Annotated in this window: 52 protein-coding genes and 1 tRNA gene (1 of these 53 running past the window's edge); 22 read left to right on the top strand and 31 right to left on the bottom strand. The window is 58.4% G+C overall.

Annotated elements, in window-relative coordinates; genetic code table 11:
- A protein-coding gene (gene arcD, locus IB245_RS26040) for an arginine-ornithine antiporter (RefSeq protein ID WP_008027826.1) crosses the window boundary here: on the bottom strand, positions 1-1368 show its 5' portion. 60 nt of this gene lie to the left of the window's left edge; only the first 1368 of its 1428 coding nucleotides appear in the window; it begins with the start codon at positions 1366-1368; the stop codon falls past the left edge of the window.
- Between the two features lie 458 nt (positions 1369-1826).
- Here arcD (IB245_RS26040) and arcD (IB245_RS26035) point away from each other — a divergent pair, with 458 nt between their 5' ends.
- The 12 genes from arcD (IB245_RS26035) to IB245_RS25980 all read left to right on the top strand — a co-directional run bounded on the left by arcD (IB245_RS26035) (position 1827) and on the right by IB245_RS25980 (position 16353).
- Positions 1827-3254 (top strand): arginine-ornithine antiporter, encoded by a 1428-nt coding sequence (gene arcD, locus IB245_RS26035; protein ID WP_008038651.1) that lies wholly within the window; start codon positions 1827-1829, stop codon positions 3252-3254.
- A gap of 35 nt (positions 3255-3289) precedes the next feature.
- Positions 3290-4546: an arginine deiminase gene (gene arcA / locus IB245_RS26030; protein WP_008027822.1), complete on the top strand. Its 1257-nt coding sequence runs from the start codon at positions 3290-3292 to the stop codon at positions 4544-4546.
- A gap of 69 nt (positions 4547-4615) precedes the next feature.
- Positions 4616-5626: an ornithine carbamoyltransferase gene (locus IB245_RS26025; RefSeq protein ID WP_008027820.1), complete on the top strand. Its 1011-nt coding sequence runs from the start codon at positions 4616-4618 to the stop codon at positions 5624-5626.
- 164 nt (positions 5627-5790) lie between these two features.
- A complete protein-coding gene (gene arcC / locus IB245_RS26020) occupies positions 5791-6720 on the top strand; it encodes a carbamate kinase (protein WP_008027818.1) in 930 nt (309 codons plus the stop codon).
- A gap of 12 nt (positions 6721-6732) precedes the next feature.
- The gene (locus IB245_RS26015; RefSeq protein WP_008027817.1) at positions 6733-7095 is read left to right on the top strand and encodes a DUF5064 family protein; all 363 of its coding nucleotides are present in this window, start codon (positions 6733-6735) and stop codon (positions 7093-7095) included.
- Positions 7096-7238: 143 nt separating this feature from the next.
- Positions 7239-8747: a sigma-54-dependent transcriptional regulator gene (locus IB245_RS26010; RefSeq protein ID WP_008027814.1), complete on the top strand. Its 1509-nt coding sequence runs from the start codon at positions 7239-7241 to the stop codon at positions 8745-8747.
- A 433-nt stretch (positions 8748-9180) separates the two neighbouring features.
- Positions 9181-9564, top strand: a complete 384-nt coding sequence (gcvH, locus tag IB245_RS26005; protein WP_008027813.1) for a glycine cleavage system protein GcvH — start codon at positions 9181-9183, stop codon at positions 9562-9564.
- A gap of 11 nt (positions 9565-9575) precedes the next feature.
- Positions 9576-12428 carry an aminomethyl-transferring glycine dehydrogenase gene (gene gcvP / locus IB245_RS26000; RefSeq protein WP_192229107.1) on the top strand — a complete coding sequence of 951 codons (2853 nt, stop codon included), beginning with the start codon at positions 9576-9578 and terminating at the stop codon, positions 12426-12428.
- Positions 12429-12621: 193 nt separating this feature from the next.
- Positions 12622-13998 (top strand): L-serine ammonia-lyase, encoded by a 1377-nt coding sequence (locus tag IB245_RS25995; RefSeq protein ID WP_008038656.1) that lies wholly within the window; start codon positions 12622-12624, stop codon positions 13996-13998.
- A 41-nt stretch (positions 13999-14039) separates the two neighbouring features.
- Entirely contained in the window at positions 14040-15164 is a 1125-nt protein-coding gene (gene gcvT / locus IB245_RS25990; protein ID WP_008038659.1) for a glycine cleavage system aminomethyltransferase GcvT, read from the top strand.
- A 391-nt stretch (positions 15165-15555) separates the two neighbouring features.
- Positions 15556-15768: a cold-shock protein gene (locus IB245_RS25985; protein WP_007977299.1), complete on the top strand. Its 213-nt coding sequence runs from the start codon at positions 15556-15558 to the stop codon at positions 15766-15768.
- A gap of 96 nt (positions 15769-15864) precedes the next feature.
- Positions 15865-16353, top strand: coding sequence for an RDD family protein (locus IB245_RS25980; protein ID WP_008038661.1), 489 nt, complete (start codon positions 15865-15867; stop codon positions 16351-16353).
- Positions 16354-16487: 134 nt separating this feature from the next.
- Here the strand turns inward: IB245_RS25980 and nadA are convergent, their stop codons facing one another.
- The 21 genes from nadA to IB245_RS25875 form a co-directional block, all read right to left on the bottom strand.
- On the bottom strand, positions 16488-17546 hold the full coding sequence (gene nadA / locus IB245_RS25975; RefSeq protein ID WP_008027802.1) for a quinolinate synthase NadA: 1059 nt from the start codon (positions 17544-17546) through the stop codon (positions 16488-16490).
- 285 nt (positions 17547-17831) lie between these two features.
- Entirely contained in the window at positions 17832-19430 is a 1599-nt protein-coding gene (locus IB245_RS25970) for a hypothetical protein (RefSeq protein ID WP_192229106.1), read from the bottom strand.
- A gap of 142 nt (positions 19431-19572) precedes the next feature.
- On the bottom strand, positions 19573-20712 hold the full coding sequence (gene rffA, locus IB245_RS25965) for a dTDP-4-amino-4,6-dideoxygalactose transaminase (RefSeq protein ID WP_008038669.1): 1140 nt from the start codon (positions 20710-20712) through the stop codon (positions 19573-19575).
- Positions 20713-21070: 358 nt separating this feature from the next.
- Positions 21071-21146 (bottom strand) — tRNA-Lys (locus tag IB245_RS25960).
- Positions 21147-21209: 63 nt separating this feature from the next.
- On the bottom strand, positions 21210-21902 hold the full coding sequence (gene queC, locus IB245_RS25955) for a 7-cyano-7-deazaguanine synthase QueC (protein ID WP_008038671.1): 693 nt from the start codon (positions 21900-21902) through the stop codon (positions 21210-21212).
- 1 nt (position 21903) lies between these two features.
- The gene (queE, locus tag IB245_RS25950) at positions 21904-22551 is read right to left on the bottom strand and encodes a 7-carboxy-7-deazaguanine synthase QueE (RefSeq protein ID WP_192229105.1); all 648 of its coding nucleotides are present in this window, start codon (positions 22549-22551) and stop codon (positions 21904-21906) included.
- A 165-nt stretch (positions 22552-22716) separates the two neighbouring features.
- Positions 22717-23550, bottom strand: a complete 834-nt coding sequence (gene ybgF / locus IB245_RS25945; protein ID WP_008038675.1) for a tol-pal system protein YbgF — start codon at positions 23548-23550, stop codon at positions 22717-22719.
- A gap of 6 nt (positions 23551-23556) precedes the next feature.
- A complete protein-coding gene (gene pal / locus IB245_RS25940) occupies positions 23557-24054 on the bottom strand; it encodes a peptidoglycan-associated lipoprotein Pal (protein WP_008027793.1) in 498 nt (165 codons plus the stop codon).
- Positions 24055-24106: 52 nt separating this feature from the next.
- Positions 24107-25408: a Tol-Pal system beta propeller repeat protein TolB gene (gene tolB / locus IB245_RS25935; RefSeq protein ID WP_032832453.1), complete on the bottom strand. Its 1302-nt coding sequence runs from the start codon at positions 25406-25408 to the stop codon at positions 24107-24109.
- Positions 25405-26484, bottom strand: coding sequence for a cell envelope integrity protein TolA (tolA, locus tag IB245_RS25930; RefSeq protein WP_008038679.1), 1080 nt, complete (start codon positions 26482-26484; stop codon positions 25405-25407). Before tolA ends, tolB begins: the two co-directional genes overlap by 4 nt.
- Entirely contained in the window at positions 26484-26936 is a 453-nt protein-coding gene (gene tolR / locus IB245_RS25925; RefSeq protein ID WP_161806672.1) for a protein TolR, read from the bottom strand. Before tolR ends, tolA begins: the two co-directional genes overlap by 1 nt.
- 23 nt (positions 26937-26959) lie before the next feature.
- Positions 26960-27655, bottom strand: coding sequence for a protein TolQ (tolQ, locus tag IB245_RS25920; RefSeq protein ID WP_008027789.1), 696 nt, complete (start codon positions 27653-27655; stop codon positions 26960-26962).
- Positions 27645-28112, bottom strand: coding sequence for a tol-pal system-associated acyl-CoA thioesterase (gene ybgC / locus IB245_RS25915; protein WP_008027788.1), 468 nt, complete (start codon positions 28110-28112; stop codon positions 27645-27647). Before ybgC ends, tolQ begins: the two co-directional genes overlap by 11 nt.
- Positions 28113-28239: 127 nt before the next feature.
- Entirely contained in the window at positions 28240-29301 is a 1062-nt protein-coding gene (gene ruvB / locus IB245_RS25910) for a Holliday junction branch migration DNA helicase RuvB (RefSeq protein WP_008027785.1), read from the bottom strand.
- Positions 29302-29916: a Holliday junction branch migration protein RuvA gene (ruvA, locus tag IB245_RS25905; protein ID WP_008027783.1), complete on the bottom strand. Its 615-nt coding sequence runs from the start codon at positions 29914-29916 to the stop codon at positions 29302-29304.
- Between the two features lie 115 nt (positions 29917-30031).
- Positions 30032-30556, bottom strand: coding sequence for a crossover junction endodeoxyribonuclease RuvC (gene ruvC / locus IB245_RS25900; protein ID WP_019693260.1), 525 nt, complete (start codon positions 30554-30556; stop codon positions 30032-30034).
- 160 nt (positions 30557-30716) lie between these two features.
- The gene (locus IB245_RS25895; RefSeq protein ID WP_008043322.1) at positions 30717-31463 is read right to left on the bottom strand and encodes a YebC/PmpR family DNA-binding transcriptional regulator; all 747 of its coding nucleotides are present in this window, start codon (positions 31461-31463) and stop codon (positions 30717-30719) included.
- A gap of 120 nt (positions 31464-31583) precedes the next feature.
- A complete protein-coding gene (gene aspS, locus IB245_RS25890; protein WP_008029229.1) occupies positions 31584-33359 on the bottom strand; it encodes an aspartate--tRNA ligase in 1776 nt (591 codons plus the stop codon).
- Positions 33360-33459: 100 nt separating this feature from the next.
- Positions 33460-33681 (bottom strand): FmdB family zinc ribbon protein, encoded by a 222-nt coding sequence (locus IB245_RS25885; protein WP_010457489.1) that lies wholly within the window; start codon positions 33679-33681, stop codon positions 33460-33462.
- Between the two features lie 136 nt (positions 33682-33817).
- A complete protein-coding gene (locus IB245_RS25880; RefSeq protein ID WP_008029232.1) occupies positions 33818-34156 on the bottom strand; it encodes a ribbon-helix-helix domain-containing protein in 339 nt (112 codons plus the stop codon).
- A 259-nt stretch (positions 34157-34415) separates the two neighbouring features.
- Positions 34416-34886 carry a Dps family protein gene (locus tag IB245_RS25875; RefSeq protein WP_008029233.1) on the bottom strand — a complete coding sequence of 157 codons (471 nt, stop codon included), beginning with the start codon at positions 34884-34886 and terminating at the stop codon, positions 34416-34418.
- A 308-nt stretch (positions 34887-35194) separates the two neighbouring features.
- On the opposite strand from IB245_RS25875, the gene IB245_RS29265 reads away from it, so the two are divergent.
- Complete coding sequence (locus IB245_RS29265) at positions 35195-35797, top strand: cold-shock protein (protein ID WP_192229104.1); 603 nt, start codon at positions 35195-35197, stop codon at positions 35795-35797.
- A 61-nt stretch (positions 35798-35858) separates the two neighbouring features.
- Here IB245_RS29265 and IB245_RS25865 read toward each other — a convergent pair whose 3' ends face one another.
- Together IB245_RS25865 and IB245_RS25860 are read right to left on the bottom strand one after the other, a co-directional pair.
- On the bottom strand, positions 35859-36065 hold the full coding sequence (locus IB245_RS25865; protein WP_008029236.1) for a SlyX family protein: 207 nt from the start codon (positions 36063-36065) through the stop codon (positions 35859-35861).
- 3 nt (positions 36066-36068) lie between these two features.
- Positions 36069-36494, bottom strand: coding sequence for an HIT domain-containing protein (locus IB245_RS25860; RefSeq protein ID WP_008029239.1), 426 nt, complete (start codon positions 36492-36494; stop codon positions 36069-36071).
- A gap of 916 nt (positions 36495-37410) precedes the next feature.
- Between IB245_RS25860 and IB245_RS25855 the strand changes: the two genes are divergently transcribed.
- Positions 37411-38757: an OprD family porin gene (locus IB245_RS25855; RefSeq protein ID WP_008043324.1), complete on the top strand. Its 1347-nt coding sequence runs from the start codon at positions 37411-37413 to the stop codon at positions 38755-38757.
- Positions 38758-38833: 76 nt separating this feature from the next.
- Here the strand turns inward: IB245_RS25855 and IB245_RS25850 are convergent, their stop codons facing one another.
- Both IB245_RS25850 and IB245_RS25845 read right to left on the bottom strand, forming a co-directional pair.
- Positions 38834-39676, bottom strand: coding sequence for a mechanosensitive ion channel family protein (locus tag IB245_RS25850; protein WP_192229103.1), 843 nt, complete (start codon positions 39674-39676; stop codon positions 38834-38836).
- A gap of 138 nt (positions 39677-39814) precedes the next feature.
- Entirely contained in the window at positions 39815-40300 is a 486-nt protein-coding gene (locus IB245_RS25845) for a YajQ family cyclic di-GMP-binding protein (protein WP_007906601.1), read from the bottom strand.
- 140 nt (positions 40301-40440) lie between these two features.
- Here IB245_RS25845 and IB245_RS25840 point away from each other — a divergent pair, with 140 nt between their 5' ends.
- Genes IB245_RS25840 through IB245_RS25830 form a run of 3 tightly spaced genes read left to right on the top strand, consistent with a single transcriptional unit; the run spans position 40441 to position 44024 of the window.
- On the top strand, positions 40441-41358 hold the full coding sequence (locus tag IB245_RS25840) for a putative 2-dehydropantoate 2-reductase (protein WP_192229102.1): 918 nt from the start codon (positions 40441-40443) through the stop codon (positions 41356-41358).
- Between the two features lie 45 nt (positions 41359-41403).
- Positions 41404-43440, top strand: a complete 2037-nt coding sequence (locus tag IB245_RS25835) for a sensor histidine kinase (RefSeq protein ID WP_008029248.1) — start codon at positions 41404-41406, stop codon at positions 43438-43440.
- A 2-nt stretch (positions 43441-43442) separates the two neighbouring features.
- The gene (locus tag IB245_RS25830; protein ID WP_192229101.1) at positions 43443-44024 is read left to right on the top strand and encodes a cob(I)yrinic acid a,c-diamide adenosyltransferase; all 582 of its coding nucleotides are present in this window, start codon (positions 43443-43445) and stop codon (positions 44022-44024) included.
- Between the two features lie 97 nt (positions 44025-44121).
- Here the strand turns inward: IB245_RS25830 and IB245_RS25825 are convergent, their stop codons facing one another.
- The 4 genes from IB245_RS25825 to secA form a co-directional block, all read right to left on the bottom strand.
- On the bottom strand, positions 44122-45072 hold the full coding sequence (locus IB245_RS25825) for a Nudix family hydrolase (RefSeq protein ID WP_192229100.1): 951 nt from the start codon (positions 45070-45072) through the stop codon (positions 44122-44124).
- Complete coding sequence (locus tag IB245_RS25820) at positions 45069-45701, bottom strand: glutathione S-transferase family protein (RefSeq protein WP_192229099.1); 633 nt, start codon at positions 45699-45701, stop codon at positions 45069-45071. Before IB245_RS25820 ends, IB245_RS25825 begins: the two co-directional genes overlap by 4 nt.
- A 136-nt stretch (positions 45702-45837) precedes the next feature.
- Positions 45838-47055 (bottom strand): bifunctional glutamate N-acetyltransferase/amino-acid acetyltransferase ArgJ, encoded by a 1218-nt coding sequence (argJ, locus tag IB245_RS25815; protein ID WP_192229098.1) that lies wholly within the window; start codon positions 47053-47055, stop codon positions 45838-45840.
- 122 nt (positions 47056-47177) lie between these two features.
- Entirely contained in the window at positions 47178-49913 is a 2736-nt protein-coding gene (gene secA, locus IB245_RS25810; protein WP_192229097.1) for a preprotein translocase subunit SecA, read from the bottom strand.
- Between the two features lie 307 nt (positions 49914-50220).
- On the opposite strand from secA, the gene IB245_RS25805 reads away from it, so the two are divergent.
- Entirely contained in the window at positions 50221-50676 is a 456-nt protein-coding gene (locus IB245_RS25805) for a DUF721 domain-containing protein (RefSeq protein ID WP_008029261.1), read from the top strand.
- 124 nt (positions 50677-50800) lie between these two features.
- On the opposite strand, the gene IB245_RS25800 is transcribed toward IB245_RS25805, so the two are convergent.
- The gene (locus tag IB245_RS25800) at positions 50801-52288 is read right to left on the bottom strand and encodes a helicase HerA-like domain-containing protein (protein WP_032832797.1); all 1488 of its coding nucleotides are present in this window, start codon (positions 52286-52288) and stop codon (positions 50801-50803) included.
- A 174-nt stretch (positions 52289-52462) separates the two neighbouring features.
- Here IB245_RS25800 and IB245_RS25795 point away from each other — a divergent pair, with 174 nt between their 5' ends.
- The 4 genes from IB245_RS25795 to IB245_RS25780 all read left to right on the top strand — a co-directional run bounded on the left by IB245_RS25795 (position 52463) and on the right by IB245_RS25780 (position 57403).
- On the top strand, positions 52463-54352 hold the full coding sequence (locus IB245_RS25795; RefSeq protein ID WP_192229096.1) for a methyl-accepting chemotaxis protein: 1890 nt from the start codon (positions 52463-52465) through the stop codon (positions 54350-54352).
- 168 nt (positions 54353-54520) lie between these two features.
- Positions 54521-55642: a glycosyltransferase family 4 protein gene (locus IB245_RS25790; RefSeq protein WP_008043334.1), complete on the top strand. Its 1122-nt coding sequence runs from the start codon at positions 54521-54523 to the stop codon at positions 55640-55642.
- Positions 55635-56411, top strand: a complete 777-nt coding sequence (locus IB245_RS25785) for a DUF2334 domain-containing protein (RefSeq protein ID WP_192229095.1) — start codon at positions 55635-55637, stop codon at positions 56409-56411. The genes IB245_RS25790 and IB245_RS25785 overlap by 8 nt, the downstream gene beginning before the upstream one ends.
- Positions 56408-57403, top strand: a complete 996-nt coding sequence (locus IB245_RS25780; protein ID WP_008043336.1) for a lysylphosphatidylglycerol synthase transmembrane domain-containing protein — start codon at positions 56408-56410, stop codon at positions 57401-57403. The genes IB245_RS25785 and IB245_RS25780 overlap by 4 nt, the downstream gene beginning before the upstream one ends.
- Positions 57404-57671: the final 268 nt, after the last annotated feature.

Genomic DNA, 57671 nt, shown 5'->3' with positions numbered 1-57671 from the left:
CGCGGTAAAAATCCCTTTCTCGATCGCTGTAAACAGCGGCTCACCCTGCTCACGTTTGGCCTTGGCGAACAGAATCACCCCCGGCGCATACAACAACGCCGACAGCAGCAAATACTTGACCCCGCCGGCGTACAACAGCCACACCGCATAACTCAGCGCGATGCCACCGATCAGCAAGTCTTTGGTGCGTTCCGCTGACGCGTGCTCGTACGTTTCGCCGCGCCCGCTCAACAACACCGCATACGCTGCCGACCACAGATACGGCACCAGAATCATCGACGACGCGAGGTAGATCAGGCTGGTGTAAGTCCCGGCGGAAAACAGCGTGATCAGCAGGAAAAGCTGGATCATCACGTTGGTCAGCCACAGCGCATTGACCGGCACATGGTTGGCGTTTTCCTTTTTCAGGAAGGCCGGCATGGTCTTGTCCTTGGCCGTGGCGAAGAGGATTTCGGCGCAAAGCAGCGCCCAGGAGAGCAACGCGCCGAGCAGCGAAATCGCCAGGCCAATGCTGATCAACAACGCGCCCCAGGGCCCGACGATGTGTTCCAGCACCGCCGCCAGTGACGGGTTCTGCAGGTTGGCCAGTTCCGGCTGGCTCATGATCCCCAGCGACAACACGTTCACCAGCACCAACAGCGCCAGCACGCCAATAAAACCGATGACCGTCGCCCGGCCGACATCCGAACGTTTCTCCGCCCGCGCCGAATACACACTGGCGCCCTCGATGCCGATGAACACAAACACGGTGACCAGCATCATGTTGCGCACCTGATCCATCACGCCGCCGAAATTCGGGTTGCTGCGGCCCCAGATGTCACGGGTAAAGATGTCAGCCTTGAACGCCACGGCGGCGATGACGATGAACATGATCAGCGGCACGATCTTGGCCACGGTGGTCAACTGATTGATGAACGTCGCCTCCTTGATCCCGCGCAGCACCAGAAAATGCACGGCCCACAGCAGGACCGAGGCGCAACCGATGGCGATGGGCGTGTTGCCCTGGCCAAACACCGGAAAGAAGTACCCGAGAGTGCTAAACAGCAGAACGAAGTAACCGACGTTGCCCAGCCAGGCGCTGATCCAGTACCCCCACGCGGACGAGAACCCCATGTAGTCGCCGAACCCTGCCTTCGCGTAGGCGTACACCCCGGAATCCAGCTCGGGTTTGCGATTGGCCAGCGTCTGGAACACGAAGGCCAGCGTCAGCATTCCGACGGCGGTGATGGCCCAACCGATCAATATCGCGCCGGCATCGGCACGGGCGGCCATGTTCTGCGGCAAGGAAAAGATCCCGCCGCCAATCATCGATCCAACCACCAGCGCGATCAGTGCGCTCAGGCGAAGTTTTTGCGTCGGTTGCGACATGCCTGCGTCTCCATTTTTCCCGATGTGACCGGGGAATGACCACGGCCGGGAAACCGTCACATGGTTGGTTTTAACTAAATAGGTACAGCGTAATAACGTTTATTAGAAAACGCCAAGTCATGTCCGTTATTTATAGCGGATGATTCTATTAGCGTCTTGGCAAAGAGCGAATTTGTGGGTCAATCTTAATTAATCGATTCCATACCTGAAACCGGCGTCAAAAATTTGCGGAACGCAGAAAACGAACTAGCGTAAAAGTTCCAAGCAATTGGAGTTATTCCTTTTGTATGAGTCGAGGCCTCTGGACCGGGCTTTTCCGGAAATACCGTTATGCCCGGAAAAGGTTCATAAGTCTTTCATTAACAATGGAATGTGGCCATGCACTGATCTAAGTCAGCTGACTGAATTGCTAACAGAACTACTCTGTTGTCTCTCTTCTCCTGCATTGGAGTCATGCAATGTCTGAATCCCCCGGAAAACTGAAACTCGGTGCACTTGTTGCGTTGGTTGTCGGCTCTATGATTGGTGGCGGGATCTTTTCTTTGCCCCAGAACATGGCCGCCAGTGCCGACGTCGGCGCGGTGCTGATCGGTTGGGCCATCACTGCCGTAGGCATGCTGACACTCGCCTTCGTGTTCCAGACACTCGCCAATCGCAAACCTGACTTGGACGGCGGGGTCTACGCCTACGCCAAGGCCGGATTCGGCGACTACATGGGTTTCTCCTCCGCGTGGGGTTACTGGATCAGTGCCTGGCTCGGTAACGTCGGTTACTTCGTCCTGCTGTTCAGCACCCTCGGCTACTTCTTCCCGATCTTCGGCGAAGGCAACACCGTTGCCGCTGTGATTGGTGCGTCGCTGCTGCTCTGGGGCGTGCACTTCCTCGTGCTGCGCGGGATCAAGGAAGCGGCGTTCATCAACCTGGTGACCACCGTCGCCAAGGTCGTGCCGCTGCTACTGTTTGTGCTGATCGCGATTTTCGCCTTCAAGCTCGACATCTTCACCGCTGACATCTGGGGCGTGAAAAACCCCGACCTGGGCAGCGTGATGAACCAGGTGCGCAAAATGATGCTGGTCACCGTCTGGGTGTTCATCGGCATCGAAGGCGCGAGCATCTTCTCGGCGCGGGCGGAAAAGCGCAGCGACGTCGGTAAAGCCACCGTGATCGGCTTCATCACCGTGCTGTTGTTCCTGGTGCTGGTGAACGTGCTGTCGCTGGGCATCATGACCCAACCGGAACTGGCAAAACTGCAGAACCCGTCGATGGCCGCGGTGCTGGAGCACGTGGTCGGTCACTGGGGCGCGGTGCTGATCAGCGTCGGCCTGATCATTTCCCTGCTCGGTGCGTTGCTGTCATGGGTGCTGTTGTGTGCGGAGATCATGTTCGCCGCCGCCAAGGACCACACCATGCCGGAATTCCTGCGCAAGGAGAACGCCAACCATGTGCCGGTCAATGCCTTGTGGCTGACCAACGCGATGGTGCAGCTGTTCCTGATCATCACGTTGTTTTCCGCCAGTACTTACCTGTCGCTGATCTACCTCGCCACTTCAATGATTCTGGTGCCGTATCTGTGGTCCGCGGCTTATGCACTGCTGCTGGCGGTGCGCGGCGAGAGTTATGAAAACGACTCGGGCGAACGCTCGAAGGATTTGCTCATCGGTGCCATCGCGGTGATCTACGCGGTCTGGCTGGTCTACGCAGGGGGCACCAAATACTTGCTGTTGTCTGCCCTGCTCTATGCGCCCGGGGTCATCCTGTTCGCCAAGGCCAAGCGAGAACTCGGCAAACCGATTTTCACCAACGTCGAGAAGCTGATTTTTGCAGCCGTCATCGTGGGCGCCCTGGTGGCAGCTTACGGGCTGTATGACGGCTTCCTGACCCTGTAATACCCGATTGTTTTGTCATCTGGAGGATCACTGTAATGACCACGGAAAAAGTTAAGTACGGCGTACATTCCGAAGCCGGCAAACTGCGCAAAGTCATGGTTTGCTCCCCCGGCCTGGCCCACCAGCGGCTGACCCCGAACAACTGCGACGAACTGCTTTTCGATGATGTGCTGTGGGTCGCCCAGGCCAAGCGTGACCATTTCGATTTCGTCACCAAGATGCGTGAACGCGGGGTCGACGTGCTGGAAATGCACAACCTGCTGACCGACATCGTCGCGATTCCTGAAGCCCTCGACTGGATTCTGGAACGCAAGGTCACCGCCAATTCGGTCGGCTTGGGGTTGATCGATGAAACGAAGTCATGGCTGCGCAGCCTGGAGCCGCGCAAGATCGCTGAGTTCCTGATTGGCGGTGTCTCCGCCGATGACCTGCCGGACAGTTTCGGCGGCAAGACCATCCAGATGTTCCGCGATTTCCTCGGCCACTCCAGCTTCATTCTGCCGCCGCTGCCCAACACCCAGTTCACCCGCGACACCACGTGCTGGATCTACGGCGGCGTGACGCTGAACCCGATGTACTGGCCGGCGCGCCGTCAGGAAACCTTGCTGACCACCGCCATCTACAAATTCCACCCGCAGTTCACCAACGCCGACTTCGAAATCTGGTACGGCGATCCGGACCAGGAACACGGCAGTTCCACCCTTGAAGGCGGCGACGTCATGCCGATCGGCAACGGCGTGGTGTTGATCGGCATGGGCGAACGCTCATCCCGTCAGGCCATCGGCCTGTTGGCCCTGAACCTGTTCAAGAACAAGGCCGTCGAAAAAGTCATCGTCGCCGGTCTGCCGAAGTCCCGCGCGGCCATGCACCTGGACACCGTGTTCAGCTTCTGCGACCGCGACCTGGTGACGATTTTCCCGGAAGTGGTGAACCAGATCGTCGGCTTCACCCTGCGCCCGGATGAAGGCAAACAAGGGGGCATCGACATCCGTCGCGAAGAAGGCAACTTCCTCGATGTGGTGGCCAAGGCATTGAACCTCAAAGCGTTGCGCGTGGTGGAAACCGGCGGCAACAGCTTCGCCGCCGAACGCGAGCAGTGGGACGACGGCAACAACGTGGTGGCCGTGGAACCCGGCGTGGTCATCGGCTATGACCGCAACACCTACACCAACACCCTGCTGCGCAAGGCCGGTGTGGAAGTCATCACCATCAGCGCCGGTGAACTGGGACGCGGCCGTGGCGGCGGCCACTGCATGACCTGCCCGATCATCCGCGACCCAATCGACTACTAAACGACCATCCCCCCGGCCGCACTGACCCGGTAGCGGCCGGGCCGATTACCGAACTCAAGGAGAATCATCATGGCGTTCAACATCCACAACCGTAACCTGCTCAGCCTGGAGCACCACACGCCCCGTGAGCTGCGTTACCTGCTCGACCTGTCCCGTGACCTCAAACGCGCGAAGTACACCGGCACCGAGCAACAACACCTCAAAGGCAACAACATCGCGCTGATCTTCGAAAAAACCTCGACCCGCACCCGTTGCGCCTTCGAAGTCGCGGCCTATGATCAGGGCGCCAACGTCACCTACATCGACCCGAATTCCTCGCAAATCGGCCACAAGGAAAGCATGAAGGACACCGCCCGGGTACTGGGGCGCATGTACGACGCTATCGAATACCGTGGCTTCAAGCAGGAAATCGTCGAGGAACTGGCCAAGTTCGCCGGCGTGCCAGTGTTCAACGGGCTGACCGACGAGTACCACCCGACGCAAATGATCGCCGACGTGCTGACCATGCGTGAACACGCGGACAAGCCGATCCACGAAATCAGCTACGCCTACCTGGGCGACGCGCGCAACAACATGGGCAACTCGCTGCTGCTGATCGGCGCCAAGCTGGGGATGGACGTGCGCATCTGCGCGCCAAAAGCCCTGTGGCCCCTTGATGATCTGGTCTCGCGCTGCAAGAAATACGCGGAAGAAAGCGGCGCCCGCATCACCTTGACCGAAGACCCGAAAGCAGCGGTCAAGGGCGTGGACTTCATCCACACCGACGTTTGGGTGTCGATGGGCGAGCCGGTCGAAGCCTGGGCCGAACGCATCCAGCAACTGTTGCCCTACCAGGTCAACGCGGAACTGATGAAAGCCACCGGCAACCCGCGCACCAAGTTCATGCACTGTCTGCCGGCGTTCCATAACAGCGACACCAAGGTCGGTAAACAGATTGCCGAGCAGTATCCGCACCTGTCCAACGGCATCGAGGTCACCGATGACGTGTTCGAGTCGCCAGCGTGCATCGCCTTCGAGCAAGCGGAAAACCGCATGCACACGATCAAGGCGATCCTGGTGTCGACCCTGGCTGACCTGTAACGGCTGACCCGGTTCCTGCGCTAACCCTGTAGGAGCCGGCTTGCTGGCGATGGCATCACCGCGGTGCATCTGACAGACCGAGCAGATGCCATCGCCAGCAAGCCGGCTCCTACAAGGGTCCGCTCCGGGTCGCTCGCCATTTCTTTGTTTAGAAGGACTGAATCATGCGTATCGTCGTTGCTCTGGGCGGTAACGCCCTGCTCCGCCGTGGTGAACCCATGACCGCGGACAACCAACGCGCCAACATCCGGATCGCCACCGAACAGATCGCCAAGATCCATGCCGGCAACGAACTGGTCATCGCCCACGGCAACGGCCCGCAGGTCGGCCTGCTGTCGTTGCAGGCGGCGGCCTACACCTCGGTGTCGCCTTACCCGCTGGACGTGCTCGGCGCCGAAACCGAAGGCATGATCGGCTACATCATCGAACAGGAACTGGGCAACCTGCTGGACTTCGAAGTGCCCTTCGCCACGCTCCTGACCCAGGTCGAAGTCGACGCCAACGACCCGGCCTTCCAGAACCCGACCAAACCCATCGGCCCGGTGTACGCCAAGGCCGAAGCAGAAAAACTCGCCGCCGAAAAAGGCTGGGCGATTGCCCCGGACGGCGACAAATTCCGTCGCGTGGTGGCCAGCCCGAGACCGAAACGCATCTTCGAAATCCGCCCTATCAAGTGGCTGCTGGAAAAAGGCAGCATCGTGATTTGCGCCGGCGGTGGCGGCATCCCGACCATGTACGGCGCCCACGGCAAGCTGCAAGGCGTGGAAGCGGTGATCGACAAAGACCTGTGCTCGGCGCTGCTGGCCGAACAGCTGGACAGCGATTTGCTGGTGATTGCCACCGACGTCAGCGCGGCCTTCATCGACTACGGTAAACCCACACAAAAGGCCATCGGCCAGGCGCACCCGGACGAAATGGAAAAACTCGGCTTCGCCGCCGGCTCCATGGGACCCAAGGTTCAGGCAGCCTGCGAGTTCGCGCGCCATACTGGAAAGGTCGCGGTGATCGGTTCACTCTCGGACATCGAGGCGATCGTCCAGGGCACGGCCGGTACCCGCATCAGCACGGCAAAACCTGGCATTACTTATTTATAAGGAGAACCGTCAATGGCACAGTTCGAGCCCGGTCACCTGCACATTGAGCGCCATGCACTGACACCGGACGATGTCAGCTACAACGTGCACCTCGACTATGAAGTCAGCAAGAATCCCAAGGGGGAGAAAGGAATTCAGTTCACCCTGCATGGCAGTATTCAAGGAAAGGACGTGAAGGAGCCCTTCTTTCTGCGCAAGGAGGAAGCCTACAACTTCGCCAACAACGTAACGAAAATCGCCGAGAAGTACGGGATTCCGAAGACCCATAGTCAGATCGGCTCGGTTCACAAGCATTACGATCTGATGTTCGAAGACATCCGCAAGCAGTTGGATATGAAATCCGGCGACCCGGTGAACATCGAACACTTCGAATAACCCACGCCCCTGCACAACACAAAACCTGTAGGAGCCAGCTTGCTGGCTCCTACAGAGTGGCGATCCCATCAGCGGATTTCACCTGAACCCCTCCTCCAAGGCATACTTGCCACCCTCCGCACGTCAGATAAAAAAACCGCCCCATGCGTATCCACGTCAGCTTCATCGACCGCGTCGGCATCACCCAGGAAGTCCTGGCCCTGCTCGGTGGGCGCAATCTCAATCTGGATGCGGTGGAAATGGTTCCGCCCAACGTCTACATCGACGCCCCGACCCTGAGCCCGGACGTGCTCGAAGAGCTGCACGACGCCTTGCTCAGCGTGCGCGGCGTGCAAGCGATGACGGTGGTCGACATCCTTCCCGGCCAACGTCGGCACTTGCAACTCGATGCGCTGCTCGCGGCCATGACCGACCCGGTACTGGCCCTGGACAGCGCCGGCAAGGTGCTGCTGGCCAACCCGGCATTGATTGCCTTGTACGGTCGCGAACCGGCCGGTGAAAGTGTCGCTGACCTGTTTGCCGATCCCGCATTGCTCGATGCCTTGCTGGAGCATGGCTTTCGTCTGCCGCTGCGGGAGATCACCGTCAACGGCCAGACCTTGTTGCTGGACGCCACGCCGATCACCGACGCCGGCGCCCTGCTGACGCTGTATCAACCGAACCGCATCGGCGAACGCCTCTCGGCGCTGCACCACGACCATGCCGAAGGGTTCGATGCGCTGCTCGGCGAATCCCCGGCGATTCGTACGCTCAAGGCGCGTGCGCAGCGGGTTGCAGCCCTCGATGCGCCGCTGTTGATCCAGGGCGAAACCGGCACCGGCAAAGAACTCGTCGCCCGGGCCTGTCACGCCATCAGCGCGCGGCACAGTTCACCGTTCCTGGCACTGAACTGCGCGGCATTGCCAGAGAACCTCGCCGAAAGCGAGCTGTTCGGCTACGCCCCCGGCGCCTTCACCGGCGCGCAACGGGGCGGCAAGCCGGGGCTAATGGAATTGGCCAACCAGGGCACGGTGTTTCTCGATGAGATCGGCGAAATGTCGCCGTATTTGCAGGCGAAATTGCTGCGTTTCCTCAACGACGGCAGCTTCCGTCGGGTGGGCGGTGATCGTGAAGTGAAGGTCAACGTGCGGATCCTCAGCGCCACGCACCGCGATCTGGAAAAAATGGTCAGCGAAGGCTCGTTCCGCGAAGACCTGTTCTATCGCCTCAACGTGCTCAATGTCGAAGTCCCGCCGCTGCGCGAACGCGGCCAGGACATTCTGCTGCTGGCGCGCTATTTCATGCAGCAGGCCTGCGCGCAGATTCAGCGACCGGTGTGTCGCCTGGCGCCGGGCACTTACCCGGCGTTGCTGGGCAACCGCTGGCCGGGCAACGTGCGGCAACTGCAGAACGTGATCTTTCGCGCCGCGGCGATTTGCGAAAGCAGCCTGGTGGACATCGGCGACCTCGACATCGCCGGTACCTCCGTGGCGCGCCAGAGCGACACAGAAGTCGACAGCCTGGAGCAGGCGATGGAAGAGTTCGAAAAGACCCTGCTGGAAAAACTCTACGTCAGCTACCCCTCGACCCGGCAACTGGCCAGCCGCCTGCAAACCTCCCACACCGCGATTGCCCATCGGTTGCGTAAGTACGGCATCCCCAACAAGCCGTAATAGCTGTTGGTTCGAACGGATTCTTTCGATAAACCTCGGCCTGTAGGAGCCGGCTTGCTGGCGATGGCGATGCTGAAGACGCCATCGCCAGCAAGCCGGCTCCTACAGGTCGGTGGGCATCCTCAGGAATAGCGTCTGAAAACGACCTCCATCTGTACTGAAAGCGCTACAGTGGAACGATATCGATACACCCGCTTCGGATCACCGCTGCACAAGGCTTTGATCCACCTATACTTTTTTGTTCGCATTCGACTGTAGCGATTTCGCTACACCGATCAAAAAACCATCCTCAAAACAAACTCCTAACCAGTTGATTTATAACAATAAAATCAAATTGGCCGCGAAATTGCTTAGTAACCACTCATAAATCAGGGCTTACGCCCAAGCATTCAATCGCGTCCACCAGACGAGTCTGGCCCCCTTAGGAGTTTCCATGAGCGAGTTGCGTTTTACTGAAGATCACGAATGGCTGCGTACCGAAGCTGATGGCTCTGTCACCGTCGGCATCACCGCTTTCGCGCAGAACGCCCTGGGCGACGTGGTTTTCGTACAACTGCCTGAGCTGCAGTCCTACGACAAAGGCGCAGAAGCCGCCACCGTGGAATCGGTAAAAGCCGCCAGCGGCGTGTACATGCCACTCGACGGTGAAGTGCTGGAAGTGAACCCGGCGCTGGACAGCAGCCCGGAACTGGTCAACGAAGATCCGCTGGGCGAAGGCTGGTTCTTCCGCTTCCAGCCAACTGACGCCTCGGCTGTCGCCAAACTGCTGGATCAGGACGCCTACGACCGTCTGATCAAAGCCAACGCCGAAGCCTGAGGAGCACGCACATGACTCAAATCAATCTGAGCACTGCCAACGAATTCATCGCGCGCCACATCGGCCCGCGTTCCGGCGATGAGCAAGCGATGCTCAACAGCCTCGGTTTCGACTCGCTGGAAGCCCTGAGCGCCAGCGTCATTCCGGACAGCATCAAAGGCACCAGCGTGCTCGGCCTCGAAGACGGCCTGAGCGAAGCCGACGCCCTGGCGTTGATCAAAGGCATCGCTGCCAAGAACCAGCTGTTCAAGACTTACATCGGCCAGGGCTACTACGGCACCCACACACCGTCGCCGATCCTGCGCAACCTGCTGGAAAACCCGGCCTGGTACACCGCCTACACCCCGTACCAGCCAGAAATTTCCCAGGGCCGTCTCGAAGCGCTGTTGAACTTCCAGACCCTGATCAGCGACCTGACCGGTTTGCCGATCGCCAACGCCTCGCTGCTGGACGAAGCCACCGCCGCTGCCGAAGCCATGACCTTCTGCAAGCGCCTGAGCAAGAACAAAGGCAGCCACGCGTTCTTCGCCTCCGTGCATTGCCACCCGCAGACCCTCGACGTGCTGCGCACCCGTGCCGAGCCATTAGGCATCGACGTGGTTGTCGGCGACGAGCTTGAACTGACTGACGTGACGCCGTTCTTCGGCGCCCTGCTGCAATACCCGGCCAGCAACGGTGACATCTTCGACTACCGCGCACTGACCGAGCGCTTCCACGCTGCCAACGCACTGGTTGCCGTCGCTGCCGACCTGCTGGCCCTGACCGTGCTGACCCCACCGGGCGAGTTCGGTGCCGACGTGGCCATCGGCAGCGCACAACGCTTCGGCGTGCCGCTGGGCTTCGGTGGCCCGCACGCGGCTTACTTCTCTACCAAAGATGCGTTCAAGCGCGACATGCCGGGCCGTCTGGTCGGTGTCTCCGTGGACCGTTTCGGCAAGCCGGCCCTGCGCCTGGCCATGCAGACCCGCGAGCAACACATCCGTCGCGAGAAGGCCACCAGCAACATCTGCACCGCGCAGGTTCTGCTGGCCAACATCGCCAGCATGTACGCCGTGTATCACGGCCCGAAAGGCCTGACGCAGATTGCCAACCGCATTCATCACCTGACCGCGATCCTCGCCAAGGGCTTGAGCGCACTGGGCCTGACCGTCGAGCAAGCCAGCTTCTTCGACACCCTGACCCTGAACACCGGCGCCAACACCGCCAAACTGCATGACAAGGCGCGTGCGCAGCAGATCAACCTGCGCGTAGTCGATGGCGAGCGTCTGGGCCTGTCCCTCGACGAAACCACTTCGCAAGCTGACGTCGAAACCCTGTGGGCCTTGTTTGCCGACGGCAAAGCGCTGCCGGACTTCGCTGCCATCGCAGCGGCAGTGGTCAGCGCGATCCCGGCTGCACTGGTTCGCCAATCGCCGATCCTCAGCCACCCGGTGTTCAACCGTTATCACTCGGAAACCGAGCTGATGCGCTACCTGCGCAAGCTCGCCGACAAGGACCTGGCCCTGGATCGCACCATGATCCCGCTGGGTTCGTGCACCATGAAACTCAACGCCGCCAGCGAAATGATCCCGGTGACCTGGGCTGAATTCGGTGCCCTGCACCCGTTCGCCCCAGCCGAACAAAGCGCCGGTTACCAGCAACTGACCGACGAACTGGAAGCGATGCTCTGCGCCGCCACCGGTTACGACTCGATCTCGCTGCAACCGAACGCCGGTTCGCAAGGTGAATACGCCGGTCTGCTGGCCATTCGTGCTTATCACCAGAGCCGTGGCGAAGACCGTCGCGACATCTGCCTGATCCCGTCGTCCGCCCACGGCACCAACCCGGCTACCGCCAACATGGCTGGCATGCGTGTGGTCGTGACCGCGTGCGACGCACGTGGCAACGTCGACATCGAAGACCTGCGCGCCAAGGCCATCGAGCACCGCGAACACCTCGCTGCGCTGATGATCACTTACCCGTCGACCCACGGCGTGTTCGAAGAAGGCATCCGCGAAATCTGCGGCATCATTCATGACAACGGCGGCCAGGTGTACATCGACGGCGCCAACATGAACGCGATGGTCGGCCTCTGCGCACCGGGCAAGTTCGGCGGCGACGTGTCCCACCTGAACCTGCACAAGACCTTCTGCATCCCTCACGGTGGTGGCGGCCCGGGTGTCGGCCCGATCGGCGTGAAATCGCACCTGACCCCGTTCCTGCCGGGCCACGCCCAGATGGAGCGCAAGGAAGGCGCGGTCTGCGCGGCACCGTTCGGCAGCGCGAGCATTCTGCCGATCACCTGGATGTACATTCGCATGATGGGTGGCGCGGGTCTCAAGCGCGCTTCGCAACTGGCGATCCTCAATGCCAACTACATTTCCCGTCGCCTCGAAGAGCACTATCCAGTGCTGTACACCGGCAGCAACGGCCTGGTTGCGCACGAATGCATCCTCGACCTGCGTCCGTTGAAAGACAGCAGTGGCATCAGCGTCGATGACGTTGCCAAGCGCCTGATCGACTTCGGCTTCCACGCCCCGACCATGTCGTTCCCGGTCGCAGGCACGCTGATGATCGAGCCGACCGAAAGCGAATCCAAGGAAGAACTGGACCGCTTCTGCGACGCCATGATCCGCATCCGCGAAGAAATCCGCGCAGTGGAAAACGGCACCCTGGACAAGGACGACAACCCGCTGAAAAACGCCCCGCACACTGCGGCGGAACTGGTCGGCGAGTGGTCCCATCCGTACAGCCGTGAGCAAGCGGTGTACCCGGTCGCGTCGTTGATCGAAGGCAAATACTGGCCGCCGGTCGGTCGCGTCGACAACGTCTTCGGTGATCGCAACCTGGTTTGCGCTTGCCCGTCGATCGAAAGCTACGCTTGATCTATAGGGGCGGCATGTCCGCCCTCGCAAGAACGCCACAAAACCTGTAGGAGCCGGCTTGCTGGCGATGGCATCACCTCGGTCTAAATGATGCACCGCGTCGATGCCATCGCTAGCAAGCCAGCTCCTACAGGGACCGTGTCTAGTCACAAGATTCTCGCCAATTCCTATAACAAGAAACCGGAGAACAACCATGTCGTTAAGCGTGTTCGACCTGTTCAAGATTGGCATCGGCCCCTCCAGCTCCCATACCGTCGGCCCGATGCGCGCTGCTGCGCGCTTCGTCGAAGGTTTGCGCCGTGAAGGGCTGCTGGCCGCGACCACCTGCGTCAAAGTCGAGCTCTACGGCTCGCTCGGCGCCACGGGCAAGGGCCACGGCAGCGACAAGGCTGTGCTGCTCGGACTGGAAGGTGAACACCCGGACACCGTGAACACCGAAACCGTCGCCGCCCGTTTGCAAGACATTCGTGGCAACGGTCGCTTGAACCTGCTCGGCGAACACAGCATTGCGTTCAACGAGAAAGAACACCTGGCGATGATCCGCAAACCGCTGGCCTATCACCCCAACGGCATGATCTTCCGCGCATTCGACGCGGCGGGCCTGCAGATCCGCAGCCGCGAGTACTACTCGGTCGGCGGCGGTTTCGTCGTCGATGAAGACGCCGCCGGCGCCGACCGTATCGTCGAAGACGCCACCCCCCTGACCTTCCCGTTCAAAAGCGCAAAGGATCTGCTCACTCATTGCACCACCTACGGTCTGTCCATCAGCCAGGTGATGCTGACCAACGAAAGCGCCTGGCGCCCGGAAGCGGAAACCCGCGCCGGCCTGCTGAAAATCTGGCAAGTGATGCAGGATTGCGTCGACGCCGGTTGCCGCAACGAAGGCATCCTGCCCGGCGGTTTGAAGGTCAAGCGGCGGGCGGCAGCGCTGCATCGGCAACTGTGCAAGAACCCCGAATCGTCGCTGCGCGATCCGCTGTCGGTGCTGGACTGGGTCAACCTGTACGCCCTGGCGGTCAACGAAGAAAACGCCAATGGCGGGCGCGTGGTCACCGCGCCGACCAACGGCGCGGCGGGCATCGTCCCGGCGGTTTTGCACTACTACATGCGCTTCATCCCCGGCGCCAACGAAGACGGCGTCGTACGTTTCCTGCTGACGGCTGCCGCCATCGGCATTCTCTATAAAGAAAACGCCTCGATCTCCGGTGCTGAAGTCGGCTGTCAGGGTGAAGTCGGCGTGGCCTGTTCGATGGCGGCCGGCGCGTTGTGCGAAGTGCTTGGCGGCACCGTGCAGCAAGTGGAAAACGCCGCCGAAATCGGCATGGAACACAACCTCGGCCTGACCTGCGACCCGATCGGCGGGCTGGTGCAAGTGCCTTGCATCGAGCGCAACGCCATGGGTTCGGTGAAAGCCATCAATGCCGTGCGCATGGCCCTGCGTGGCGACGGTCAGCACTTCGTCTCCCTCGACAAAGTCATCCGCACCATGCGCCAGACCGGCGCCGACATGAAAAGCAAATACAAGGAAACCGCCCGTGGCGGTTTGGCGGTCAACATTATCGAGTGCTGATGCGCGCTCACTGCATCTGCACACTTTTTCAGGAGCTGGATATGTCCACCGAACAACTGTTGAAAACCCCGTTGCACGCACTGCACATCGAACTCGGCGCCCGCATGGTGCCGTTTGCCGGCTATGACATGCCGGTGCAGTACCCGCTGGGCGTCATGAAGGAACACCAGCACACCCGTGATCAGGCCGGGCTGTTCGATGTTTCGCACATGGGCCAGATCCGCCTGACCGGCGCCAATGCCGCCAAGGCCCTGGAAACCCTGGTGCCGGTGGACATTATCGACCTGCCGGTGGGCATGCAGCGCTACGCCATGTTCACTAACGAGACGGGCGGCATCCTCGATGACCTGATGGTCGCCAACCTCGGTAACGACGAACTGTTCCTGGTGGTCAACGCCGCCTGCAAGGATCAGGACCTCGCGCACCTGCGCAAACACATCGGCGACCAATGCACCATCGAGCCGCTGTTCGAAGAGCGCGCACTGCTGGCCCTGCAAGGTCCGGCCGCCGTCACGGTGCTCGCGCGCCTGGCGCCGGAAGTGGCGAAGATGACGTTCATGCAGTTCGCCCGCGTGAAGTTGCTGGGCGTGGACTGCTTTGTCAGCCGCTCGGGTTACACCGGCGAAGACGGTTTCGAAATCTCCGTGCCGGCAGCCAATGCCGAAGCGTTGGCCCGCGCCCTGCTGGCCGAACCGGAAGTTGCGGCCATTGGCCTGGGCGCTCGTGATTCGCTGCGTCTGGAAGCCGGCCTGTGCCTCTACGGCCACGATATGAACACCGACACCACTCCGATTGAGGCGAGCCTGCTGTGGGCCATCTCCAAGCCTCGACGTGCCGATGGCGCGCGGGCCGGCGGTTTCCCTGGCGCTGAAACCGTGTTCGCCCAGCAGCAAGCCGGTGTCAGCCGCAAGCGTGTAGGCCTGTTACCGCAGGAACGCACACCCGTGCGCGAGGGTGCAGAAATCGTCAACGAAGCAGGCGAGATCATCGGTAGCGTTTGCAGCGGCGGTTTCGGTCCGACCTTGAGCGGTCCTTTGGCCATGGGTTACCTCGACAGCGCATACATCGCCATCGACACACCTGTGTTCGCAATTGTTCGTGGGAAAAAGGTGCCTTTGCTTGTAAGCAAAATGCCATTCGTTGCACAACGCTACTATCGTGGTTGATTGACTGTTTCTATAAGTAACGCGGTTGCGTTAACAGTGCACTAATGTGTAACGCAACCGCCATAAAACAGTGCAAGCTTTCGTTTATGAACGCTGCTTATAACAATCGAAAACAATTGAACCGCCGCATCGAATAAGCCGGAACTAGTGAAACACTAATGGCCAGCAACCTGAGTAAAACCGGGCCTCTCACAGGGCTTGTTTTTTCTCCCGTAGTTGGCGTAGAGTTTGTTCACTGTGTTTGCATGGGTCGCTTGGAATCGTGACCTGGGCAGTAGCCTACAAGTTAGCTACATCCCGTTCGACGTCTTCTTACTCTCCTGCAACCAGCCCCAGTACTCTTTCATGAGAAGGAGACTGTCATTAATTTTTGCGTCAAAGGAAATAAGAAATGTCCCAACGTCAGAGCGGTACCGTCAAGTGGTTTAACGACGAGAAAGGTTTTGGTTTTATCACTCCAGAAAGCGGTCCGGATCTGTTCGTGCATTTCCGCGCTATTCAGGGCAACGGCTTCAAGAGCCTGAAAGAAGGCCAGAAAGTGACCTTCATCGCCGTGCAAGGCCAGAAAGGCATGCAGGCTGACGAAGTACAAGCAGAAGCCTAACCTTCTGTTACGAAAAAGCCCCTGATGCTGACATCAGGGGCTTTTTTGTGCGCGTAAATCCGTAAAATGGCTTCTTTTTCCGTCGAGAGCCCTGCCATGTCGAAACACCTGCTCAACCCTCAGGGCGACTTTCCCGCCGCGACCCTGGGCCGTCGCCTGGCAGCGATGTTCTATGACTTTCTGTTGTGCACTGCCCTGCTGATCGTCACGAGCGGCCTCTACAAGATGATCCAGATGGCGATCATCGGCGAAGACAAAATGCGCACCTTGACCGAAGCCGGCGCGCTGGACGGTGATCCGTTGCTGTCGACGGTGTTGCTGTTCGTGCTGTTCGGCTTCTTCGCCAAGTTCTGGACCTGGTCCGGGCAGACCCTGGGCATGCAGGTTTGGTGCATCCGCGTGCAGAACGCCGATGGCTCATCCATCAGCCTGTGGCAGGCACTGCTGCGTTTTGTCGTGTCGATCGCATCCTTGCTGTGCGTCGGCCTTGGATTCATCTGGTCGCTGTTCGACAAACAGAAACGTAGCTGGCATGACATCTATTCGGGCACCCAGCTGGTGCGGATCCCGAAGAAGACCAAATAATCGGATAGCGTAAAACCATTGTGGGAGCGAGCCTGCTCGCGATGACGGAGTGTCAGCCGACATTAATGTTTGCTGACATTCCGCCATCGCGAGCAGGCTCGCTCCCACAGGTTTTTCAATTTGCCTGACAGCTATCAGGCGTTCCCGGCCAGCTTCATCCGCGCAGCCTGAGTGAAGTCGAGCATCCGCTTCAACGGGCGAATCGCCTGAGGGATCAACGCCGGATCGACAAAGATCTCGTTCGCCCCCTCTTTCAAGGCCTTCAGCGTGCGCTCAAGCGTATTCATCGCCATCCACGGGCAGTGCGCGCAACTGCGGCACGCCGCGCCGTTACCCGCTGTTGGCGCCTCGATGAACACCTTGTCCGGGCACAACTGCTGCATCTTGTAGAAGATGCCACGGTCGGTGGCAACGATAAGCGTCTTGTTCGGCAGGCTCTGCGCCGCTGCAATCAACTGACTGGTGGAACCGACAGCGTCCGCCAGCTCGATCACCGACGTCGGTGATTCCGGGTGCACCAGAATCGCCGCGTCCGGGTACAGCGCTTTCATGTCTTCGAGCTGCTTGGACTTGAACTCTTCGTGAACGATGCAGGCCCCGTCCCACAGCAACATGTCCGCACCGGTCTGGCGCTGAATGTAGGTGCCCAGGTGCTTGTCCGGGCCCCAGATGATCGTTTCGCCGTTATCCATCAGGCTTTCAACGATCTCCAGCGCACAACTTGAGGTCACAACCCAGTCTGCCCGGGCCTTGACCGCTGCCGAGGTGTTGGCATACACCACCACGGTACGCTCTGGGTGCTGATCGCAGAACGCCGAGAACTCGTCCACCGGGCAACCCAGGTCCAGCGAACAGGTCGCTTCCAGGGTCGGCATCAGCACACGTTTTTCAGGGTTGAGGATTTTGGCGGTTTCGCCCATGAATTTCACACCGGCGACCACAACGGTCTTGGCCGGGTGAGCATTGCCGAAACGGGCCATCTCCAGCGAGTCGGAGACACAGCCACCGGTTTCTTCAGCCAGGGCTTGAATAACCGGATCACAATAGAAGTGTGCAACCAGCACCGCGTCCTGAGCCTTGAGCTCGGCAGCAATGGCAGCGCGATAATAGGCCTCTTCCTCGACCGTCAGCGGCTTGGGCTGCTTGGCGTCGAGGTGGGCTTGAACCAGAAGGCGTTCGGAAATCTGCGTCATGTTCGCAAGACCTGCAAGCGCTTACGCGCGAAAGTCGAGTATACACCCGGCTCCGGACCCTTCAGGGGTACCGCCGGGAAAGTGAGTATTCATCAGGCATGGACAGCGTTGAAGCTGCGCAAGGCTACAGAATATCCCCTGGAGACAAAAGACCATTTCAAGCTGATTCCGATACACAACGCCTTGTCGGTCATGATTCTTGAAGCGAGAAATCTGCCAGTACTAACAGATTGAGTGGTGGCGGACGATTAAAAACCCGGCCACCACCGCTTTTCGGTGCACGAATCAAAATAACTTGATGGTGATCCAGCCGTTATCCTTGAATTGAGCATCTAGCACTTTGACATCCCCATCCATGGGCAGTTTTTTGCAAATCACGTTTGCGGGGAAATCCCTTTGCTTTTCAAGCGGCACATACTTCTGTCCCGAAAACGCTTTGATCGAAGCGTCAAAATAGTCAACTTTCAACGATGAATCGCCTTGTGAACGGCTCTTCAAAGTATCGGCAACTGTTTCCATTCGTTCAAGAACAGCACGGCATCCGTTAGCAACCAAAGGAAAGTTGTACTGATAGGAGAATAGTGGCACCGCCATCATCGAAACCGAGTAAGGCAGCTTGGCAGACAAATCACTGTCTTGAATAACGATCGACATCGGATCGCCTGAGGCCGCCTTATATTCTTCAACCGATTTGAACTGCAAACCACGGAAATACGTGTACTCCAGCTCACTGAAGTTGAACCCATAAGCCTTGAACGTAAGATATAAAATAATCGAGGCGACAGCAAAACAAGCAAGCCTCGCACCTTTGATCGCATGACACCTTAGAAAATCAAGAAAAATAATTATTGCCACCCCAGCCACAAGACTGGTGGAGTAATCAATATAATTCTTGTACGACAGCATAACCCCAGAGACAACGTGCACATTACAAACAAGGAACAACGAAAGAGCAATAAAAAACTGGCTATATACATGCCAAGTGTCTTTTATAGCGTATCGACGGGAAAGAGCAAACTGAACCAAGAAAAAACCAAGCGCTACAAGGCCGGAAACTGGCAACATCGGCACATGGCTTTTTATATAACCATCCGACATCGCGGAAATAAATGGATCTTTTGACAAAAACAGAAAATCAAAAAACATAAAACCGAAAGACAAAGCCAAATAAGACGCCACGCAGGCGATACCTATTCGCAAATAGCTCAGGCTCTTATTAAAGAACCATGAATGCAGCAAGATAAAACCACAGACGAGGAAGTACGCATAAGGTACCCCCACATAGAAATATAACAACGGCAACAACACAAACAAACAAAGCAAGCGCCCTGTTTTTAAAAAAGCCGAAACCGCCAACACAACAAAAAAATATGACAACTGTGGCTCCGGCGTTCTCAACGCCGATTGGTAATATTCCCAGCCGTAACCGAATACACCATAATCTCTGGTCAGATGCGCTATAAGCGGATTACCGAAATTAAAAATAATGGGAGAAAACAAAACTATCGCTGCGTATATCAATGCCCGCCCATAGTTGACATTCAACCGACGAAGAATAAATACAAGCAAGAAAAATGTGGCTGGCGTCAAGAGACAATCAAACAGAATATTGATTTCTCCCCCACTCAACCCCAGATTTTGTAGGGTATAAACGATCGCCCCGGATGCCCAATACCCAGGCACTGTCAAAGAACCCAATGCGCCTTGATAGCTTAAATAAGTCTCCTCATCCCAGGCGTTTACATAGATGAAATTGACAGATTCAAAGTAGGCGTAAATCATGGGAAAGGCGTAAGACAAATATGCCAGCACCACAAAAACTATCTTCAGAGCCAAACTGGCCGAAATTCTTTCAGATACCTGCTTTAGCACCGCAAAAAACATAATGTCTAAATCTCTGTTATGAAAACGAACTTCAATATGCCTGTTCCGGAGATATCAACCTCACGCACCATAGGCACGGATGCCACGAATGGCACCCTGTTCGCCATTGAATCTCACTGCAACTCTTCACAAAACACGTAGATTAACTAATAGCCCGCGCCAAGACGTCCACGACTTTATCTTGCTGCTCTGGTGCCAAGCCGACCCAAAGAGGTAGTCGCAATAGAGACTCTGAAAGTGCATCCGTATTGTCCATGGAACCATGAACTCGTCCGTAGCGCAGGCCGCCTGGTGACGAATGAAGAGGAACATAATGGAACACTGCGGATATATCGTTTTGCTTCAACGCTTCCAGGACAGCCTGTCGATCAACACCTGGCGCCAGCAACACGTAGTACATATGCGCATTGTGCTGACAGTCTTCCGGCACAATTGGACGACGCAACAAGCCCTTTTGCTCCAAAGGAGCAAGGGCAGCATGATAGTAGTCCCAGACTGCCAATCGTCGATCGGTGATACTTTTGGCCTCTTCCAGTTGAGCCCAAAGAAATGCGGCAATCAACTCTCCTGGCAAAAATGAAGAACCTACTTCCTGCCAGGTATATTTATCTACCAGCCCACGAAAGAAGCGACTGCGATCAGTGCCTTTCTCACGAATAATTTCAGCGCGCAACGAAAGCTGTGGTTCGTTAACTAAAAGCGCACCGCCCTCACCCGAAATCACATTCTTTGTTTCGTGAAAGCTGAATGCACCGAGATCACCAATACTCCCAAGTGCACGCCCCTTATAGCTGGACATTACACCCTGGGCAGCATCCTCCACTACTTTGAGACCATGCTTACGAGCAATATGCATGATCGTATCCATCTCACAGGACACGCCCGCATAATGAACAGGAACAATAGCTTTGGTCCGGGGAGTAATGGCTGCTTCAATCAGCTTCTCATCCAGATTCAATGTATCTTTACGAATATCCACAAATACAGGGATCGCACCGCGCAGTACAAAGGCATTGGCGGTTGAAACGAACGTATAGGACGGCAAGATCACTTCATCGCCAGGCTGTATATCCAGCAACAATGCAGCCATTTCAAGTGCGGCGGTGCACGAATGAGTGAGGAGCGCGGTATTACAGCCCGTGCTTTGTTCAATCCATTGATGACAACGCTTGGTGAAGGAGCCATCACCCGCCAGCATATTCCCAAACTTGGCTTCTGCGATGTAGTACAGCTCTTTACCCGTCATGTATGGACGATTGAAGAGTATTTTTTCAGTGCTCATGCCTGCTCCGACTGGGTAAGTTTTGGCCTTGGCTCATTAGGTTTTCGGAGTTTCAATGAAAACCACGGTGAGAAAAAGTTGAAACCCTATTGCCTGGACGGCAGAAGGAGAGCCCCGATCCGGGCTTTCATCTCTTTATGTCTCTGCCAATTCCACTTTGTCACAGTATGTCAGATGAGCCTGTCATTCTGAACATCCATGTCGAAAATGGCGCCTGCCATGGCCCTTACGAAGTCACACGCCTACGAAAGCCATACACCACTGCTCCGTCCGCGCTGCGCACTTTCTTCCAGGCAAAAAAAAATCCGGAAATCCTCACTTTCGTGGGCCTTCCAGACTTTTAAAACTGCTACAAAAATGGTGGGTCGTGTGGGATTCGAACCTACGACCAATTGGTTAAAAGCCAACTGCTCTACCAACTGAGCTAACGACCCGCTGTGTGGTGGCGCGTATAATACTGATTTTTAAGGACTATTCAACACCTAATTTGAAATAAATCAAAAATAAGGTGTTGGATCGCTGATTCCGGCGGCTGCGAAGCCTTCCGCACGCAGTCGGCAGCTGTCGCATTTGCCGCACGCGTAGCCTTTATCGTCCGCCTGATAGCAGGAAACGGTCAGACCGTAGTCGACGCCGAGCTTCACGCCCGCCTGGACGATCTGCGCCTTGCTCAGGTTTTGCAGGGGCGCCTGAATGCGGAAGCCATTGCCTTCGACACCGGCCTTGGTCGCCAGATTGGCCATGCGCTCGAAGGACTCGATGAACTCAGGACGGCAATCCGGATAGCCGGAGTAATCGACAGCGTTAACACCAATGAAGATGTCGCGCGCCCCGAGCACTTCGGCCCAGCCTAGCGCCAGGGACAGAAACACGGTGTTGCGAGCAGGCACGTAAGTCACAGGGATGCCTTCACCGGCCTCTTCCGGCACATCAATGCTGCTGTCGGTCAGTGCCGAGCCACCGATGCCGTTCAGGTTCAAACCGATGACCTTGTGCTCGACCACACCCAAGTCCCGGGCAACACGCTCAGCGGCGTGTAATTCAGCGTGAGACCGCTGACCGTAATCGAAGCTCATCGTGTAGCAGCTATAGCCTTCAGCGCGAGCCATGGCCACGACCGTCGCCGAGTCGAGGCCGCCGGACAGCAGGATGACCGCACGTTTTTCAGCAGTATTCGTTTGTTCAGTCATATCAGCGCCCCGGCTCGTCATTCCAAAGATATTTATGCAGCTGCAGTTGCAGACGTACTGGCAGGTTGTCCGCCACCACCCAGTCAGCCAGATCCCGAGCATTCAGGTCATGGTGGCTTGGCGAGAACAGCACTTCACCGGCTCGGCGATCCAGACCGTACTGAATCAGCTTCGACACGGCCCAGTCGTAGTCTTCCCGCGAGCAGATGACAAACTTCACCTGGTCGTTGGGGGTGAGCAGCTCGATGTTCTCATAGCGGTTGCGATGCGCTTCCTTCGAACCCGGGGTTTTCAGGTCGACAACGCGACTCACGCGTGAATCTACCGCCGAGATATCAAGCGCACCACTGGTTTCCAGTGACACTTCGTAACCGGCGTCGCACAACTGCTTGAGCAATGGGATGGCATTGGGTTGCGCCAGCGGCTCTCCGCCGGTGACACACACATAACGCGGGCGGAAACCGGCCACTTGCTCGAGGATGTCGTCGAGCGTTCGGACAGTACCGCCAGTGAACGCATAGGCGCTGTCGCAGTATTGGCAACGCAATGGGCAACCGGTCAGGCGCACAAATACTGTGGGCAGCCCGGCAGTCCGCGTTTCCCCCTGCAACGAGTAGAAAACTTCGGTGATTCTCAATGTGTCTTGCATAGTCGCCACGGGCGTAACAGCTAAACAGGCTGTCCGCCTCCGTCAGCACTTCAAGGAACCTCGCCAACGCGCAGGCCCCAAAAAGCGTATTTCATAAAAAGGGCGTGAATTCTAACGAAAAAACCCGCGACAAGCGCGGGTTTCTTCGAAATGGGTCAAGCAGGCTTACATGCGTTGCAGATCACGTTGGGCAAGCTGAGCGGCGGAAGTGCCCGGATATTGGGACACGACCTGTTGCAGAATGCCTTTTACCTTGTCGGGATGACCGAGGCGGCGTTCTACATCAGCCAGCTTGTACAGCGAATCAGGCACTTTGTTGTGCTTTGGGTACAGCTGCGAAACCTTGGCAAATGCCTGACCTGCACCTTGCAGATCGCCTTTGGCCAGGTTTACTTCGCCCAACCAGTACTGGGCATTGCCCGCGTATTGGCTGTTCGGGTATTTGCGCAGGAAAGCGGAGAAAGCCTGACTGGCTTTGTCGAAATCCTTGGCCTTGATCAAGTCGAAGGCTGCATCGTAATACAGTTTTTCCTTCGCTGGATCCGCCGGTTCGCTACCCGCGGCCGGAGCCTGAGCGGCTGCCGCCCCTGCACCCGCTGCTGCGCCGGGGGCATTCAGATCGCCACCGGTAGAAGAATTCTCAGGAGTCGCGGCTGGTGCAACGCCGGTTCCTATGCGCCGATCAAGATCCTGGTATCGCTCCAGGTTTTCCTGCTTCATGCGCGCTACATCATTTTGCAGAACTTCAATCACACCTTGTTGGCGCGAGATCTGCTCCTGCATCGATTGCAGTTGGTTGAACAGCTCGCCCTGTGCCGAGACAGGGGCCGAAACCCCTCCCCCGGCATAGGCGCCGTTCGTACCGTAACCCGCAGGCGGATAACTACTCCCGCTATTGTTATAGCCGGAGTCATTATCGACCACAGGAACCGCAGCCCACACCGCAAGCGGTGCGAGGCTGAGAGCCAAAACAGTTACAGCACGACGGCACGTTCGCATGACGAATTACTTACGCAGTTCGACGCGACGGTTTTGAGCCCAGGACTGCTCGTCGTTGCCGGTAGCAACTGGACGCTCTTCGCCGTAGGAAACCAGTTCCAGCTGAGCTGGGGAAACACCTTGCAGTACCAGGTAGCGTTGAACGGCTTTCGCACGACGCTCGCCCAGTGCCAGGTTGTACTCACGAGTACCACGTTCGTCGGTGTTGCCTTCCAGAACAACGCGAGCGCCGTTTGCTTTCAGGTCTTTGGCGTGAACGTCCAGAGCGCGCATGGCTTCTGGCTTCAGGTCCGAGCTATCGTATTCGAAGTAGAAGGTGGTGATTGCGCGCAGAGCAGCTTCTTCGCTCAGGGAGCCATCAACGGCACCAGTGTTAGCGCCGTAACCAGCGTTTGGATCAACAGCGCCTTCACCGGCGTTGTCGCCGCCTTTGGACGAGCAACCTACAGCTACAGCCATGGCCAGAGCCAGCGCAGCAAATTTACCAAACTTCAGCATTTCCATCGTGAAACTCCTAATGAACCCCAGTGTGTTAAGTACAACGTGTAGCGCCGCGTCAGTTCAGGTAAGGGGACCAGGAAGGTTCTCTGACTTCGCCTTGTGCGGTAGGAAGCGGGAGCCTTACGCGTCCATTAATGGACACGAGCATCAAGACTCCCCGGCCCTGCTGGCGGGTGGCGTAGATTACCATGGTGCCGTTGGGCGCAACAGTAGGCGACTCGTCCAGAGTGCTATCAGTGAGGATTTTTACGCTTCCGCGCTGCAAATCCTGGGCCGCCACCTTGAAATTAGTGAAGCCATCCTGGCGGTGAATCATCACCAGGGTCTTTTCATCAGCCGAAAGCTTCGGATTGGCGTTGTAGTTGCCGATGAAAGTCACACGCTCCGCACCACCGCCACTGGCGCTGGTTTTGTAGATTTGTGGCTTGCCGCCACGGTCGGAGGTGAAGTAAAGGGTATTACCATCCTTGCCCCAGAACGGTTCGGTGTTGATGCCAGGACCGTTGGTGACACGGGTCAGCTGACGCGAACCCAGGTTCATCACATAGATATCCGGGTTACCGTCTTTCGACAGAACCAACGCCAGGCGATTGCCATCCGGCGACCAGGCTGGCGCGCCATTCAGGCCTTCGAAGTTGGTGATCTGCTCACGGCGACCGGTATCGATGTTCTGCATGAAGATGCGCGGACGCTTCTGCTCGAACGACACATAAGCGATGCGCTTGCCATCCGGTGCAAAACGCGGCGACAGGATCGGCTCGCGCGATTGCAGCAGGGTCACGGCACGGGCACCGTCATAGTCAGAACGCTGCAGCGTGTAGCGCGTGTTCTTCTCGGAGAAACGCTCTGCAGTCACGTACAGCAGACGTGTCGAGAACGCACCTTTGATACCGGTGAGTTTTTCGAACGACTGATCCGCGATGTAGTGCGACATGTCACGCAGTTGATCAACGCTGCCCGACACGCTGCCGGTCAGCACTTGCTGTTCGGTGGCGACGTTGAACAGAGCGTATTGAACCTGCAGGCGACCGCCCGCCGGAGCAATGCTGCCGACCATGACGTACTGGGCGCCTAGCGCCTTGAAGTCACGGAAGATGATTTCGCTGGCCTGGCTCGGCTGGCTGATCATGTTCTGCTTTGGAATCGGCGAGTAGTAACCCGAGTTGCGCAGGTCGTTACCGATGATTTCGGCCATGTCGTCCGGCAACACGCTGCCGCCCTGGTTGCCAAACGGTACGACGGCGATCGGAGTAGCCCGATCGCTGCCGCTGGTGACCAGAATGTTTTTTTCATCTGCCGTCGCAATCCCTGCCAGGCAGCAGATCACGACAAGCATTCCTCGAAGAAGGTTTCTCACAAGGCTAGATCCTCAGGTGTGAATGTCATCTTGAATGAACGATACGGAGCGAAATCACTCGGCTTCATTCCCTGCATTTCTGTCAAACGTCCAATATTCTTGACCGCAGCAACTGCCGACGCGTCAAACGGACCGTCACCACTGGACTTGGACACGCTGACCGAAGTCACCGTACCGTCCGGCAACATGCCGATTTGCAACACGACCGTCATGCCTTTGCGTGCCGAAGGTGGACGAGCCCAGCCTTCCGCTGCACGAGCACGAATCAGGTCATCGAAACTGCCGGCGACTTCGTCACCCTGCTCATCCGCCAAGGCCTGCTGACGCTGAGGCGTGTCGGAAAGCAAATCTGCCAGGGCCTGAGCCTTTTTCTCTTCGGCGGATTTACGTGCCGCTTCCTGCGATTTCTTTTTCGCAGCATCGGCAGCAGCTTTCTTCTTCGCATCTTCGGCGACTTTCTTCTTCGCCTCTTCAGCTTCAGATTTCTTCTTGGCGTCTTCCGCGGCTTTCTTCTTCGCGTCTTCGACGATCTTCTTCTTGGCTTCTTCCGCGGCCGCTTTCTTGGCCTCTTCTTCAGCCGCTTTCTTGGCTTCTTCTTCAGACTTCTTCTTGGCTATATCAGCCAATTGTTTCTCTTCAGCCTTTTTGGCCTCGGCGGTCTTCTTCGCTTCATCGGCTTTTTTGGCTTCATCAGCCTTTTTAGCCTCTTCCGCTTTCTTGGTCTCGTCGGCCTTCTTGGATTCTTCGGCTTTTTGAGCCGCGTCTTCCTTCTTTTGTTCCGCAGCCTTGATCGCTTCCTGCTCGATCAACTTCTGTTCCATCTGCTCGACTTCGGTCTGGCGCGCGGCGGATTTCTTCGCCTCACCCGCAATCTTCTGATTGGTCTGGGTGGTCGCCTGGCTTTTCGACTTCAGTTGGTACAGGGTCGCCTGGACAATCGGCTTGGCCGGCGGCAGCTCCGGTGTGAAGGCAAAACTGACGAACAGCATGCCGAAAACCAGCACGTGCAAGACAATCGCCAGGACACTAGGCCAGAAGTAGCTTTCCGAGGCGGATGGCTCTCGCATTTGCTGCATCAGGGTGCCTCGGTAATCAAGCCAACATTACCGACCCCGGCCTTCTGCAATCCGCCCATGGCACCCATGACGGAACCGTAATCGACGGTTTTGTCGCCGCGGATGAACACCTGGGTACGTTTGCCGCCTTCAGTCCCGGCGCGAATGATCTTGGTCACCGCATCAGTCATCTGAGGCAAGGTCATTGCCCTGTCCTGCTGCTTTTCAGTGTCGACTTCGCTGCCAAGGTTCCAGTAGTAGGTCTTGTCAGCCTTGATCGAAATGGTCAGGACCTGGGTGTTGTTGTCCTGCGGCAAGGCTTCGCTGGAAACCTTGGGCAGATCAACTTTCACGCCCTGATTGAGCATCGGCGCGGTCACCATGAAGATGACCAGCAGTACCAGCATCACGTCGATGTAAGGCACTACGTTCATCTCGGCAACCGGCTTGCGCTTTTTGCGAGCTCGAGCGATTAAAGCCATTGGAAATTACCTGCTTATTCTTCGCTGGTGTGCACTTTGCGGTGCAGGATCGCCTGGAATTCATCGGCGAAGGTGTAGTAACGGCCGATCAGCGTTTCGCTGCGAGCGGCAAAACGGTTGTAAGCGATAACGGCAGGGATGGCGGCGAACAGGCCGATCGCAGTTGCAATCAGTGCCTCGGCGATACCTGGAGCCACAGTGGCCAGGGTCGCTTGCTGGGCAGTTGCCAGGCCACGGAAGGAGTTCATGATGCCCCAGACCGTACCGAACAGACCGATGTAAGGGCTGACGGAACCGACAGTGGCGAGGAACGGCAGGCTCTGCTCGAGCTTTTCTTCTTCGCGGGAGATGGCGACGCGCATGGCGCGGGCCACGCCTTCCATGACCGCTTCCGGGTCAACGCCTGGCTGCTGACGCAGACGGGAGAATTCCTTGAAGCCGGCACGGAAGATCTGCTCGACGCCCGAATCCGGGTCCGGGTTGCTGCCGGCCTGACGGTACAGTTTGGACAGGTCGATACCCGACCAGAAGCGCTCTTCGAAGCTCTCCAGGGCGCGTCGACCGGCGCGCAGCAAGTTGCTGCGCTGAAAGATCATGATCCATGAGGTCACCGATGCGGCTACCAGGATCAGCATTACCAGTTGCACCACGATACTGGCATTGCTGACCAGGCTCCACATGGAGGAATGGTCGACGACGTTAGCTTCCACGCTTTATCTCCTGCTTTGAGTGTGTACCCGCGCCGCTCACGTCGGCAAAGGCCGCACGTAGAGCTTCGGGAATGGCCCGGGGTTTTAAACTTTCAGTGCGCACACAGGCCACCAAAAACTGCCCTTCACAGAGCAGCGCATTATCCGTGGCTCGCCTGACCTGCTGTTTAAAGCGCAGGCTGACACGGTTCAATTCGATTACTTCAGCGCTTACCAGTAGCTCGTCGTCCAGTCGCGCCGGCGCGTGGTAACGCGCTTCGCTGGAATGCACGACAAACAACAGGTCCTCCCCTGCCAGCTGGGATTGGGCAAAGCCCAGCTCCCGGAGCCGCTCGGTTCGAGCCCGTTCCATAAACTTGAGGTAATTAACGTAATACACGATGCCGCCCGCATCGGTGTCCTCGTAATAAACGCGACAACGATGTGCGAAAGGCTCAAGCCCGTTTTGCGCGCGCATACTCTAGTGCTTACTCCTCAGGTTGCCAATCCGGCCAGGCAACTGTTTTTCATTGATCTGCGGCTTTCTCGCGAAAGTACGGTCCTGGGACAGCACAATGCCCGAAAAATAAGCGCGCAAAGATTAATTAATCGTCCACTGCATCAAGGAACTCGTCTACCACGGGCATCTCGCCCAATCGTGACGGAATGTTTAAACCAAAGTGCAGGTACGCATGCCGGGTGACCACCCGCCCCCGCGGCGTGCGCATGATGTAGCCCTGCTGGATCAGATACGGTTCCAGCACGTCTTCAATAGTGTGACGTTCTTCGCTGATCGCGGCGGCCAGACTGTCGACGCCCACCGGTCCACCGTCGAACTTCTCGATCATGGTCAGCAGCAGACGCCGGTCCTGGTGATCGAAGCCACGCTCGTCGACATCCAGCAGATTCAAGGCGAGATCGGCAATCGGCTTGGTGATGTGGCCCTTGGCCCGGACTTCGGCGAAATCACGCACCCGGCGCAACAGTCGGTTGGCGATCCGCGGGGTGCCACGAGCCCGGCGGGCGATTTCGAAAGCGCCTTCGGGATCCAGTGGCAAGCCAAGAATGTTCGCCGAACGGCTGACAATCGTCGCCAGGTCGGCAGTGCTGTAAAACTCGAGACGCTGGACGATGCCGAAGCGGTCGCGCAACGGGTTGGTCAGCATGCCGGCGCGCGTCGTCGCCCCCACCAGCGTGAACGGCGGCAGATCCAGCTTGATCGAACGGGCAGCCGGGCCCTCGCCGATCATGATGTCGAGCTGGAAATCTTCCATGGCCGGGTACAGCACTTCTTCGACAATCGGCGACAACCGATGGATTTCGTCGATAAACAGCACGTCGTGCGGCTCGAGATTGGTCAGCAGCGCAGCCAGGTCACCCGGACGTTCCAGAACCGGGCCCGAGGTGCTTTTGATCGACACACCCATTTCCTGGGCGATGATGTTGGCCAGGGTGGTTTTACCCAGGCCCGGCGGGCCGAAGATCAAAGTGTGATCCAGGGATTCGTTACGCCCACGGGCCGCCTGGATGAACAGCTCCATTTGCTCGCGAACGGTCGGCTGGCCAATGTATTCGGCCAGACTGACAGGACGAATCGCCCGATCCTGGACTTCCTCGCGGTCGCGCGGGCCCGGCGTGGCGGCTATCAGACGATCAGCTTCAATCACTTAGATCATTCCCTTCAGGGCACGGCGAATCATGTCTTCACTGCTCAAACCTTTCTCCTTGATCGCGGAAATCGCCTTGCTGGCTTCCTGCGGCTTGTAGCCCAGGGAAATCAGCGCGCTGACGGCGTCATTTTCCGCAGTGGCGACCGGCGCAATATCCGGCCCGCCAGGCTGGTTTGGCACCAGGGCGAACATCGCCGGCACGGTTTCCCACGCTTTGAAGCGATCCTTGAGTTCCACCAGCAAACGCTCGGCGGTCTTCTTGCCCACGCCCGGCACCTTGGTCAGGGCCGAGGTGTCCTGGGACTGCACGCAACGTACCAGCTCATCGACTTCCAGACTCGACATCAACGCCAGGGCCAATTTCGGCCCTACACCATTGAGACGAATCAACTCGCGAAAAAAGTCTCGCTCACGCTTGCTGGCGAAACCATAGAGTAACTGCGCGTCTTCGCGTACGACCAAATGGGTGTGCAACGTCAGCGGTTCACCGACCGACGGCAAGCGATACAGCGTGGTCATGGGCACTTCAAGCTCATACCCCAGACCGTTTACATCCAGAATCAGGTGCGGCGGCTGTTTCTCAGCCAGTGTGCCGCGCAAGCGTCCAATCACGTTTCAGATCCTTGAGCGTTGGCCAGTTTGGTGGCTGGCGACTGACAGAACGAGGGTGTTGCGCCGACAACACAGGCACAAAACCCTCATTCCGTAAAAATGACTGCTGATGCTATCAGAGACGCAGGCGCCCGCCACGACTGCGTGCCGTGCCCAGACCATGAGGCAACAGGCTGGAACGGGTGTGAGCATGGCAAATGGCAATGGCCAGGGCGTCCGAGGCATCGATTTGCGGTTTGCTGGTGAGTTTCAACATGTGCATCACCATCATTTGCACCTGCTCTTTATTCGCCGCGCCTGTCCCGGTTACTGCCTGTTTGACCTGGGTGGCCGTGTATTCGGCGATTTCCAGATTCTCTTCGGCGCCGGCAACGATTGCCGCGCCTCGGGCCTGACCGAGTTTCAGCGCGGAATCGGCGTTGCGCGCCATGAACACCTTTTCGATGCCCATGGTCACCGGGCCGTAGGTCTGAATGACTTCACGCACGCCGCGATAGACGATTTGCAAACGCTCATGCAACTCGCCGGAACCGGTACGAATACAGCCCGACGCCACGTACACGCAGCCACGCCCGGTATCGCGTACCACGCCATAGCCGGTGATGCGCGAACCGGGGTCGATACCAAGAATTAAAGTCATAACGCCTGCGGCTTAAGAGGGTGGGGCCTGCTGATGACACATTACGGGAATGCGACCCGATCTGTAGGAGCCGGCTTGCTGGCGATGACGGCCTTAAGGCAGTGCAAGACTTGAGGGCCTCATCGCCAGCAAGCCGGCTCCTACATGATGGTGTGAGCCCTTAGCCGAGCTGTGCGGCCACCGACTCGGGGATATCCGCGTTGGAATAGACGTTCTGCACGTCATCCAGGTCTTCGAGCATGTCGATCAGCTTGAGGACTTTCTCGGCGCCTTCCAGATCCAGTTCGGCACTGGTGGTCGGCAGCATGACGATTTCCGCGTCATCACCTTTGAAACCGGCGGCTTCCAGCGCATTACGCACGGAGTAGAAACCGGCGAACGAGGTAAACACGTCAATGGAGCCGTCTTCGTTCGTGACCACGTCATCGGCGTCGGCTTCCATCGCCGCTTCCATCAAGGCGTCTTCATCCACACCCGGCGCGAAGGAAATCTGCCCTTTGCGCTCGAACAGATAAGCCACGGAACCGTCGGTACCCAGGTTACCGCCGCACTTGCTGAACGCATGGCGAACAGCCGCTGCGGTGCGGTTGCGGTTGTCGGTCATGCACTCGACCATCACCGCCACGCCACCCGGGCCGTAGCCTTCGTAGGTCAACTCGACCATGTCATCGGTGTCGGCTGCACCGGCACCGCGAGCCACCGCGCGATCGATGATGTCGCGGCTCATGTTCGCGCCCAGCGCCTTGTCCAGGGCCAGTCGCAGACGCGGGTTGGAGCCCGGATCACTGCCGCCCTGACGGGCAGCAACGGTCAGTTCACGAATCCACTTGGTGAAAATCTTGCCCTTCTTGGCATCCTGACGTTCTTTGCGGTGCTTGATGTTCGCCCACTTGGAATGACCCGCCATAACTCGCTCCGAATTCTCTTTGAAACATTGCCCGCCACACACGGAGTGCCGGCCAGCAAACAAAAAATCTCGACCTGAAGAAAAGGCGCATCCCATGAGGATGCGCCTTCAGGGTCAGCCTTACTCAGCCTTTGGCGTTTCGCGCAGACGAATGTGCAGTTCGCGCAATGCCTTGGCATCGACCACACCCGGTGCTTGCGTCATCACGTCGGCAGCACTCTGGGTTTTCGGGAAGGCGATCACTTCACGGATCGACTGGGCGCCGGTCATCAGCATCACCAGACGGTCCAGACCGAAGGCCAGACCACCGTGCGGCGGCGCGCCGTATTTCAGGGCGTCGAGCAGGAAGCCGAATTTCTCTTCCTGTTCCGCTTCATTGATACCCAGCAGGCGGAATACCGTCTGTTGCATTTCCTTGCGGTGGATACGGATCGAACCGCCACCCAGCTCGGTACCGTTCAGAACCATGTCGTAGGCACGGGACAAGGCGGTCGCTGGGTTGGCTTCCAGCTCTTCCGGGGTGCATTTCGGCGCGGTGAACGGGTGGTGCAAGGCAGTGAAGCTGCCGTCGTCGTTTTCTTCGAACATCGGGAAGTCGACGACCCACATTGGCGCCCACTTGCAGGTCAGCAGGTCCAGGTCGTTACCGACCTTGATCCGCAGTGCACCCAAGGCTTCGCTGACGATCTTGGCTTTGTCGGCACCGAAGAACACGATGTCGCCATCCACTGCGCCAACGCGATCGAGGATCACGTTGAGGTTGGCTTCAGGGATGTTCTTGACGATTGGCGACTGCAGGCCTTCAACGCCTTTGGCGCGCTCGTTGACCTTGATGTACGCCAGGCCCTTGGCACCGTAGATGCCGACGAACTTGGTGTAGTCGTCGATCTGCTTGCGCGGCATGCTCGCTGCGCCAGGAACACGCAGGGCAGCGATACGGCATTTCGGATCGTTGGCCGGGCCACTGAAGACCTTGAAGTCGACTTCTTTGAGCTGGTCGGCAACGTCCACCAGTTCCAGCGGGTTACGCAGGTCCGGTTTGTCGGAACCGTAACGGCGCATGGCCTCTTCGAAGGTCATGTGCGGGAATTCACCGAATTCCAGATCCAGCACTTCCTTGAACAGGTTGCGGATCATGCCTTCGGTGAGGCCCATGATGTCTTTTTCATCGAGGAAGCTGGTTTCGATGTCAATCTGGGTGAATTCAGGTTGACGGTCGGCACGCAGGTCTTCGTCGCGGAAGCACTTGGCGATCTGGTAGTAACGGTCGAAGCCGGCCACCATCAGCAGCTGCTTGAACAGCTGTGGCGATTGCGGCAAGGCAAAGAACGAGCCGGCGTGAGTACGGCTCGGCACCAGGTAGTCACGTGCGCCTTCAGGGGTGGCACGGGTCAGGATCGGCGTCTCGACGTCGAGGAAACCGTTCTCGTCGAGGTAACGACGGATGCTGGTGGTCATGCGCGAACGCAGACGCAGCTTCTCGGCCATTTCCGGGCGACGCAGGTCAAGGAAGCGATAGCGCAGACGGGTTTCTTCGCCCACTTCGGAGTATTCGTTGAGCGGGAACGGCGGGGTTTCCGATTCGTTCAGTACTTCCAGCTCGTAGCCCAGCACTTCGATCATGCCCGACGCCATGTTGGCGTTGCCGGCACCGGCCGGACGCAGGCGGACCTTGCCGGTCACTTTAACCACGTATTCGCTGCGCACGCGGTCGGCGGCGGCGAAGGTTTCAGCGCGGTCCGGGTCGAACACCACCTGGGCCAGACCGTCACGATCACGGATATCGAGGAAAATCACCCCACCGTGGTCACGGCGACGGTGAACCCATCCGCAAAGGGTAATTTCCTGGCCTTCCAGGCTTTCGTTCAGTTGGCCGCAATAATGGCTGCGCATCATGGTAGTGGTTTCACTTCTCGTAATTCGAAATTCGGTTAGAGGCCTTGCACACGGGATGGTGCAAGAGCTCGCACGTGTCGTTCAACTCAGGTTCCAGACCCTAGTCGGCTTTATCGCCGCCGGCCAGGTTCTTCTTGGAACCGGTCTTGAAATCGGTTTCGTACCAGCCGGTGCCGCTAAGGCGGAAGCCCGGCATGGACAGCATCTTCTTGAGCTCTGGCGCCTGGCAGGCAGGGCAGTCGACCAGCGGTGCTGCGCTGATCTTTTGAATGGCTTCCAACTGATGACCACAGGAAGCACATTGATAGTCGTACATCGGCATGGGGGTTGTCTCGGCGATCAGATTGCTACCGCGCACGCTGGGTTTTGCGGCAAAGAGCGGGATTATATCCATTAAATGCAGCCTGTGCAGCCGTAAGACTGCACAGACTGACACACGATGCATTCCGCCATCACGGCTAGGCCATGACGACGCAACTCCCTTCCTTCAGGCTGTGCACAACGCAGACAACCCGCACCAGCCCGCTGAAATTCTTCACCCCGCCGTGACGCAAATGCACTTCTCGATCCACGTGAGACAACAACGCACTGACCGAACAGCAATTGATCCTGGCCATTTCCCCCAAAATATCCCAATACACCTGCTCAAGCCGCAAGCAGGTGGCAAAGCCATTCAAGCGTACGGATCGGGATAATGGCTGGGCCAGGCCCATATCGAACTCACTGACAAACGGATCGATCCTTACATCCTTGAATGAACCGTTCCTCCCCTCGCTTCGCCTGTCTTCATAAACCATACCGTTGACACTCCTTTGCCATCCCTGGTTCTTATAAGAGTCATGCTGTGATTCTTATAAAAGCGCAGGCGCAAAGTTATATCCAGATGACTTTTTGACCATCCACGTAGGATAAGCCAACAACTGAAGGCGGATCATGGAGACCGTCCTAGTCCGGACAATTTCCTACACATACTGGCGCAAGATCATTCAACGAAGAGAGGCCGAAACGACAGCGCGCGGACAACGCCTGCAAGGCACCATCCGCGCACTGAACGCGTTACTCATCCAGCAAAGCGCGCAACATCCATGCGGTTTTCTCGTGAACCTGCATACGCTGGGTCAGCAAATCCGCCGTGGGCTCGTCGCTGACCTTGTCGAGCAGGGGAAAGATCCCCCGCGCCGTACGCGTGACGGCCTCCTGCCCTTCGACCAGTTGCTTGATCATGCCTTCAGCGCTGGGCACGCCCGGCTCCTCCTTGATAGAAGAAAGGCGCGCATAAATGGAATAGGCACCCGGAGCAGGAAAGCCCAGCGCGCGAATGCGCTCGGCAATCGAATCGACCGCCAGGGCCAACTCGTTATATTGCTCCTCGAACATCAGGTGCAGGGTCCGAAACATGGGACCGGTGACATTCCAGTGGAAATTATGGGTTTTCAAATAAAGTACATAAGTGTCCGACAGCAGACGCGAAAGTCCGTCGACGATGGACTTGCGATCCTCTTCACTGATACCGATATCGATTGCCATGCTTTTCCCCTAAAGGTGATCAAATTCATCCGACAGGTGCAGGACCACTCTAGCAAGCCTGTCGCCACACCGCAGGCGGGAATGCCCCCGCTCCCTGCGACATATCGCCCCCGATGCACCGCTGGACTCCCTGATTTGAGTAGCCGCAAGCTTTGCTGTTAAATAGGCAGTGTGTCGCAAAGCCCTATTTTTCCGGGCGTTGCGCATAGGCTGATAACGAGTACGTGCTCAACGCCTCTTATTGTTCTGAAGCGAACCGTGCTCCATCAGCTCTTCCTTGTGATCCGTCTTAACGTGAGTTAATCAAAATGTTGAAAATCGTCCACCTGCTAATGGGCGCAGCGGCCCTGCTGCTGTCCTTCATCCCTAGCCTGCGATCCGAAGCTGTTCCTTACCTGCAACAATCCGATGCGCTTTACCTGGCCTTTTTCGGCCTGCTCAACCTTACCCTCGCACCTGTAATCCCTTACTGGAACAAAGGCCCGCGTCATCAACTGCAAAACCTGGTCAGCGCCCTGCTGGTTCTGACTGTCGTATTGCAAACCCTGACGCTGCTCGCGCCGATGCCTGTCATCGCCGGTCAACCTGCCGTACTGTTCAGCCTGGTGGCGGCCCTGATCGCCGTGCTTCTTCATCTGGCCATCAGCTTCTACAAATCTTCACCGGCCACCGCTTCGCCAAGCTATGACATGACCAACCGCGATACCGGCACCGTGAAGTGGTTCAACACTTCCAAAGGCTTCGGGTTTATTTCCCGTGATTCCGGCGATGATATTTTTGTGCATTTCCGGGCCATTCGTGGCGAAGGTCATCGCGTCCTGGTCGAAGGCCAGCGCGTGGAGTTCTCCGTCATGAATCGTGACAAGGGCCTGCAAGCCGAAGACGTGATCGCCGCTCTTCCGCGACGCTGATTCAAGGCTAAAAAAAACCGCGAACAGCCAGGCTGCTCGCGGTTTTTTTACGCCTGCATGTTCAGTAATGCGGCGGTGGCGCTTCTTCTTCGAACGTTTCGAACTGGCCGGCCATTTCCTCCTGGCGCTTGAGCAAGGCCGCCATTTGCAGTTGCAGACGCTCAACGGCACGCTGCTGCGTCGCCAGCACATCGCTCAATGCCTGGATGGTGTCATCCTGAAAGGCCAGCTGGCTCTCCAGATCGGTAACGCGTTCTTCCAGGCTCATGATTCAACCCTCCAGAAACGTAAAATCATCGGTCAACACCAGGCGCAGCCGCTCGCGAATCACCGCGATCTGCTCTGCACTGTAAGGCTTCGCCGGGTGCTTGCCCCAGACCGGGGCCGGCCAGGCGGCATCCTCACGCTTGCGCACAATCACATGCATGTGCAACTGACTGACGACGTTACCCAGGGCCGCGACGTTCAATTTATCCGCGTCGAACGAGTCCTTGAGCATTTCCGCCAGCGCAGTCGTTTCCTTCCAGAGCTGCACCTGATCAGCGACATCCAACTGAAATATCTCGCTGATATCGTCGCGACGAGGTACCAGGATGAACCACGGGTAGTTCGAATCATTGGACAACAGCAACCGGCTGAGCGGGAAATCCCCGATCGGTAACGTGTCTTGTTGAAGTCGTGGATCTAAAGCGAACACTGCGCGCACTCCCGTCTAGTCATCATTTTCAGCTTAGCGCCCCTCCACGCAGGACGACGCACCAAGCGACAGGACGGCAGCATACCTGTGAACACTACCGCCTTCACGACGAACCACGGCCGAAGGCCCATCGAAATTCGAGCGACCTGCAGAATGCGCGCCCCGACATGAGACATTTTTCGCAAGGGCGCACCATTACAGAACCGATGATCATGCAAAAAACGCTGAAATGACTGACAAACAACGACCTGTTCGCAATCACTCAGCAGTCATGCTGTATGAATTCAGTACAGCGATTAAAATTTTTTGCACCAAAACCGCACAGTGCGTCTACGCTGAGTGCGTCGGGTATCCGCCAATTACCCACTGGCGGGGTGAACCGGTAACGTTTTTGTTTGTCACGCAGTCGGCCAGGAGGGCGCAACACGATGCAAACCGTGGCGTCAAGCCCCATTAAAAGGTGCTTGTAACCCCCGGTTTTATGAGGTTTTTACGGTAACACGCAGGCGTTCAGAAAAAAAAACAGCAGTTTTCTGATTTGTGCACGCTTGTTGCATTCACACTCACATCGCCTGCAATGCAACCACTGGAAGTGGAAGCCTTCAGGCAAATAAAAACAGTGGCAGGGTTGCCCGATGGAGATTCAAACGTTTCACCAGGGACTCTTTTTACCGATGCTCACGCCTTGGAAAACAGCGATGACGTTGTCATTCCGGTTGCATTGGGGCTGTAAATTTGCGACATCTACCAAGCTGTTTGCGACGGGGTCGTAAAGAAGCTGAAAGGATAGATACGCAAGTATCGCCAACATGGTCGGCGTGATATAAGTTTGCGCCGACACAAAAAGAAAGAGCCGCCCAGATAATAAAACAGGTGGGACGGCAGTACTCTTCTAAAACCAAAGGAGCAAATCACGATGCGCGTGATGAAGTGGAGCATGATCGCACTGGCAGTTGCAGCAGCAGCCAGTACTCAAGTGGCTACGGCCGCACCTTTCGTAAGTGACCAGGCTGAAGCCAAAGGTTTTGTTGAAGACAGCTCGTTGAACTTGCTGGTCCGCAACTACTACTTCAACCGTGACAACAAAGACGGCGCCCGCGACGTCAAAGACTGGACCCAAGGTCTCTGGGGCACCTACAACTCCGGCTACACCCAAGGTACTGTCGGCGTTGGTGTTGATGCATTCGGTTACCTGGCCATCAAACTGGATGGCGGCGATGGCACTTCCGGTTCGGGCAACATGAGCCGTAGCGACGTCGTAAACGCCAACGGTGGCCGCAACGTCAACGACAGCCAAGGTAAAGCAGGCGCGGCCATTAAATTCCGCGTTTCCAAAACCGAGCTGAAAATCGGCGACATGTCGCCAAGCACTGCTCCAGTGTTTGCTGTTGGCGGTTCCCGTATCCTTCCTCAAGTTGCCAGCGGTATCCAACTGCAGAGCAGCGAAGTCAAAGACCTTGACCTCGAAGCCGGCCACTTCTACTCGGGTTCCAGCCAGGACAAAAACTCCCGCGACGGCGACCTGTTTGCAAACTATGCTGGCGTGAAAGCCAAAAGCATGGACTACTTCGGTGGCAAGTACGGCATTACCGACAACCTGTCCGCATCGCTGTATGGCGCCCAGCTGGAAGACATCTGGAACCAGTACTACGCCAACGTGAACCTCACCACTCCATTTGGTGGTGACACGTCGCTGAACACTGACTTCAACATCTATCGCACCACCGACACCGGTGATTCGAAAGCTGGTGACATCAGCAACACCGCATTCTCGCTGGCAACTGCTCTCTCGTTCCTGAAAGCGCACACCATCACCCTGGCCTTCCAAAAGGTTAATGGCGATACCCCGTTCGACTACGTCGGTATCGGCAAGAACAACCGCGGTGGCGACTCGATCTTCCTCGCCAACTCCATCCAGTACTCTGACTTCAACGCCCCTGGCGAGAAGTCTGCCCAGATCCGTTACGATCTGAAAATGGCTGAGTACGGCGTTCCAGGTCTGAGCTTCATGACCCGTTACGTGAAAGGTTGGGACATCGACGGTACCAACACCCCAGCAGGCAGCGCTTACACCGGCCTGTACGGTGAAGATGGCAAGCACAACGAAACCAACTTCGAAGCCAAGTACGTTGTTCAGTCTGGCCCGGCAAAAGATCTGTCCGTTCGCTTCCGTCAAGCTTGGCACTTTGCTAACGCCGACGAAGGTGAAGGCGACGTGAAAGAGTTCCGTGTGATCGTCGACTACCCACTGTCGATTTTGTAATCGCATCCAGTTAGTTTGCGGTAACAAATAAAAAAGGCCCATCTTCGGATGGGCCTTTTTGTTGCCTGCTTGTTGCTTACTGCACCGCAGATTCCTGCACCACACGAATCACCCGTTGTGGAAACGGGATATCGATACCGGCCGTTTTCAACCGGTCACGGGACTGTTCGTTAAACATGAACATCACATCCCAATAATCTGCCGTCTTCACCCACACTCGCAGGGAAACAGTGATCGAACTGTCGCCCAGGGTAGAAATGACGGCTTGCGGAGCCGGCTCAGCCAGGATGCGATCATCCTTGGCCAGATCCAGCAATACTTCACGGGCTTTCTGCAAGTCCGCTTCGTAATCCACGCCCACATCAAACACAACCTTGCGGGTGGGTTGACGGTTAGTGTTGGTGATAATGCCGTTCGACAAGTTGCCGTTCGGGACGATGATGGTCTTGTTATCGCCAGTGCGCAGTACGGTGTGGAAAATCTGAATGCTGTCGACCGTACCGGCAACACCTTGAGCTTCGATCCAGTCACCAATACGGAACGGACGGAACAACAGAATCAGCACGCCACCGGCGAAGTTCGCCAGGCTGCCCTGCAACGCCAGACCGATGGCCAGACCGGCCGCACCGATTGCAGCAACGAAGGAGGTGGTTTCGACACCGATCATCGACGCCACGCTGACGACCAGCAAGATCTTCAGAATAATGTTCGCCAGGCTGCTGATGAAGCCTTGCAGCGCCAGGTCAGCGTTACGCAACGCGATCAGGCCGCCCAGCTTCTGCGTCACTTTGTTGATCAACCACCAGCCGATGGCCAGGGTGATGATCGCCAGCAGCACCCGGCTGCCGTATTCCATGATCATCGGAATCCAGGCTTGGGACGCCTTGACCAGGTTGTCCACTTCAGCATTCAAGTCCATCTACGTTCTCCTGATTTCCGGCCACACGGCACACGAAAAAAATAAGCGGCAGAAAGGCTGCTCCCGTTCGGGGGCAGCCTTTCTGCCGCTGCTTGGGCCTCGGACGCCGAAAACGCCGAGAGGTTCCCGCCTGAGAAATCAGTCGCGGAAGTTGTTGAACTGCAACGGCATGTCGAACGTCTTGGCGCGCAGGGCTGCGATGGCTTCCTGCAGATCGTCACGTTTCTTGCCGGTAATGCGCACTTGCTCGCCCTGAATGGCGGCCTGCACCTTGAGCTTGGCGTCCTTGACGTGAGCGACGATTTTCTTCGCCAGCTCTTTGTCGATGCCTTCCTTGAGAACGGCTTCCTGCTTCATCAGCTTGCCCGACGCATAGGCATCCTTGACTTCAAGGCACTGCACGTCGATCTTGCGCTTGACCAGCGCCAGCTTGAGGATCTCAATCATTGCTTCGAGCTGGAAATCGGCTTCAGCGGTCAGGTTGACGGTCAGGTCCTTTTCCTTGAACTCGAAGGTGCCCTTGCCTTTCAGGTCATAACGACGATCGAGTTCCTTGACGGCGTTCTCGACCGCGTTGGTGACTTCGTGTTTGTCCAGTTCGGATACCACGTCGAACGACGGCATGTAATCTCTCCAATAAAGGGCGCGCTCGATCAAGATGGAGCACGCCTGGCTTGCGGTTAAAATCCGCGCTGATTATAACGGGTCTTTCCCATCATTCACTGCGAGCGTCCGATGCGCGCCTCAAACAGAGCAAAAAGCTGATGTCCACCACCTGGCATGTTCTGGGCGCCGGCAGCCTCGGCACTTTATGGGCCACGCGTCTGGCGCGGGCCGGGGTGCCGGTCCGGCTGATCGTGCGGAATGCGCCGCGCTTGCAGGCTTATCAGGCTACGGGCGGCTTGACGCTGGTGGAGCACGGCGAAGCAACAACGTATGCCATCCCCGGCGAAACTACCGACAGCGATGAGCCGATCAACCGCCTGCTGGTGGCCTGCAAAGCCTACGATGCCGAGCAGGCCGTGGCCCGACTGGCGCCGCGCCTCGCGTCCGGCGCCGAATTGATTCTGTTGCAGAACGGCCTTGGCAGTCAGGACGCCGTTGCGGCGCAGGTGCCGCAAGCGCGCTGCATTTTTGCTTCGAGCACTGAAGGCGCGTATCGCGACGGTGACTGGCGCGTGGTATTCGCCGGTCACGGTTACACCTGGCTGGGGGATGCCGGTCATCCCGTGGCGCCGATCTGGCTGGATGACGTGAGCGCCGCCGGGATTCCCCACGAATGGAGCACCGACATTCTGACCCGGCTTTGGCGGAAACTGGCACTCAACTGCGCGATCAATCCACTGACGGTGTTGCACGATTGCCGCAATGGCGGCTTGCAGGACCACCATTGCGAAGTCGCGACCCTCTGCGGCGAACTGACCGAGCTGCTTGAACGCTGTGGCCAGCCGGCCGCCGCCGAAAACCTCCAGCCGGAAGTGGAACGGGTGATCCACGCCACCGCAGCCAATTTCTCGTCGATGTATCAGGACGTTGCGAATCAACGCCGTACCGAAATCAGTTATTTGTTGGGCTACGTCTGCAAAGTGGCTTCGCGACACCAACTGAACCTGCCGCACCTCAATCAGCTTGAATCACGGTTGATCGCCCATCTGCACAGCCTTGGATTGCCCAGCGACTGAGCAGCGGCTACGCTGGCCACTTGTTCCTTTTCAGCGATAAACCTGATGCCATTGCGCCAGCGCCTTGAAAACCTTCCCGTCGGCCAGAAACTGCTGGCCGCCCTGCTGGTGCTGTTGACCACCGTTTTGCTGGTCGCCAACCTGACCTTTATCAGCGCCGCGTACTACATTTCCCAGGAAAGCATGGCGCCCCAGGCCTTGCAGACCATCGGCCGACTGGTGTCCAACCCGAGCCTGGTGGCTGAAGCGCTGCAGTCACCACAAAATGCCGAGCGACTGCTCAATGAGCTCAACAGCTATTCACCGCTGCGCGCGGCAGCCCTGTATGACGGCAAGGGCGAAAGGCTGGCGCAGTTGCAACGTGGCGATCATTTGGGCCTGCCTGAGCGTTATCGCCACATCGAATCCTGGCAAGCCACCGAATTTCGCAGCAACCAAGTGATCACCCTGCCCCGCCCCGGCACCGCGCCCGGCCATCTGCTGCTGGTCGCCAGCAGCGAACTGCCGATGGCCTTCTACACCGGGACCCTGACTGCCAGCCTCGGCATTCTGATCTTCAGCGTGTTGTTATGGCTGGTGATCGCCCGGCAGATCAAACGCCTGATTACCCGGCCGATCCATCAACTCGAAGAGCTGTCCCGGCAAGTGACCCGGGAGGAGAACTACGCCCTGCGCGCCTCACGCGGCAACCATGACGAAATCGGCAGCCTGGCCGAGGCGTTCAACACCATGCTCTCGCGCATTGAGGCACGGGAGCAGCAACTCAAACGGGCACGGGACGAATCCCAGGCCGCTTACGATCAGGCCCAGGGCCTGGCCGAAGAAACCCGCCACACCAACCGCAAACTGGAACTCGAGGTCCAGGTGCGCAGCAAGATCGAGAAGAAGCTCACCGGGTTCCAGAATTACCTCAACAGCATCATCGACTCCATGCCGTCGGCACTGATCGCCCTCGACGAGCAGCTCTACGTGACGCAGTGGAATCAGGAGGCCAGCGCCCTCTCCGGCACACGCCTGGATGAAGCGCTGAATCAGCCGATCTTTCTTGCGTTCGAACCGCTCAAACCGTTTTTGCCTCAGCTCAAGCAAACCGTCGAGCAGCACACGGTGGCGAAGATCGAGCGCGTGACCTGGCTCAAGGACGATGAACCCAAGCATTACGCCCTGACCTTTTACCCGCTGATGGGCGGTGCCGGTCGTGGTGTGGTGATCCGCATCGACGACATCACCCAGCGCCTGTCGCTGGAGGAAATGATGGTGCAGTCGGAAAAAATGCTCTCGGTTGGCGGCCTCGCCGCCGGCATGGCCCACGAAATCAACAACCCGCTTGGCGCAATCCTGCACAACGTGCAGAACATTCGTCGACGCCTGTCCCCGGACTTGCCAAAAAACCTCGAACAGGCCGAACAAGTCGGCGTTGAGCTGGATACAGTCAACGAGTACCTGAAAGTACGTGAGGTGCCGCAGCTGCTCGACGGCATTCAACAGGCTGGCGCCCGGGCGGCGAAAATCGTCACCCACATGCTCAGCTTCAGCCGCCGCAGCACCCGGCAAATGGCGCCGTGCGATTTGCCGGCGCTGATCGATCAAGCCGTGGAAATCGCCGGCAACGACTTTGACCTGGCGATTGGCTTTGACTTCAAGGGTCAGGCGATCATTCGTCAGTTCGACCCCGCTCTGGGCCCCGTGCCCGGCACCGCCAACGAACTTGAGCAGGTGCTGCTCAACCTGCTGAAAAACGCTGCGCAAGCCATTCACCAGCGCGAGGACGGCTGCGAGCCGGGACGGATCATCCTGAGGACCAGACTCAATCCACCGTGGGCGGAAATCCAGGTCGAGGACAATGGCATCGGCATGAGTGAGAGCGTGCGCAAACGCACCTTCGAACCCTTCTTCACCACCAAGGAAATCGGTCAGGGCACCGGGCTTGGCTTGTCGGTTTCGTATTTCATCATCACCAACAACCACAAGGGTCAGATGGAAGTGCAATCGACCCTGGGCCAGGGCACGTGTTTCACCTTGCGCCTGCCGTTGACGAGCACCCCGCTCGTTTCTCAAGAACTCAATCAGCTTTCGAGGTAACCATGGGCTTTCGCTTGTCGAAGATCTACACCCGCACCGGCGACAAAGGCGAAACCGGGCTGGGCGACGGCCGCCGCGTGCCCAAGGACCACCCGCGGATCGAGGCCATTGGCGAAGTCGATTCATTGAACAGCCAGGTCGGCGTGCTGTTGGCCGGGCTCGAAGCGGAACTTGGAAAGTTTCCCGGATTAAACGAAGTGATCGAGGTTTTGGCGCCTTGCCAGCATCGGTTGTTCGATCTCGGTGGCGAACTGGCCATGCCCGAATATCAGGCGTTGAATGCGGCAGAAATCGAACGCCTGGAAACGGCGATCGATGTGTGGAATGAAGAGCTGGGGCCCTTGGAGAATTTCATTCTGCCGGGCGGTTCGGCGCTGATTGCGCAAGCACATGTGTGTCGAAGCCTGGCGCGCAGTGCCGAGCGCCGGTGTCAGCATTTGAATGCGCTTGAACCGTTGGCCGGGGTTGGCCTGGCGTACATCAATCGGTTGTCGGATCTGTTGTTTGTGGTGGCGCGGGTGATTGCCAGGCGTCAGGGGATTGCGGAGATTTTGTGGCAGCCTGCTGCGAAACCCGGGGTTTAAGCGGCACTCTTAAGGACGCCTTCGCGGGCAAGCCTCGCTCCTACTGGAGAATGCATATCCCTGTAGGAGCGAGGCTTGCCCGCGAATAGGCCGGCAGCTACACCAAAGAATCCGGCCAGAACGCCCGAATCCCCGCCACACCTTGGGCGCCTGCCGCCCAAGCCTGATCAACTTGCGCCGGCCCAACACCGCCGAGCAAGAACACCGGCTTGCTGAAACCTTCGATCAACGTTGCAGCCTGATCCCAACCCAGCGGCTGAGCCCCCGGATGCGTCAGGGTCGGCTGCACCGGCGACAGGGTCACAAAGTCCACGCCCATCTGCTCGGCCAGCGCCAGTTCCTCGGCGTTATGGCAGGACGCCGCCAACCAGCGCGTCGCCGGTAGCGGACGACCGGCCGCTGCGTATTTGCGCAGCTGTGCCGAGGTGATGTGCCAACCGGCCGAAGGGAAATCGCCCAACCATTCGAACGGTCCCTTGATCATCAACTGCGCCTTGCCGGCACACAGCCCGGCTGCGTCCACCGCCAGATCACGGTATTTCGGGTCGTAGCCGTTGGGCGCCCGCAGCTGGATCAACTTGATGCCGTTGGCGATGGCTTTCTGAATACCGCGCAGCAGCGCGGGGGTTTCCAGATCTTCAGGCGTAATCAGGTAAGCCGCAGGCAATCGCGCCGCCGCAACGATTGGCTGGTTGGCGGCCGGAAACTCATAGCCCGGCAGATCACGCGGCGCCACCCATTCCAAAGGCTGGCCTTCGGCACCGTGAGGTTCGCCGGAAAAGTCCGAGACCTCCCAGACATCCAGCAGCACTTGTTTGTCCGGATAGTCATGACGGACCTTGATCAGCGGTCGCGCGGCATTGACCACAATTCCCAGCTCTTCATGAAGCTCACGGGCCAGCGCAGTTTCCACGGATTCGTCGGCCTCGACCTTGCCACCCGGGAATTCCCAAAGACCGCCCTGATGCTGAGTGTCGGCGCGCCGGGCGATAAGGATCTTGCCGCTGCTCTCGCGGATAACCGCGGCGGCTACGTGTACTCGTTTCACTGCCCGACCTCCTCCAGACCCGCCTTTTGCCAGGCCTTGAAGGCTGGCCATTGGTAGATCGTTTCGACGTAGGCCTCGTCCGCCACCGGCAACTTCACCTGGTAAGTGCGAAGGCGCACGGCAATGGGTGCGAAGAACGCATCGGCCAGGGTCGCGCGGCCAAACAGGTATGGACCGGTTTCGGTCGCGGCGGCACGGCACTCGGCCCACAACGCCAGCATACGTTCGATGTCCGCCTGGACGTCTGCCGGGACCGGCGACAACGGTGCGTCACGGCTCAGGTCAAACGGCATGTTGCCGCGCATGGCGAAGAAGCCGGCGTGCATCTGTGCACAGGCCGAACGTGCCTGGGCGCGGGCCGCGACGTCTTTGGGCCAGAGGCCGGCGTGAGGGAATTGTTCGGCCAGGTACTCGGCAATCGCCAGGGAATCGGCGATGGTGCCGTGCTCGGTTTTCAGCAACGGGACTTTGCCGGTCGGCGAATGCTTGAGCAACTGCTCGCGAGTGTCCGGCTGGTTCAGTTTGATCAATTCTTCGGTGTACGGGGCGCCGGCCAGGTCAAGGGCCAGGGCGCCGCGCAGGGACCAGGAGGAATGCAATTTGTCGCCGATGATCAGGTGGAGGCTCATGTTCGGGACCTTTTGATGAGGGGGGACAGGCCAGAATCTTTGGTGTCTGATCGGACCTCTTCGCGGGCAAGCCTCGCTCCTACAGGGATTGCGCGATCCTTGTAGGAGCGAGGCTTGCCCGCGAAAGCGATCTGTCTTACGTACGGTACTCGGCGTTGATCTTCACGTATTCGTGGGACAGGTCCGTGGTCCAGATGGTTTCGCTGCAATCGCCGCGACCCAGTTCGATACGGATGGTGATTTCTTCCTGCTGCATCACCGCTGCGCCCTGGGCTTCGGTGTAGGTCGATGCGCGGGCGCCACGGCTGGCGATGCAGACTTCGCCGAGGAACACGTCGATCTTGCTCACGTCCAGATTCGGTACGCCGGCACGGCCAACGGCAGCCAGGATGCGGCCCCAGTTAGGGTCGGATGCGAACAGCGCGGTCTTGATCAGCGGCGAGTGCGCCACGGTGTAACCGACGTCCAGGCATTCCTGGTGATTGCCGCCGCCGTTGACTTCAACGGTGACGAACTTGGTCGCGCCTTCGCCGTCACGCACGATGGCCTGGGCCACGTCCATGCACACTTCGAACACAGCCTGTTTCAGCTTGGCGAACAGTTCACCACTGGCGGAGGTGATTTCCGGCAGTGCCGCCTGACCGGTAGCGATCAGCATGCAGCAGTCGTTGGTCGAGGTGTCGCCGTCGATGGTGATGCGGTTGAACGACTTGTTGGCGCCGTCCAGCAACAGGTTTTGCAACACGTCGCGGGAGACTTTGGCGTCGGTGGCGATGTAGCCGAGCATGGTCGCCATGTTCGGACGGATCATGCCCGCGCCTTTGCTGATGCCGGTAACGGTGATGGTCACGCCGTCATGCTCGAACTGGCGGCTGGCGCCCTTCGGCAGGGTATCGGTGGTCATGATGCCGGTGGCGGCAGCTTCCCAGTTGTTCACCGACAGGTCGTCGAGAGCGGCTTGCAGCGCGCCTTCGATTTTCTCGACCGGCAGCGGTTCGCCGATCACACCGGTGGAGTACGGCAGCACCAGGCTGGCATCGACGCCGGTCAGTTCGGCCAGTTTCGCGCAGGTGCGCTCGGCGGCGGCCAGACCCGGTTCGCCGGTGCCGGCGTTGGCGTTGCCGGTGTTGGTCAGCAGGTAACGCACCGGACCTTGCACACGCTGCTTGGCCAGGATCACCGGAGCGGCGCAAAAGGCGTTCAGGGTAAACACGCCTGCCACGGTGGAGCCTTCGGCGCAGCGCATGACCACGACATCCTTGCGTCCAGGACGCTTGATGCCGGCCGAGGCGATACCGAGTTCAAAACCGGCAACCGGGTGCAACGTTGGCAAAGGACCAAGACCAACAGCCATGAATGCGCTCCTTAATAAATGATGTCTGCACCGCTTTCAGGAAGAACGGTGGTGTAAATGGCAAAACGCCGCGACGGCTGATGCCGGTCGCGGCGCGGGTATTTCAGCGTATGAAACGGGTTTTACTGGATCTGCCCGTGGCAATGCTTGAACTTCTTGCCCGAACCGCAGTAGCACAGTTCGTTACGGCCCAGCTTCTGTTCGTTGCGAACCGGTGCGGTGGCGAGGGCTACATCGAGCTCTTCACCCAGCTGTTCCGGCTGATCAAGACCAGGCGCTTCAGCGTGCTCGAACTGCATGCGCGCCGCCAGTGCTTCGGCTTCCTGGCGCAGGCGTTGCTCTTCTTCGATCGGATCTTCGCGGCGAACCTGAACGTGCGACAGCACACGGATCGAGTCGCGCTTGATCGAATCCAGCAGCTCGGAGAACAGCGTGAACGACTCGCGCTTGTACTCTTGCTTCGGGTTCTTCTGCGCATAGCCACGCAAGTGGATGCCGTGACGCAGGTGGTCCATGGTCGACAGGTGGTCTTTCCACAGGTCGTCCAGCACGCGCAGCACGATTTGCTTCTCGAAGGTGCGCAGCGCGTCGGCGCCCGCCTGGTCTTCTTTCTCGTTGTACGCCGCGATGAGCTCCTGCATCAGCTTCTCGCGCAGGGTTTCTTCGTACAGGTGATCGTCTTCGTCGAGCCATTGCTGGATCGGCAGCGCCACACCGAAGTCGCTCTGCAACGCTGCTTCCAGACCAGACACGTCCCACTGCTCAGGCAGCGACTGCGGTGGAATGTGGGCGCTGACGGTAGCGTTGAGTACGTCCTGACGGAAGTCGGCGATGGTTTCACCGATGTTGTCGGCGGCCAGCAACGTGTTGCGCATGTGATAGATCACTTTACGCTGTTCGTTGTTGACGTCATCGAACTCGAGCAGTTGTTTACGAATGTCGAAGTTGCGGCCTTCAACCTTGCGCTGAGCCTTCTCGATGGCGTTGGTCACCATGCGGTGCTCGATCGCTTCACCGGACTGCATGCCCAATGCTTTCATGAAGTTCTTCACCCGGTCAGAGGCGAAGATGCGCATCAGGCTGTCTTCCAGCGACAGGTAGAAACGGCTGGAACCGGCGTCACCCTGACGACCGGCACGACCACGCAACTGGTTGTCGATACGGCGCGATTCGTGACGTTCGGACGCAATCACCTGCAAGCCACCCGACTCCAGCACTTGCTGGTGACGCTTCTGCCAGTCGGCCTTGATCTGGGCAATCTGCTCCGGCGTCGGGTCTTCCAGAGACGCGACTTCCACTTCCCAGTTGCCGCCCAACAGAATGTCGGTACCACGACCGGCCATGTTGGTGGCGATGGTCAGTGCGCCTGGACGACCGGCCTGGGCAATGATTTCGGCTTCTTTTTCGTGGAACTTGGCGTTCAGGACCTTGTGTTCGATGCCTTCCTTCTGCAGCAGCGCAGACATGTGCTCGGAAGTTTCGATGGTTGCAGTACCCACCAGCACCGGACGGCCGTGAGTCATGCACTCCTTGATGTCGTTGATGATCGCCGCGTATTTCTCTTCGGCGGTCAGGAACACCAGGTCGTTGTAGTCTTTACGCGCCAAAGGCTTGTTCGGCGGGATCACCATGACCTGCAGGCCGTAGATCTGGTGGAATTCGAACGCTTCGGTGTCTGCGGTACCGGTCATGCCGGACAACTTGTTGTACAGACGGAAGTAGTTCTGGAACGTGGTCGACGCCAATGTCTGGCTTTCGGCCTGGATGTTCAGGTTTTCCTTGGCTTCGATAGCCTGGTGCAGGCCTTCGGACAAACGGCGACCCGGCATGGTACGACCGGTGTGTTCGTCGACCAGGACAACCTGACCGTCCTGCACGATGTATTCAACGTTGCGGTTGAACAGCTTGTGCGCACGCAGGCCGGCATAGACGTGGGTCAGCAGGCCCAGGTTATGCGCCGAATACAGGCTCTCGCCTTCAGCCAGCAGGCCGACGCGGGTCAGCATGTCTTCGATGAACTGGTGACCGGCTTCGTTGAGTTCGACCTGACGGGTCTTCTCGTCGACGGTGTAATGGCCGGCCTTGGTGACTTCGCCTTCGACTTCTTCGACGTGCAATTGCAGCTGCGGGATCAGTTTGTTGATCTCGATGTACAGCTTCGAGCTGTCCTCGGCCTGACCGGAAATGATCAGCGGGGTACGGGCTTCGTCGATGAGGATGGAGTCGACTTCGTCGATCACGGCAAAGTTGAGTTCGCGCTGGAATTTTTCTTCCATGCTGAACGCCATGTTGTCGCGCAGGTAGTCGAAACCGAATTCGTTGTTGGTGCCGTAGGTGATGTCGGCGGCGTAGGCCTGACGTTTCTCTTCCGGCGGCTGGAAAGGTGTAACCACACCGACCGTCATGCCGAGGAATTCGTAGAGCGGACGCATCCAGTTGGCGTCACGGCGGGCCAGATAGTCGTTCACGGTAACAACGTGCACGCCTTTGCCGGACAGCGCGTTGAGGTAAACGCCCAGTGTGGCCACCAGGGTCTTGCCTTCACCGGTACGCATTTCCGCGATCATGCCTTCATGCAAGGTCATGCCGCCGATCAGCTGGACATCGAAGTGGCGCATACCCATGACGCGCTTACCGGCTTCGCGGGCGACCGCAAAGGCTTCTGGCAGCAGCTTGTCGAGGGATTCCCCTTTGGCGATGCGGGCCTTGAACTCATCCGTCTTGGCACGCAATTGATCGTCCGAAAGGGCCACCATTTGCTCTTCGAAGGCATTGACGAGTTGCACCGTCTTGAGCATGCGTTTGACTTCACGCTCGTTCTTGCTTCCAAAAAGTTTCTTTAACAAAGGCGCAAACATATCGGCAGGATCTTCCACACTAAAGGGATGGAGGGCGGCCCCGTGAGTCGCCCGTGCAGCCCTCATGGCCGCATGCGAACGAGCATTCTACCCGGAAACGATGGTGAGGAAAGTGGCGTTGTTCCACGATGCATGCACTGCGCTGTTACGGGGCTCACTTAAAATAAGGGCTTTTTGCTGAACTTCAAGCCACTGACGGCAGAAGTTACTTGTTGATTTAATGGGTAAAGCGCGCGCAAAGCAATGGGTCGGGCGCATCCAGTGCTTTCTGCTACCATGGCGGCTCTGTTACTTCAGGTGTCTGATCATGGCATTTCGCCCTCTTACGGCCAGAGCACCCGCCGTTCTGCTTCGCGAAGCCAAACCGCTGAAAGCCATTTTTGGCCATGCTCAACGCCTGGGTCATTTACAACGCCTGCTCGAAAGCCAATTGCAGCCCGCTGCGCGCGAACATTGCCATGTGGCTTCGTGGCGCGAAGGCAGTTTATTGCTGATTGTCACCGACGGACATTGGGCAACGCGTCTGCGCTATCAACAGAAGCGTCTGCAACGGCAGTTGCAGATGTTTGATGAGTTCGCCAGCCTGACGCGGATTCTGTTCAAGGTGCAGCCGCCGACCGTTCAGCAAGGCGCAGCCGGGCATACCATCAGTTTGTCGACGGATGCGGGGGCGACGATTCAGGCTACGGCTGAGGGGATCAGTGATCCTAATCTCAGGGCTGCCCTCGAACGACTGGCCGCTCACGCCAAACCCAAGGATTGAAATCACCTGGACCTTGTAGGAGCGAGCGGTGCGGCGATCCGACTTGCCCGCGAAGCTTTTGGCGCCCTCAAGGGCCCCTTCGCGGGCAAGCCTCGCTCCTACAGGGCATGCACCCGTCAGGAAATTAGCGGCGTTTGCTGCCGCCGAGCAACGACCCCATCAACCCGCGCACCAGTTGCCGGCCAAGCTGATTGGCCGCCTGTCGCATCGCCGACTTCAGCGCCTGCCCTGCGGCCGTGCCGAGAAGCTCCCCGGCCTTGTCGGTGAAGCTCGGTTCTTCTGGCGCAGGTTTGCCCGGTGCCGCTTCGGGTTCCGGCGCCAGGCCTTTGCGCCCCATCAGCACTTCATAGGCTGATTCGCGATCCACCGGTTTGTCATACCGCCCCTTGAACGGCGAGCCGGCGATCAGCAGCGTGCGCTCGGTTTCGCTCAGCGGCCCGATCCGTGATTGCGGCGGTGCCACCAGGACGCGCTGGACCATCTCTGGCGTGCCTTTGTCCTGCAATGTGCCGACCAGCGCCTCGCCGATCCCCAGTTCGGTCAGCACCGACAAGGCATCGAACGCCGGGTTCGGCCGGAAGCCCTCGGCCACCGCACGCAGGGACTTCTGCTCCTTGGCGGTGAACGCACGCAAACCATGCTGGATACGCAAGCCGAGCTGCGCCAGCACGTCATCTGGCAAGTCGCCCGGCGATTGGGTGACGAAATACACGCCCACGCCTTTCGAGCGAATCAGCCGCACCACTTGCTCCAGACGTTCCTGCAACGCCTTGGGCGTATCGGCAAACAATAAATGGGCTTCGTCGAAAAACAGCGCCAGCAGCGGTTTGTCGGCATCGCCGCGCTCCGGCAGTTGCTCGAACAGTTCAGCCAGCAGCCACAACAGGAACGTCGCGTAGACCTTCGGCGCTTCGTGCACCAGACGACTGGCATCGAGCAAGTGAATGCGCCCGCGCCCCTCGGCGGTCGGTTGCAGAATGTCTTCGAGTTGCAGCGCCGGCTCGCCGAACAAGGCCTCAGCACCTTGTTGCTCCAGGGTCGCCAATCGGCGCAACAAGGCCTGGCTGGAACCGGTGGTCATCAATGCGGCGTCATCGCCCAGCAATTCGGGGTGGTCGCGCAGGTGATTGAGCAGTGCCTTCAGGTCCTTCAAGTCCAGCAGCAACAGGCCTTCGCGGTCCGCCACTTTGAACGCGGCGTACAGCGCCGATTGCTGGCTGTCGGTCAACTCCAGCAGGGCGCCAATCAACAGCGGGCCCATTTCGCTCAAGGTGGTGCGCAAAGGATGACCGGACTGGCCGTGAATGTCCCACAAAGTGACCGGGTACGCCTGCGGCGTGTGATTCAGCCAGGGCATCCCGGCGATTCGCTCGGCGATCTTGCCCTGCGGGTTGCCGGCGGCACCGAGGCCGCAGAGGTCACCTTTGATGTCCGCTGCAAACACCGCCACGCCGGCATCGCTGAACGCTTCGGCCAGTCGTTGCAAAGTGACGGTCTTGCCGGTCCCGGTAGCGCCCGCGACCAGACCGTGACGGTTCGCCAGGCGCATGGCCTGGGCGATCGGTTGCCCCGCGAGATCGGCACCGATAACGAGTTGCGATGAATCAGGCATTTGGTCACCCATGGTTAATCTTTAATTCTGCACGGCCGATATAAAAGACTGAAAAGCTTCGGTAATCCCCCCAAGGAGAGGACGGAAATATCAGCTTGTTTTCATGACCGCCCACTGCGCGCTTCCTTATAAAAGCACGCCTTGGGCATTAAGACCTTAGCGGAACCCCAAGCCATGAACAAAAATCTGCGCTTCAGCCATAAAATCCTGCTTGCCGCCGCCCTCATCGTCATTGCCGCGTTCGCCTCGTTCACCCTGTACAACGACTATCTACAGCGCAACGCCATTCGCGAGGACCTGGACAAGAATCTGCAAAAAATGGGCAGCGTGACTGCCAACAATATCCAGACCTGGCTGACCGGACGCAGTCTGCTGATCGAAAACCTCGCACAAAACGCCGCGCTGAACCCGGACATCGGCAACGTCGCCAAGCTGCTGGAGCAGAAGGCGGTGACGTCGACCTTCATGGGTGCTTACATTGGCAACAAGGATGGCACCTTCATCATCCGCCCGGACAGCAAAATGCCGGATGGCTATGATCCGCGCGCCCGCCCTTGGTACAAAAGCGCCCAAAGCACCAGTGGCTCGGCGCTGACCGAACCCTACATCGATCTGGCCTCTGGCCAACTGGTCATCTCCATCGTCAACAGTGTGCTCAAGGACGGCCAGAACATTGGTGTGGTCGGTGGTGACCTGAGCCTGCAAGTGATCGCCGACAGCCTGAATGCGCTGGACTTCGATGGCATGGGTTATGCGTTCCTGATCAGCGCCGACGGCAAGATCCTGGTGCACCCGGACAAAGCGCTGGTGATGAAATCCCTGGCTGAGTCGTACCCGAAAAATACACCGCGCATCAGCAGCGATTTCAGTGAAGTGGAAGTCGATGGCAAAACCCGCATCGTCACTTTCACCCCGATCAAAGGCCTGTCTTCCGTCAACTGGTACATCGGTCTGTCGGTGGATAAGGACAAAGCCTTCGCGAAACTCAGCGATTTCCGCGCCTCGGCGGTCGTTGCGACCGTCATCGCAGTTGCGATCATCATTGCCTTGCTGGGCATGCTGATCCGCATCCTGATCCAGCCGCTGCACGTCATGACCCGCGCCATGGCCGACATTGCCGACGGTGAGGGCGACCTGACCAAACGCCTGACTATCCAGAACAACGATGAATTCGGCCTCCTGGGCACCGCGTTCAACCGTTTCGTGGAGCGCATTCACGGTTCGATCCGCGAAGTGTCTTCGGCCACCGGCCAGGTCAACGAAGTGGCGTTGCGTGTAGTCGCGGCTTCCAACTCGTCGATGTACAACTCCGACCAGCAAGCTTCGCGCACCAGCAGCGTCGCCGCCGCGATCAATCAGCTCGGTGCCGCAGCCCAGGAAATCGCGCGCAATGCCGCCCAGGCGTCGAGCCAGGCCAGCGATGCCCGAAACCTCGCCGAAGACGGCCAACAGGTGGTGGATCGCAGCATTGTCGCGATGAACCAACTGTCGAGCATGCTGAGCGCTTCGAGCACCAACATCGAATCGCTGAACAGCAAAACCGTGAACATCGGGCAGATTCTCGAAGTGATCACCAGCATTTCCCAGCAAACCAACCTGCTGGCGCTGAACGCCGCGATCGAAGCGGCCCGTGCCGGTGAAGCCGGGCGTGGTTTTGCCGTGGTGGCCGATGAAGTGCGCAACCTGGCACACCGCACCCAGGAGTCGGCGCAGCAGGTGCAGACCATGATCGAGGAGCTGCAAATCGGCGCCCGCGAGTCCGTCAGCACCATGAGCGACAGCCAGCGCCACAGTCAGGACAGCGTGGAAATCGCCAACCTGGCGGGCGAACGCCTGAACAGCGTGACGTTGCGCATTGGTGAAATCGACGGGATGAACCAGTCCGTGGCGACGGCGACCGAGGAACAGACGGCGGTGGTGGAATCGATCAACGTCGACATTACCGAGATCAATACGCTCAACCAGGAAGGGGTGGAGAACCTGCAATCGACGTTGCGGGCGTGTTCGGACCTGGAACAGCAGGCGGCGCGTCTCAAGCAGTTGGTCGGTAGTTTCCGGATCTAATGCGCTTCTGAGGGCCCCTTCGCGGGCAAGCCTCGCTCCTACAAGGTTTTACGTGAACCTGTAGGAGCGAGGCTTGCCCGCGAAGACGGTCTGTAACACACCACAAAACCCCAGCCGAACATCTATTCTTCATAAAGGTCAACCAAGGGAGTACAACGGACCGGAGGGATGTTCATCGTGCACATCGCGGACATAACCATGTTCTACGCCCCTGCCAGCGGTGGCGTGCGCACGTATCTGGATGCAAAACACCGTCGTCTGGGCGTCAAGCCCGGCATTCGCCACAGCCTGCTGATCCCCGGTTCACACTTGAGCGAACAGGACGGCGTTTACACGGTTCCGGCCCCTGCCCTGCCCTTCGGCAAGGGTTATCGTTTCCCTCTCCGTCTCGCCCCTTGGCGAAATGTCCTTCAAGATTTGCAGCCCGATCTGATCGAGGTCGGCGACCCGTACCTCACAGCCTGGGCGGCGCTCGATGCCCGCCGCCAACTCGACGTGCCAGTGATCGGCTTCTATCACTCGGACTTGCCGCTGCTGGTCAGCAATCGCATGGGCAATTGGGTCACAACCAACGTCGAAGCGTATGTCAAAAAGCTCTACGGCAACTTCGACCGGGTCTTGGCGCCGAGCCGGATCATGGCCGACAAACTGACCAGCCTGGGCGTGAACAACGTTTTCGTCCAAACCCTGGGCGTCGACCTGCAAACCTTTCATCCCGATGCCCGGGATCCAAGCCTGCGCACGCAACTGGGCATCAATGAAAACACGCACCTGCTGATTTTTGCCGGGCGTGGTTCCAAGGAAAAAAACCTGCCGGTGTTGCTGGAATGCATGCGGCGCCTGGGACGGCGTTATCACCTGTTGCTGGTGGGGTCGTCGATGCCGGTCGTGGTCCCGGACAACGTCACCGTCATCCATGAGTTCTGCCCCGTCACGCAGGTGGCGAAGTTGATGGCCAGCGCCGATGCGCTGCTGCATGCCGGTGACCAGGAAACGTTTGGCCTGGTGATCCTCGAAGCCATGGCCAGCGGCATTCCGGTAGTAGCTGTGGCGGCGGGAGCCTTTGAAGAAATCATCAGCGCAGAATGCGGGCTGCTGTGCGCGCCGAACGACCCGGTGGCGATGGCCAATGCGGTGCGGGAGCTGTTCAGTTCAGGCAGTGCCGCGCTCGGCCAACAAGCACGCCTCCATGTCGAACGGCATTACTCGTGGGACGCGGTGGTCGACAGTCTGTTGGGCCACTATCACGCCGTCCTCGGCAATCAATGGCCGCTGGCCGCCAATGGTTGAGCCCATGAGCGCGCCCTGCCTGTTACTCGTGCTGCATGACGTCGCGCCGCACACCTGGGCCGATTACCAACCGTTTGTCGAAGCCGTGGACGCCTTGGGTGAAGTGCCGATGACCTGGCTGGTGGTGCCGGATTACCACAGACACAACGATCTGGAGGCACACCCGGGGTTGCGCCGCCTGCTGACCGGTCGTGTCGCCCGAGGTGACGAACTGGCGCTGCACGGCTATTTTCATTGTGATGACGAGCCGCCGCCCAACACGCCACGAGACTGGTTCATGCGCCGTATTTATACCCGTGAAGGCGAGTTCTACACGCTGTCGCAGGACGCGGCCCTCACGCGTCTGCGCGCAGGTATCGAGCTGTTTCATCGCTATCACTGGCCGCTCGAAGGGTTCGTCGCTCCGGCCTGGTTGATGAGCGAAGGTACGCGCCGGGCCTTGCGCCAGTTACCCCTGAGTTACACCAGCGATCCACAGCATCTTTTTCGTCTGCCGGATTTCACCCCGGTCGATGCGCCGGGACTGGTCTGGAGTGCGCGCAGCGCATGGCGGCGAGGTTTGTCGAAGCTCGTCAGCGATCAGCGCGAGCAACGCTGGCGCCAAGCGCCGGTGATTCGTCTGGGCCTGCACCCGGTGGACATGCGTCATCGGTTCGCGCGCGATTACTGGCTGCACACCCTCAAGCGATTACTCGACCAAGGCCGCATGCCGATGACCAAGGCTCGTTGGCTGGCGCTGCACAGCGACCGCATCGGTCGCGCCGCATGAGCCGGGGGATTCTGCTGTTTGTCGCACTGCTCGCGGCGGTGCTGATTCCGCTGCTGCTGGGTGGCAACCAGACCTGGTCGCGATTGCAAAGCTTTCCACTGAGCTGGTTGCTGATCATGTTCGGCATGATCCTGCTGTGCTGGGTGGTGAACACGATGCGCTTGCGCCTGTTGCTGGGTGATGAGCGCGACAAGGTCAGCCCGGTCAAAAGCCTCGGCGTGGTGATGGCTGCCGAGTTCGCCTACTGCGCCACACCGGGCGGCAGCGGTGGACCGCTGACCATCATGGCGCTGCTGGCCCGTAACGGGGTGCGTCCGGCACGGGGCAGTGCGGTTTTCGCCATGGACCAACTCAGCGATCTGCTGTTCTTTCTCTGTGCGTTAAGCGGGATTCTGATTTATGCGCTGTTCCAGCACCTCAGCGAACGCATGGAGTGGCTGCTGACCGTCAGTGCGATATCGATGTTCGGCGGGCTGCTCAGTTGTGTGGTGATCGCGCGCTACCATCGGCTGCTGATTCGCCTCAGCGGGCGGCTGCTCGCACGTCTCAATGTCAAAGGCACCACGCGCCTGCGCTGGGCGCGAAAACTCCTGCACTTTCTTGCGGCGTTCACTGACACGCTGAAGTTGCCCTTTCGGACTTTGATCAAGGTGTTTGCCCTGACCTGTGTGCATTGGGTGCTGCGCTATAGCGTGTTGTACCTGGCGTTGCGCGGGCTTGGCGCGGATTTGCAGTGGGCCTGGAGCTTTTTGATTCAGATGCTTTCGCTGAGTGCGGGGCAGTTCAGCCTGTTGCCGGGGGGCGCCGGGGCGGCGGAATTGACCTCGGCTGCATTGCTGGCGCCCATGGTGGGGAAATCTACTGCGGCGGCGGCGATTTTGATTTGGCGGGCGGTGACTTATTACTTTTATCTGGTGGTGGGGGGACCGGTGTTTTTGTTGATGGTTGGGCGGCCGTTGTTGAAGAAGTTGATGAGGTTTAGGCAGGCTTAGTTTTTTGATTGTGTGTATATCCGATTCTGCGGTAACGGCGGCTTATGGTTTCGCTTTTACAGCGAGTCACTTTGGAAAAGCCCCAAAGTAACCAAAGGGCTCTTGCCCCTTTCGTTCGGTGCCTCGCTAAGGCTCGGCATCCCCTCGCTCCGGTCCTGCTCCGTGGGCCCGCCGCCATCGGCCATCCATGGCCGGGGGCGGCTAACCCGGCATCCATGCCGGGTTGCCCACTGCGCAGAACCTCCACTCGGCCTCTCGAGGGGGCGAC

The sequence above is a fragment of the Pseudomonas sp. PDM02 genome, from assembly GCF_014852285.1.
In the GTDB taxonomy this organism is placed as follows: Bacteria; Pseudomonadota; Gammaproteobacteria; order Pseudomonadales; family Pseudomonadaceae; genus Aquipseudomonas; species Aquipseudomonas migulae.
Note: the sequence above shows the minus strand (reverse complement) of the source record. Positions and strands in the feature narration are given on the sequence as shown.

Bases quoted from the DNA above. Each gene is read 5' to 3' on its own strand.
- IB245_RS25995 (WP_008038656.1), top strand. From the start codon at position 12,622: ATGTCGTTAAGCGTGTTCGACCTGTTCAAGATTGGCATCGGCCCCTCC.
- IB245_RS25830 (WP_192229101.1), top strand. From the start codon at position 43,443: ATGGGCTTTCGCTTGTCGAAGATCTACACCCGCACCGGCGACAAAGGC.
- IB245_RS25845 (WP_007906601.1), bottom strand. From the start codon at position 40,300: ATGCCGTCGTTCGACGTGGTATCCGAACTGGACAAACACGAAGTCACC.
- IB245_RS25820 (WP_192229099.1), bottom strand. From the start codon at position 45,701: ATGAGCCTCCACCTGATCATCGGCGACAAATTGCATTCCTCCTGGTCC.
- IB245_RS25895 (WP_008043322.1), bottom strand. From the start codon at position 31,463: ATGGCGGGTCATTCCAAGTGGGCGAACATCAAGCACCGCAAAGAACGT.
- arcA (WP_008027822.1), top strand. From the start codon at position 3,290: ATGACCACGGAAAAAGTTAAGTACGGCGTACATTCCGAAGCCGGCAAA.
- IB245_RS25795 (WP_192229096.1), top strand. From the start codon at position 52,463: ATGAACAAAAATCTGCGCTTCAGCCATAAAATCCTGCTTGCCGCCGCC.
- rffA (WP_008038669.1), bottom strand. From the start codon at position 20,712: ATGAGCACTGAAAAAATACTCTTCAATCGTCCATACATGACGGGTAAA.
- ybgC (WP_008027788.1), bottom strand. From the start codon at position 28,112: ATGCGCGCGCAAAACGGGCTTGAGCCTTTCGCACATCGTTGTCGCGTT.
- arcD (WP_008038651.1), top strand. From the start codon at position 1,827: ATGTCTGAATCCCCCGGAAAACTGAAACTCGGTGCACTTGTTGCGTTG.
- IB245_RS25835 (WP_008029248.1), top strand. From the start codon at position 41,404: ATGCCATTGCGCCAGCGCCTTGAAAACCTTCCCGTCGGCCAGAAACTG.
- IB245_RS25785 (WP_192229095.1), top strand. From the start codon at position 55,635: ATGGTTGAGCCCATGAGCGCGCCCTGCCTGTTACTCGTGCTGCATGAC.
- IB245_RS25885 (WP_010457489.1), bottom strand. From the start codon at position 33,681: ATGCCGATGTACGACTATCAATGTGCTTCCTGTGGTCATCAGTTGGAA.
- argJ (WP_192229098.1), bottom strand. From the start codon at position 47,055: ATGGCTGTTGGTCTTGGTCCTTTGCCAACGTTGCACCCGGTTGCCGGT.
- queE (WP_192229105.1), bottom strand. From the start codon at position 22,551: ATGCAAGACACATTGAGAATCACCGAAGTTTTCTACTCGTTGCAGGGG.
- IB245_RS25880 (WP_008029232.1), bottom strand. From the start codon at position 34,156: ATGGTTTATGAAGACAGGCGAAGCGAGGGGAGGAACGGTTCATTCAAG.
- IB245_RS26025 (WP_008027820.1), top strand. From the start codon at position 4,616: ATGGCGTTCAACATCCACAACCGTAACCTGCTCAGCCTGGAGCACCAC.
- tolA (WP_008038679.1), bottom strand. From the start codon at position 26,484: ATGCAGCAAATGCGAGAGCCATCCGCCTCGGAAAGCTACTTCTGGCCT.
- ybgF (WP_008038675.1), bottom strand. From the start codon at position 23,550: ATGCGAACGTGCCGTCGTGCTGTAACTGTTTTGGCTCTCAGCCTCGCA.
- IB245_RS26015 (WP_008027817.1), top strand. From the start codon at position 6,733: ATGGCACAGTTCGAGCCCGGTCACCTGCACATTGAGCGCCATGCACTG.
- gcvP (WP_192229107.1), top strand. From the start codon at position 9,576: ATGACTCAAATCAATCTGAGCACTGCCAACGAATTCATCGCGCGCCAC.
- IB245_RS25790 (WP_008043334.1), top strand. From the start codon at position 54,521: ATGTTCATCGTGCACATCGCGGACATAACCATGTTCTACGCCCCTGCC.
- aspS (WP_008029229.1), bottom strand. From the start codon at position 33,359: ATGATGCGCAGCCATTATTGCGGCCAACTGAACGAAAGCCTGGAAGGC.
- IB245_RS25985 (WP_007977299.1), top strand. From the start codon at position 15,556: ATGTCCCAACGTCAGAGCGGTACCGTCAAGTGGTTTAACGACGAGAAA.
- IB245_RS26010 (WP_008027814.1), top strand. From the start codon at position 7,239: ATGCGTATCCACGTCAGCTTCATCGACCGCGTCGGCATCACCCAGGAA.
- nadA (WP_008027802.1), bottom strand. From the start codon at position 17,546: ATGACGCAGATTTCCGAACGCCTTCTGGTTCAAGCCCACCTCGACGCC.
- IB245_RS25970 (WP_192229106.1), bottom strand. From the start codon at position 19,430: ATGTTTTTTGCGGTGCTAAAGCAGGTATCTGAAAGAATTTCGGCCAGT.
- gcvT (WP_008038659.1), top strand. From the start codon at position 14,040: ATGTCCACCGAACAACTGTTGAAAACCCCGTTGCACGCACTGCACATC.
- IB245_RS25855 (WP_008043324.1), top strand. From the start codon at position 37,411: ATGCGCGTGATGAAGTGGAGCATGATCGCACTGGCAGTTGCAGCAGCA.
- IB245_RS25875 (WP_008029233.1), bottom strand. From the start codon at position 34,886: ATGGCAATCGATATCGGTATCAGTGAAGAGGATCGCAAGTCCATCGTC.
- queC (WP_008038671.1), bottom strand. From the start codon at position 21,902: ATGACTGAACAAACGAATACTGCTGAAAAACGTGCGGTCATCCTGCTG.
- IB245_RS29265 (WP_192229104.1), top strand. From the start codon at position 35,195: ATGTTGAAAATCGTCCACCTGCTAATGGGCGCAGCGGCCCTGCTGCTG.
- secA (WP_192229097.1), bottom strand. From the start codon at position 49,913: ATGTTTGCGCCTTTGTTAAAGAAACTTTTTGGAAGCAAGAACGAGCGT.
- ruvC (WP_019693260.1), bottom strand. From the start codon at position 30,556: ATGACTTTAATTCTTGGTATCGACCCCGGTTCGCGCATCACCGGCTAT.
- IB245_RS25805 (WP_008029261.1), top strand. From the start codon at position 50,221: ATGGCATTTCGCCCTCTTACGGCCAGAGCACCCGCCGTTCTGCTTCGC.
- IB245_RS25865 (WP_008029236.1), bottom strand. From the start codon at position 36,065: ATGAGCCTGGAAGAACGCGTTACCGATCTGGAGAGCCAGCTGGCCTTT.
- IB245_RS25840 (WP_192229102.1), top strand. From the start codon at position 40,441: ATGTCCACCACCTGGCATGTTCTGGGCGCCGGCAGCCTCGGCACTTTA.
- pal (WP_008027793.1), bottom strand. From the start codon at position 24,054: ATGGAAATGCTGAAGTTTGGTAAATTTGCTGCGCTGGCTCTGGCCATG.
- IB245_RS25850 (WP_192229103.1), bottom strand. From the start codon at position 39,676: ATGGACTTGAATGCTGAAGTGGACAACCTGGTCAAGGCGTCCCAAGCC.
- IB245_RS25980 (WP_008038661.1), top strand. From the start codon at position 15,865: ATGTCGAAACACCTGCTCAACCCTCAGGGCGACTTTCCCGCCGCGACC.
- IB245_RS25800 (WP_032832797.1), bottom strand. From the start codon at position 52,288: ATGCCTGATTCATCGCAACTCGTTATCGGTGCCGATCTCGCGGGGCAA.
- IB245_RS25780 (WP_008043336.1), top strand. From the start codon at position 56,408: ATGAGCCGGGGGATTCTGCTGTTTGTCGCACTGCTCGCGGCGGTGCTG.
- gcvH (WP_008027813.1), top strand. From the start codon at position 9,181: ATGAGCGAGTTGCGTTTTACTGAAGATCACGAATGGCTGCGTACCGAA.
- arcC (WP_008027818.1), top strand. From the start codon at position 5,791: ATGCGTATCGTCGTTGCTCTGGGCGGTAACGCCCTGCTCCGCCGTGGT.